Here is a 57,671-nt window from a genome sequence, read left to right as displayed (position 1 = left end):
ATTTTGCACTTAATCATCAAGTTTTGATTGATTAAATAACTTAAGAAAATTATCGATTATGCTAAATATTATAAGGAATTAAGAAATAAAATTGACTTAAAATTACCGAAATATCAATACAAGATAAGCGTTTATTTGGGAAACAATAATGTTATCCATAGTAATTTCATCTTTAGCAAAATATGTAAATACAATTTGTATAAAGGTTCCACGAGTTACTAATCAATACAATAAATCGATCAGCATTATTAAAAAAAGGTTTTTATTTGCTAATTTTTTATGAAAATACTAGCGTTTAGTTTGAAAACTGAGCATAAATTTTAAAAAATAATCAGATTTAAATAGATAAATAAGAAAATAATTAAAAAAATATTGATAAATGATAATAATTATTATTTAATTCACCGAGATTATTTTTATGAATGGATGTTATGAAATCATTTGATGTAAGTGCGTTTTACGCTTCAAACTCAGTTTTACCTTTTAAAGATCGTTGGGCAGTAATGCCTTTACAAGCAAGTTTACCAGTATCACCTCAAGAATTGGAACAACAATGGAGTATTGTTCAAAATTCAGATCTATCTGGACGAAAACGTCTAATTTATATACATATTCCTTTTTGTGATATTCATTGTCAATTTTGTGGATTTTATCAAAATCCTTTGCGTAAATTTGATACCAACACTTATATTGATTACTTATTACAAGAGATATCCCTAGAAATTAACAATAAAGCGATGCAGTCTGCGCCAATTCATGCTATTTATTTTGGAGGTGGAACACCTTCAGCTTTAGCTGTAGGACAATTAGCTCGTGTAATAAATTATCTAAAAAAACACGCTCCTCTAGCACCTGACTGCGAAATTACTGTAGAAGGGCGAATTTCTGATTTCGATGAGGATAAAATTGATAGTTACATTGAGGCTGGGGCAAACCGTTTTTCGATAGGTATTCAAACCTTTAATACCGAAATTAGACAGCGATTAGGACGCCAGTCTTCTGAAAAGGAAATTATTAAAAGTTTTGAACGTATTGCTGCACGAGATAGTGTTGCTTTAGTTTGTGACCTTATGTTTGGACTACCTAATCAAACTCCAGTTACTTGGCAAAGAGATTTAGAAATCGCCGATCAATTGCCTCTCGACGGGGTTGATCTTTACTCCTTAAATCTTTTACCAACAACTCCATTAGCTAAAGGTGTTGAAAATAAAAGAATAGAGATTCCAACAGTAACTGATAAGTGCGATTTTTATCATCAAGGAGCTAAATATTTAGATAGACAGGGTTGGACTCATTTAACCAATGCTCATTGGGCAAAAACGAGTCGTGAACGGAATTTATACAATTTTTTAATTAAACAAGGCTCACACTTTTTTGGATTTGGTTCTTGTGCTGGTGGAAAGCTAGATGGGCAATCATATATGATCCATCGTGATTTAAATCAATATTATTCCTTATTAGATCAAGGTAAAAAGCCCCTAATGATGTTAACCGGTAAACCATTACTCGGTGACTGGCTGCATAAATTACAAGCAGGTATAGAAAAAGGGCGTGTTGATCTAACGCAACTTACCAATCAAGCTGAATTATTTGATCCATTAATCAAGCAATGGCATGAAGTAGGATTACTACAAAATGAAGATCGTTGTTTACGATTGACTTTATCGGGACGTTTTTGGTCAAGTAATATTGTACAAGCTTTGCAACAGCTTTTACTACAACTTAATAATCCTGAGCATATCGAATTACAAAACAAGATGGCACAAGCTAGACAAGCCATGCAACAAGGTAATGGTATGCCTAAATCTCACCCACATATGCAAAACATCCAAGTAAAAACAGAAAATTAAAGGAAATTACTATGGCAGATAAACAAACCCTTTTAAATAGTCTTGCAACTTATATGCAATCTAACCCTGAAGAATTACTAGAGAAAATTGCCCAAGATCATAAAGTCACTATGACGCAAGTGATCCAAGCAATACCTGATGCAAAAATCGTAGATGGAAGTAACTTTGATACAATTTGGGAAGAAGTAACAACTTGGGGTGACGTATTGTTTTTAGTTCATACTGGTGACATTATTGCTGAAATTTCAGGTGAATTGCCTCCTGGAACTCATAGCCAAAAATACTTTAACTTACGCCATCAAAAAGGGTTAAGTGGTCACATAAAAGCAGAACATTGCCAATATATTGCATTTATTGAAAGAAAATTTATGAAAATGTCGACTGCTTCTATTATATTCCTTAATCATTTAGGTCAATCAATGTTTAAAATTTTTGTTGGGCGTGATGAAAAACATCAATTAAAAGCAGAACAACTTGAAAAATTTAGAGCTTTAGCAAAAAAAATCAATTAATTTTAAGAAACAATAAAATGAAAACAGTAATTATTTTTGGTGTAAGTTCAAAGCTAGGAACTGGTTATCAAGTATCTCAATTAATCAAACAATGCCACCCTGAGTGGCGTTGTATTGTATTAGTTCGTGATGCCGATTTTGCAAAACAATTATCTGAACAAGGTATTGAAACTCATGTTGGCGATGCAACTGACGTTGAATTAGTGAAACAGATATGTCAACAAAACGGTAGTGACGCGACAGTAATTTCAACTTTAGGTGGAGAAACGGGTAATTACATTGCTCAGCGCATTATCATTGATTGCGCAGAACAGGTTGGAATTAAACAAATGATATTAGTGACCTCGCTTGGTTGTGGTGATTCATGGTCAACATTATCCTTACGAGCTAAGCAAGCATTTGGTAATGCGGTTCGAGAAAAATCACTAGCTGAAATTTGGTTACAAACCAGCTCATTAAATTATGTGATCTTAAGACCAGGTGGTTTACGAGATGGAGAAACAACCAATCGCGGTGAATGTTATTTCGCTAAGGAAGTTCATGGTTTTGTATATCGCAAAGAATTAGCCAGAATAATCATTGATAAAATTGCTAATCAACAATTTGATAACCGAGCATATAGTGTTGTTGACCCAAGCTTAGCGGTGAGTTATTAGTATTAAAAATATGAGGTTAATCGGTGCGAAAATCTAGTCAACAAATATTGTTAGTGGGATTATTTGCTTTACTTTTAATTTTAATTGTCTATTCGGCAAACTCTGGAGCATTAAAATTATCTTTTACGCAATTAATTAATATGTCATTTGATGATCCATTATGGAATATTTGGTGTAACATTCGATTACCCAGAATTATACTTGCTGTAGTGGTCGGTATGGCATTAGCCACTTCTGGTGCTGTTATGCAAGGATTATTCAGAAACCCTTTAGCTGATCCTGGTTTATTAGGTATTAGTAGTGGTGCAAGCCTAATGGTAGGTATAACGATATTATTTCCTGCCGTTTTTCCTCCGATTATGATGCTTTATGGAAAAATGATTGCTGCATTTGCTGGTAGTTTATCTATCTGTATTCTTATATACCTCTATAGTCTTAATGAACAATGTAATTTAGCTAAAATGATTTTGTTAGGGGTCGCAATTAATGCCATCATTGGCTCAATATTGGGAGGACTCAGTTACATTAGTGATGAATCACAATTACGTCAACTTTCGTTATGGTCAATGGGACATTTAGGAAAAGGCTCTTGGGACTTGGTCATTGTATCCATTTCTTTAATTTTACCTACGTTATTATGTGTTATTAAACTTGCTCATCATCTCAACATATTACAGCTGGGGGATGAAGATGCTCATTATTTAGGTATCAATGTTGAACGCACTAAACGCTATCTATTATTACTTAGTGCTGTATTGATTGGTACTTCTGTTGCAGTGAGTGGCATTATTGCTTTTGTTGGATTAGTTGTACCTCACATGATTCGTTTACAAGTCGGTGCAAACCATAAATGGCTAATACCTGGCTCTGCATTAGGTGGTGCTTGTTTACTTTTATTAGCTGATACTTTAGCTAGAACATTAGTTGCTCCAACTGAAATTCCTGTCGGTCTTTTAACCAGCCTAATTGGTGGTCCGTATTTTCTTTGGCTTATTCTGAGACATAAATAACTGATGGAGATTTATTGTGTTAACCGCTAAAAATTTAACATTTGGTTATGGTCGTCGAATGATAATTAATGATGTATCTTTATCAATAAATTCAGGCGAAATTGTAATTATCATTGGTCCTAATGGCGCAGGTAAGTCCACTTTATTGCGTTTACTAACAGGTTATCAAAAACCATTATCTGGTGAATGTTATCTATTAGATAAACCATTATCACAGTGGCCACAAAAACAATTAGCAAAAATAAGAACAGTTATGCTTCAACAAAGCCAACTTACTTTTCCTTTTAAAGTAAAAGAAGTAATAGCAATGGGACGAGCTCCTTATGGCAAAATACATTTTGATGAATCAATTCACGAAGTGATGGTACAAACTGATTGTTTACAATTTGCTGACCGAGATTATAGAGGTTTATCCGGAGGAGAACAGCAAAGAGTTCAATTAGCTAGAGTCTTAGCTCAATTGTGGCAACCGCAATCTAATGAAAAATTATTATTTTTAGATGAACCTACCTCTGCACTTGATCTTTATCATCAACAACATACTTTAAGATTATTAAAGCAGTTAGCTATTAAACAGAAATTGGCTGTATGTTGCATCTTACATGATCTCAATTTAGCTGCTTTGTATGCTGATAAAATTATTCTTGTTAACCAAGGAAAAATTGTAGAACAAGGCGTACCATCTGAAGTATTAACTGTTGAAAATATCAATCGATGGTATGGTGTTGAATTAGGTGTTTATAATCACCCTAAACATTCATCAATACCTCAAATCTATTTAAATCCCTAAAGGATAAATCTAATATCATCCGCTCCATTTTCGTTCAAAATGAGTATATAATTAAGCAAACTTAACAATTGGGGCTGATGATGATTAACGAAAATAGTAATAATTCTATTCTGGTTTCAGATCTACTTGCAGCACACCCTGTCTTTAGTTGTCAATTGGATGGGAAGGGTAAAGCCAACCCTTTAAATGATAAAAGTGAAGCTTCAATTTCACAACCTTATTGGATACATCTTGATTTTGCTAAAAGCGAAACAATCAATTGGATTAACCAAACAAATTTAATTCCAGATCTTGTCAAAAATGAATTGATTAAACCCAATCAGTTTCCTAAAGAAATTCGCTTTGATACAGGCATTTTAGTCGTACTTAAAGGTGTCAATTTTACACCTAATGAGCTACCTGATCCTATTGTCACTTTCCGATTTTATATAACTGATAATTTTATAATATCGACTAGGCACCAAAAAATTGATGCCATCATCAAATTAAAAGAAAATTTAGAAAAAGGTATTGGCCCAGTTGATGTTGCTGATTGGCTAATTCAACTTTCTGAATTAATTTGTGATCAAGTTAATTTATCTTTTGATGGGGTTCACAATAAAATCATCAAATTGGAAGATCTATTATTAAATCAACGGATTTTCTCTCACAAGGAGATTGGAAGAGTTCGTAAACAACTTTTTATATTACGTCGTTTACTTTCCCCACAGCGCGATATATTTGTCAAAATTTCGACTGAAAGAATATCTTGGATTGATGACAATGATCGCCAGCGATTACATGACATTTCTAGCCAACAAAATCACTATGTCTCTGAAATTGATAGTTGTTTGATTAGAATTGGTTCCGTTATGGAACAAATTAATAGCATTTTGGCCGAATCGACGAATAAACGTATTTATTTAATGTCCTTGTTTACCATCATTTTTACACCAATTACTTTTATCACTAGTTTGCTTGGTGTTAATTTGGCCGGCATTCCGTTCAATGAAAAAGAGTGGTCATTTATTGGGTTAATATTACTATTAATTCTGATCAGTATACTTTCAGTGGTATGGCTTAAGCTAAAAAAATGGTGGTAAAAAATTAAGCTTAAATATGAAAAAGGAAATATATTGATGTATTTTGATAAAATTATTAATAAAAAAGATATTGAATCATTATTTCAAAATACAACTCAAACAATTATTCAAGCTTATTGGGAAGGAAATATCGGTTTTGCATATGCTGATGATTTATTGCGGCCTACATCAGTAGCAATTAATCTTGGTTGCTTCTTTTTTTTAGCAGGTCAACCAAACCAGCAAATGCTTCACTATATTCCAAAAGTATATAGTGATGATTATGCAATTCTTATCCCTATTGATAAAACTTGGCAAAATTTAATTGAAAATGTATATCGCAACAATTATGAAAAAATTACACGTTATAGTTTTTATACTCCTACAGAATTTGATATTCAGAAACTACAATTAATTATCTCAAAATTACCTGAAAACTATCAATTAAAAGCTATTGATGAAAAGTATTATCAGCAAATTCTCAATCTTGAATGGGCTAAAGACTTGTGTAAAAACTTTAATTCATACTTGGATTTTGAAAAATCAGGATTGGGATTTATTATTTTAAAAGATAATGTTATTGTTTCTGGTGCATCATCTTATTTAGCATATAATAATAGTATCGACATTGAAGTCGATACAATAGTTGAGGAAAGGCGAAAAGGACTTGCATTGATTAGTTCGGCAAAGTTAATTTTAGCTTGCCTAGATCGTCAAATAACACCTAACTGGGATGCTCACAACAAGCCCTCTTTAAAGCTTGCTACTGAGTTGGGTTATATTTTAAATCAACCCTATAATGCTTATGTCGTTTGGAATTTATGATTAACACTAATTATTATGCAATCTAAAGAACCTTATCGTCTATTTATTGCCGAAAAACCGAGCTTAGCTAGAGCTATTGCTGATGTTTTGCCTAAACCCCACCAAAAGGGAAATGGATTTATCAAAGCCAGTAATGGTGATATTGTTAGCTGGTGTATTGGGCACTTATTAGAACAAGCAACACCTGAAATATATGATGAACGCTATAAAAAATGGGTTTTAGACGATCTACCCATTGTTCCTGCAAAATGGATATTGATACCCAAAAATAGTACCGAAAAACAATTTAACACCTTAGTTGAATTGATTAAATCAGCTGAACAAATTGTACATGCGGGTGACCCAGATAGAGAAGGGCAATTATTAGTTGATGAAGTACTTAACTATTGCCAGTTACCACCAGAAAAGCGGAAAAGTATTCAACGTTGTTTAATCAGCGATTTGAATGCTAGCGCTGTTGAAAAATCACTTGAGCAATTACGTAGTAATCAAGATTTTATCCCATTATCTACTTCTGCTTTAGCAAGAGCAAGAGCTGATTGGTTATATGGGATGAATATGAGTCGTGTTTGTACTCTTGTGGGGCAACGAAGCGGTTATCGTGGTGTACTATCTATTGGGCGCGTACAAACGCCGATTTTAGGATTAGTAGTTAGACGAGATTTAGAGATAGCGCAATTTGTTCCTAAACCATTTTATGAAGTTTATGCCATATTACAAACCAAGGATAACGAAACTTTCAAGGCCAAATGGCAACCAAGCGAGGCATGTGAACCTTATCAAGATGAAGAGGGCAGAGTTTTAGTTAAAGGTTTAGCAGAAAACGTTTGTCAACGAATTAAAGATCAGACAGGTACTATTGATAAAGTAAGTAATAAAAAGAAAGAACTTGCACCACCTATGCCATTTAATTTATCTGCTTTACAAATTGAAATGGCAAAACGAAATGGTCTAAGTGCACAAGATGTGCTTGATATTTGCCAATCATTATATGAAAAACATAAATTAATTACCTATCCTCGTTCAGATTGCCGTTTTTTGCCGGAAGAGCACTTAACACAAATTAATGGTGTAAAATCTGCGATTGAAAACAATTGTTCTGCGTTACAATTTGCAATTAATAATGCTGATTTCACTTTACGTTCCAAAGCTTGGAATGATAAAAAAGTTGAGGCTCACCACGCTATTATTCCAACATTGCGTAAAGTGAGAACCGAAAGTTTATCTAGTAATGAGTTAGCCGTCTATCAAGTGATTGCTACACAATACTTAGCACAATTTTATCCAGCTTATAAATATGCTGAGTTACAGATTGATGTTGATATCAATGGTGGTAAATTTATCTCTAAAGCCAATCAAATGTTGGACGAAGGCTGGAAAGTACTGTTTAGAAGTAAAAATTATCAAGCAGAGAACGATACCGATAATAGTGAGAATAATGGTTTATTAACTAAATTAGTTAAAAAAGGCGAATCAGTCCTATGTATTGATACCGAATTACTCAGTAAAGAAACTCAACCTCCAAGACCATTTACGGATGCGACTTTACTTTCTGCAATGACAGGTATAGCTAGATTTGTTAAAGATCCTGAGATAAAAAAAATATTACGCGAAACTGATGGATTAGGTACTGAGGCAACAAGAGCTGGTATTATTGAGCTTTTATTTAAACGTCAATTTTTAACGCGTCAAGGTAAATCAATTCGTTCAACGAAGGTAGGCCAAAATTTGATTTTATCATTACCGGAAAGTGTTTCAATGCCAGATATGACTGCACATTGGGAGTTACAGCTTGAGGAAATTAGTAAAAAAGAATTCAGTTATCAACAATTTATGTATCAATTAAATTCGTCTTTGCTTACATTAGTTGAACAGTTAAAAAATTCAAGATTGAAAATTCAATCATAAATTTCTATTACTAAAAGGACAATAAATAGTTTTTTTATTATTTATTGTCCTGTCTAATAATAAAATCTAAATAATAATTATTCTTCTAAATCCGTAGACTCTTTTTTGTCAATTTCTTTAGAGAGTGTATCAATTGGTCTATTTTCATCGAGGATTTTAGCAAATACTTTATTTGCTCTAATTAAAAATTGTCTATCCTTTAAAAGGATGCGGTAACTATTTAATCTTTTTAATGGTCCTTTAGCAAATTGCGCAATAATGATTATTAGAACAAAAATCGTCAATACAGAAATAATGACATTAATAATCCATTCTGATTTGAAAATAGTATGGAGATTATATATAACCATAAAAAAAGTAAATAGACTAACAGCAGCAGTTAAAATCACGTCTTTAATTAAAAAAGGTCTAAGAAATGTAATACGATTTTTTTCAATACCGAAATATTGAGTTAATTGATTTAATTGACTCAATTCAATAACATTATGAATATCTGCATTAACAACAGAAATAGCAATTCTTTCTTTGTTAATATTGCCTGGTTTATAAAAACAAACTTTTTCCCAAATCAGTTTTTTCTTGATATTGTTTAAATAATCTTTTTGATAACTAGGTTGAGGTACTTTTTCTAATATATCTGTATATCTAATAATATTGTCAAAGTAATTATTAGGTGTGTTTCTTTTATAAATAAAGCCAATAATTGATAAAGCGAAGATAATAAATAAATTAAACCAATTATCTTGCAACAATTGAGTAATATCCATCCAATTTAACCAGTGTTGTTAACAATTGGTTAATTGTAACTGATATTATGTAAAACGGGTATTAATTCTACATTTCATCATCCTAGTAGTGGTGTTTTTAATCAATTGCAACTTTATTACAAGTAATCGGTTGACTTCTTGAATGCAAAAGCGTATAAAGTGCTCGCCTTTGAGCTTTTCTTACTTTTTTAACGATAAGAGATGGTTAAAAATGAGGTTTAAGAAAAGTTGAAATACAAAGTGATGAGTTCAATTTACAGGAGAAATATGGACAGTCAATCGGGTCACCCCAAACTATGGGGAGATAAATTCAAACACATCATTATCGGTTAATGAACCTGTCTAAATAGTTATTTTTTCAGTTCACAAGCCGAAATTGATAAAAACGGTAACGGTGAACGATATGCAGTTTTCTACACGCTATCACACAAATTCAAAATACCTTTGTGCTCATAAAGCACTTTTGCGAGTGTTATATCTGACAGATAAGCATTTAGAGCCACCTAGTTGTATCTAACTTTTAATTAATATTATTTTTAATATTTTTATTTCATGTTAAGCCTTAACTGCAATGGTTAGTTATTGCTTTACGTTTAAATTTTAGTCGATAAGAACTTAATAACTCCTAGTTTAACGTTAACTAAGAGCGGGTTCCTTTTGCCTGAAAAATAGATAGGTACAAACTATGATTAAAAAAACATCTCAAGTAAAGACAGATAATACTTTAAACATAAAAGCACTTGAAGAAGCTCAGAATAGCTTAGATAGCATTTTGTCTAAATTTCAATCAAGTCTTTCGGGGTTAACTCAAGAAAATGTAAAATCTCGATTGGAACAGTATGGTAAAAATGAAGTGGCTCGAGAAAAAGTGCCATCAGCTTTTGTTCAGTTACTTTTAGCTTTTAAGAACCCATTTATATTTGTACTGTTAATATTAGCACTGGTAAGTTTTTTTACTGATTACTGGTTGCCATTACAAAACGGTGAAGAGACAGATCTAACTGGAATTATTATCATTTTAACCATGGTAACACTTAGTGGATTATTGCGTTTTTGGCAGGAGTTTCGTTCAAATAAAGCTGCTGAAGCATTAAAGTCAATGATCCGAACTACAGCCACAGTTCTACGCCGTCGTAATAAAAATATGCCAACTGAGCATATTGAAGTTCCTTTAAGCGATATCGTTCCTGGAGATATTGTGTTTTTATCAGCTGGGGACATGATTCCTGCCGATATTCGTTTAATCGAATCGCGAGATTTATTTGTGAGTCAAGCGGTGTTAACCGGTGAATCAATTCCAGTTGAAAAATATGACACCTTAGGCGCGGTATCGCAAAAAACGACAGAAGAGATAGATTCTTCAAAAATTGATAAGGACAATGTACTTGATGTAAACAATATTTGTTTTATGGGCACCAATGTAGTGAGTGGAACAGCTAAAGCTATTGTTGTTGCAACAGGTGCTGATACACATTTTGGTTCATTAGCAAAATCAATAGTGGGTTCAAGAGCCGAAACCTCATTTGATCGCGGTGTAAATAGCGTAAGTTGGTTATTAATTCGCTTTATGTTAGTGATGGTTCCGATTGTATTACTAATAAATGGATTTACCAAAGGCGATTGGGGGGAAGCAACATTATTTGCGTTAGCTGTTGCTGTTGGTTTGACGCCTGAAATGTTACCAATGATTGTTAGTGCAAATCTAGCTAAAGGTGCTGTTGGCATGGCAAAACGAAAAGTTGTGGTAAAACGTTTGAATGCTATTCAAAACTTTGGCGCGATGGACATTTTATGTACTGATAAAACAGGTACTTTAACACAAGATAAAATCATTTTAGAACATCACTTAGACATTAATGGGCAGATTGATCCATCTGTTTTACAACTGGCCTGGCTCAATAGTTACTATCAAAGTGGAATGAAAAACTTGATGGATAAAGCGATCATCCGTTTTGCTGAAGAAAAAACCAGTGTTAAAAAAGTGGGTGTAGGTCTTTATAAAAAAATTGATGAATTACCATTTGATTTTGTTCGCCGTCGTTTATCGGTTGTTGTACAAGGCAATGATGAAAATCATTTAATGATCTGTAAAGGCGCAGTTGAAGAAATGCTATCTATTTCAGATTTTGTTTATGAAAACGGCGAGTACTTACCGTTAGACGAAAATCGTAAACAAGCATTGATTGAACTTGCACACAATTATAATAAAGATGGATTTAGAGTGTTAGCAGTAGGTGTAAAAGATATTTCAGCATCACAAACTAAAGCTCAATATAGTGTCCAAGATGAAAAATCATTAGCCATTCGTGGGTTTTTGACTTTCTTAGATCCACCTAAAGAGAGTGCTTATGAAGCTATTTCTGCATTGAATGAACATGGTGTTGGCGTTAAAGTTCTAACTGGTGACAATGAAATCATCACGATTAAAGTATGCCGAGAAGTTGGCTTAGAACCGGGTATACCTTTACTTGGTAACGACATTGAAAAAATGAGTGACGCTGAGTTAAAAGAGCAAATTGAGCAACGCACTATTTTTGCTAAGTTGACTCCATTACAAAAATCTCGAATCATTAGATTGTTACAAAGTAATGGTCATACTGTTGGATTTTTAGGTGATGGTATTAATGATGCGCCAGCGTTGAGAGATGCAGATGTTGGTATTTCAGTGGACACCGCTACTGATATCGCTAAAGAATCAGCTGATATCATTTTGCTTGAAAAAAGCTTACTTGTATTAGAAGAAGGTGTAATTTGCGGACGCGAAACTTTCGGTAATATTATGAAATACCTAAATATGACCGCAAGTTCTAACTTTGGTAACATCTTCTCTGTATTAGTGGCTAGTGCATTTCTACCATTTTTACCAATGCTTGCGATTCATTTGCTTATCCAAAACTTATTATATGATATCTCACAATTATCATTACCTTGGGATAAGATGGATGAAGAGTTTTTACAAAAACCTCGTAAATGGGATGCACAAAATATTGGACGTTTTATGATCTGGATTGGACCAACATCCTCTATTTTTGACATAACAACATATGCATTGATGTGGTTTGTTTTTGGTGCTAATAGTGTTGCAGCTGAATCATTGTTTCACTCAGGTTGGTTTATCGAAGGATTGTTATCACAAACTTTAGTTGTACATATGCTAAGGACTCAGAAAATACCATTTATACAAAGTACCGCGGCATTCCCAGTAATAGTAATGACTATGCTAATTATGGCGGTGGGTATTTATATTCCTTTTTCACCAATAGGTAGCCTAATTGGTCTTCAACCATTACCATGGTCCTATTTTCCATGGTTAGTTGCAACATTATTAAGTTACTGTGTGGTTGCTCAAATAATGAAAAGGATTTACATAAAACGCTTTGGACAATGGTTCTAAAATAACAAAATTGATGTAAGTGACGATGTTGCTTACATCATTAACTAAAGAAGTATAAATATTGAACTAGTGTGTTATAGTAGTGATGAGTACACATTTGATAAATATAATTGATAATAATATTTGTATAAATAATTGAGCTTTTTAGAAATGTTTTTAAGGAGCCTATAAATAACAATAAGAGGAGTAAAAAATGAAAACCCCACACAAGAATTTAATTACACTAATCAAACATCGCAAACTGAAAAAAGAACAAGAGAAAGTTAATAAATAACTTTCTATAAATGATTTGCAAAAAATTGCTATAAAATTAAACCCCACAGCTTGGGGTTTTATAACACAATAAAGCTTTATAAGCTTATATTTGATGAGTTATTTAGAAGCTTTTTTCAAAATTTCGTAAAGTTCATCTTTTAATTTTAGCTTCAGTTTTTTTAGACTTTCAATCGTTTCCGAAGTATCAATTGCAATACCAGACTCGATATTTTTAATTTTTTGATCGAGCTCATTGTGCTCATCAAATAATTTTTGGAAATGTAAATCTGAGTTTTTTAGTTTAGAGATTAAATCACGGTATTCTGGAAACATACAGCCTCCTTATAAGATTAATTAAAATAATAGCAGTTAACAATAATTCAGCTTACAATATTCTCAATTGTTTTAATAGCAATTTTTGAATGGGAGATGTCTATGAATGAAAAGATCGTTATTGCAAAAAGTGAAGGTAATGATTTATACATCCTTGCATCGTTGGCTAATCGCCATGGTTTAATTACTGGTGCAACAGGTACAGGTAAAACCGTAACCCTACAAAAGATGGCGGAAAAATTCTCGCAGATTGGTGTACCCGTGTTTCTTGCTGATGTAAAAGGTGATTTGACCGGTTTAGGGGAAAATGGCCTATTATCTGAAAAATTAAAAGCACGGCTAGAAAGTATTGGTGTAAAAGATTGGCTTCCTAATTCTTCTCCTTTAGAAATATGGGATGTATTTGGTGAAAATGGTATTCCCGTTCGCAGTACAGTTTCCGATATAGGTCCTATATTATTAGGTCGATTATTAAATCTCAATGACATTCAATCTGGCGTTCTACAATTAGTTTTTAAAATTGCCGATGATAATGGATTATTATTACTAGACTTTAAGGATTTAAGAACATTCATCCAATTTATTGGTGATAACGCTAAAAAATTTACTACCCAATATGGCAATATAAGTTTATCAACTATTGGTGCTATTCAACGTGGATTGCTTACTTTAGAACAGCAAGGTGCTGAATTCTTTCTAGGTGAGCCGATGTTTGATATACATGATTTAATGCAAATTAATGCTGATGGTCGTGGTGTTATTAATATTTTATCTGCCAGTAAATTATATAATTCACCAAAATTATATTCAGTATTTTTACTTTGGTTATTATCAGAGCTGTTCGAGCATTTACCAGAAGTAGGTGACCTTGATAAACCAAAACTTGTATTTTTCTTTGACGAAGCACATTTACTTTTTAATGATATTTCTCCCGCATTATTAGAAAAAATCGAACAAGTTGTTCGCCTTATTCGCTCTAAAGGAGTGGGGATTTATTTTGCTACACAAAGCCCAACCGATATTCCAGAAACTATCCTTGGTCAATTGGGGAATCGAGTGCAGCACGCTTTACGAGCATTTACACCTAAAGATCAAAAAGCAGTCAAAGTGGCAGCTCAAACCATGCGAGCTAACCCAAATTTTAACACTGAAAAAGCTATTATGGAGCTTGGTGTAGGAGAGGCTTTAATTTCATTTCTAGATGAAAAGGGGCGCCCTAATATTGTTCAACGAGGAATGATAATAGCGCCAGAATCAAAAATGGGACCTATGGATATAGAAAAACAGTTGACGATTATTCAAAAATCTCGCTTTTATGATAAATATTCAAAAACCATCGATCGCGAATCAGCCTACGAAAAACTTAAACAGGGTTTTAGTATAAATACTGAAAATAGTCAAAATTCAATAGAAACTGATTCCAATCAGAATCCATCTGATAAAGAGGAACATGGTGGTATAATGGACTTTTTAAGTTCACTTATTTTTGGTAGAACCGGCCCAAAAGGTGGACAGCATGACGGTATCGTTCAAAGTGTTGCTAAAAGTGCGACCAGACAGATGGTAAATCAAATTGGAAGACAAATTACTCGAGGAATCTTGGGTGGTTTCAAAAAATAGGTTAGATTAATAAACTACAAAAAGGAGTTATAGATGTTAAAATTGTTTATTGAATGGTACAAAAAACGCTTTAGCGATCCTCATGTGGTTTCGTTAATGATTGTTATCATTGTTTTATTTTTTATCATCTATTTTTTCAATAAAATTTTACTGCCTATTTTGATTGCTATTGTTTTATCTTATCTACTAGATAGACCGGTTAAGTATTTACAACAAAAGAGAGTTCCTCACACATTAGCTGTTGTTATTGTACTATTTGTATTTATGTTTGTCGGCTTAACCGGAATTATGATTTTGTTACCATTGATTTGGCAACAAGGTGTTAGTTTAATAACAAATATTCCAAATATGTTGAATTTTGTAAATAAATTCATCACATCATTGCCTGAACATTATCCGGAGCTTATCGATGTTGGTCTATTTGACTCAATACTCCAAGGTATAACTAATAAAGTTATGCAAACAGGTAACTCATTGCTCCAGTTTTCAATTAGCTCACTGTTTAGCTTAGTTTCTGTTGCTATAAATGCGGTATTAGTTCCGATTATTATGTTTTTCTTATTGAAAGATAAATCTAAGATATGGGGATATTGTTCGAAAATATTACCAAAAAATCGAACAATATTAAACAAAGTAGCTACAGAGATGGATCAACAAATATCTAATTACATAGTCGGTAATGTTTTACACATCATTATTTTAACTGCCTGTGTCTATATTCCATTTTGGTATTTTGGTTTAGATTATGGATTATTGTTAGCAGTGTTAGTTGGTGTTTCAGTACTTATTCCTTACATTGGTATTATTATTTCAAGTATCCCTATTGTCCTAATTGCACTTTTCCAATGGGGGGTAACTGCACAATTTGGATATTTAATGTTCTTTTATATCCTTATTCAGGCTCTTGATGGCAATTTATTGGTTCCTTATCTTTTCTCTGAAAAACTTAACTTGCATCCTTTAGTGATTATTGTAGCTGTTATCATTTTTGGCGGGTTATGGGGATTTTGGGGCGTATTTTTTGCTATACCGTTAGCAACTTTAGTTAAAGCGATTATAAATGCTTGGCCAAATCTTGAAGAGATTAATAATATTAAAAGTGAAAAAAAAGCAGATTAATGAAAATATAATCTGCTTTAATTAGAAGTGTTAACTATGGTTCTTAAGATAATCTAAAACCACAGTGTGATGGTTGGTCGTTTTGAAGTCATCAAAGACTTTCTCGATCTTACCATCTTTACCAATCAAAAAGCTTATACGATGGATACCGTCATAAGTTTTTCCCATAAACTCTTTTTCGCCCCAAACACCAAACGCTTCAGAGGTTTTATGATCCTCATCTGAAAGTAGAGTAAAATTCAACAATTCTTTATCAACAAAACGCGACAGTTTTTCAGGTTTATCCGTACTAATACCAATAACAACTACATTATATTTCTTAAAATCGTCAGCACTGTCTCGTAAATTGCAAGCTTGTACTGTACAACCAGGAGTCATCGCTTTCGGATAGAAATAGAGCAAAATACGCTGACCTTTGAAATCTTTTGAACTAATTAGCTCACCATCCTGATCAGGCAGAGAAAATTGAGGTGCTTTTTCACCTTCTTTTAAAGGATTAACCATAAATTTATTACCTATGTTAATAGTTAAAATTTTAATCGCTATGGGTATAATTTACTATATTTTATCAAATTAACTTATGTTTTTAAAAAAACGACTTGTTGCATCAATCGTATGATCGATTTCTTTATCTGTGTGCATAAGTGACATGAAACCTGCTTCGAAAGCTGAAGGCGCAAAGTAAACCCCTTCGGCGAGCATATGATGATAGAATTTCTTGAATAATTCAACATCACAATTCATTACATCCTTATAACTGCTCACTTCTAGAGCATTTGTAAAGAAAAATCCAAACATTCCTCCAGCATGATTAACCACAAACGGAATATTATATCGTTTTGCTTCTGCATATAGGCCATTAACTAGTGAGGCAGTTTTTTCTTCTAACTCTGAATAAATACCAACATCCATTAACTTTGTCAACGTGGCATAACCTGCTGCCATAGCAACAGGATTCCCTGAAAGTGTTCCTGCTTGATAAATTGGTCCAGTTGGTGCTAATTGTTGCATAATTTCAGCACGCCCGCCAAAAGCACCTACAGGCATACCGCCACCTATAATCTTACCTAAGCAAGTCAAATCAGGAACTAAATCATAATACTCTTGAGCTCCGCCAAGTGAAACCCTAAACCCAGTCATCACCTCATCAATAATTAATAAAGCCCCGTAAGTATCACACAAGCTTCTTAATCCTTGTAAAAACGAATTTTTAGCTGGGACACAATTCATATTGCCTGCCACAGGTTCAATAATAATTGCAGCAATTTCATTAGGATATTGCTCAAATTGTTTTTTTACTGATTCTAAATCGTTATAATCACAAACTAATGTATGTTTAACAAAATCCTCAGGCACACCCGGTGAAGTAGGGTGCCCAAAAGTGAGCGCACCAGAACCGGCTTTAACAAGCAAATAGTCAGCATGTCCATGGTAACAACCTTCAAATTTGATTATTTTGTCACGTCCTGTATAGCCTCGTGCAAGGCGAATTGCACTCATAGTTGCCTCAGTGCCTGAATTCACCATACGTAACATTTCTATTGATGGAATTAATTGTGTAACTAGGTTAGCCATTTTTGTTTCGATTTCGGTTGGCGCACCATAACTCAAACCATTACGAACAGCGTTAATAACTGCATTGGCAACATCAGGGTCATTATGACCTAAAATCATAGGTCCCCAAGATCCGACATAATCAATATAAGCTTTTTCATCAACATCATAAATATAAGCACCATTAGCTTTCTCTATAAATAATGGCGTACCACCAACTCCATTAAAAGCACGTACAGGTGAATTAACACCACCTGGCATAAAAGCCATTGCTTCGCGGTAAAGTATTTCAGATTTAAATGTTTTAAGCATAATTATGGTCTTCTTTATAGTAATTGTTGTCGTATTTATTCATAAAATTAACTTAAATTCAAGCAAGCTATTACAAATTTAACTAATTGATGTTTTCATTTTGTATTTTATTTTTTCAAGAGTATATAATATATCAGTACTTAAAGTAGGAGAATAAAATGAGCGATGCGTTACCCATTAATTTTACTGATGCTGCTGCAAACAAGGTAAAAACTTTAGTAACGGAAGAAGAAAATCCAAATCTTAAATTAAGAGTCTATATCACTGGTGGTGGTTGTAGTGGATTCCAGTATGGTTTCACATTTGATGAAAAAGTAAATGAAGATGATCTGGCGATCGAAAAAAATGGTGTCTCACTTATTATTGACCCTATGAGTTTACAATATCTTGTTGGAGGCACTATAGACTATATTGAAGGATTGCAGGGTTCTCGTTTTGTTGTTGATAACCCAAACGCAACTACAACCTGTGGTTGTGGATCATCTTTCAGCGTCTAATTAGTAACAAAACATTAGCCAAAATTTTTATTTATATTAAATCCAAATTTTAAGGGAATTGATTAAAATTTCCTTAAATGTGACAAACATTGAGCAGTTAGACAATTATTTTAATTTTTTTATTGACGTAAATTTTAAGATAGGTAAAATGCACAGCATCCAAAACGCAGTTACCTTTCGGTAATAAGTTTTGAGCCCGGGTGGTGAAATCGGTAGACACAAGGGATTTAAAATCCCTCGGCCTTTTTGGCCGTGCGAGTTCAAGTCTCGCCCCGGGCACCATTAAAAACACTTTTTTTTGTAAGCGGGAATAGCTCAGTTGGTAGAGCGCAACCTTGCCAAGGTTGAGGTCGCGAGTTCGAACCTCGTTTCCCGCTCCAATTTTTTTTCAATCATTATCCTCAATCAAATTTATCATTGAAATTCATTACTCAATTCGTATTACAAATAAACTATCTAGATTTTTTTCATAGCTAGAAATATTCAATTTTTTATAATCTTTTAAAAAATGCTCCTCCATTTTTCAATTCTGAGATGATTATTTAAAAAATTTATCTAAATTAACAATAATTAATTAATAAAACTATTTCAAAGATTATTTTTCCTTTTATTCAGATACTTTTACCGCTAATATTGAGCCAGTTAATTTTATAAGATTTTTAAATTTGTATTGGAGTATTAACTAATGAGTAATCACAGCTCATATTCGATAGCTGGCTCTATCTATGCTAATTACATTATTCAAAGTATCGCTTTAATAGTAATTATGCAATTTTCTGTCGAAATTTCTGCACAATTAAAAACTGATGATGTTATAGGTATTGGTTACGTTGCATCAGGAATAGGATATGGAAAAATATTATTAATGTTTATTGGAGGAATACTATCTGATAAATTTGGACGCAAACCATTTATCCTTATGGGCATGTCTTGTTATATTATCTTTTTCGTTGGGACTCTCTTTTGTCACAATATACATGTTGCATTTTGTTTGGCTATGTTTATTGGTGCTGGAAACTCATTTTTAGATACCGGCTCCATGCCTGCTTTAACCGAATGCTTTCCTCGTTCGGCAGGTACTGCAAGTGTTTTAATTAAAGCATTTATTTCAATAGGAACGTTAGTCTTACCATTCATTGTTACATTCTTTCATGCTTATGATTTATGGTATGGCTATGCTTTCATCGGTTTTGTTACTTTTATCATTATTAATTTTTTACTTTTAGCGCCAAGAACATTTCCTTCCAAAAATACAGTTATTTGTGGCAATGAAGGCCATAGTGACTATTTCATTGGTAAACCGAATATTTTCTTTGAAGGTATTTTATTAATAATTATGGGCTTCACCACCACTGCAACCTTTGTCATCATTTTACAATGGCTACCTGCGATTGCAGAGAAAGGTATAGGAATGGAACCAATCGCTTCTAAACAATTGATCAGTTATTATAGTACTGCATCAATAATTTCTGTGTTTACAACAGCCTATATTGTTAAAAAATTCATAAAACCAATTTATTGCATTATTATATTGCCGTTACTTTCTGCATTAACTTTATTAATGTTTTTATTTAATCTTAATCCTACAATGAGTTTAATTGTGGCAATAGGAATGGGATTAACAGCAGCAGGAGGTATATTACAACTCACCTTAGTTGTTATGCAGCAGCTATTTCCTGATCGTAAAGGGTTTGCAGTTGGAACAATGTATACTTTCAGTGGTTTATCATTTATTGTCATTCCCCTAATAGTCCCTAAGTTAGCATTAATCAATGTTAGCTATGCTATCTTAGTCGATCTAGTTGTTGCATTATCAAGTGTCATATTAGGATTAATTGTTTATTCACGTTTCAAAAAAGTTATTGATATGAATAAAATTTAATTACTTTCAGCAATACTAAAAAAGCACCTTATCACGATAAGGTGCTTTACGATGATAAGTAATTTAAAGTAAAAAAATGGTAAATTAGTAAGCCTAGAATTTTTAGAAAGTTATCTTAAATATCAAAATAATACTGGAAAGTATTTATCGTTGATTTTCGTGTTTTTTATGGCTTAATGTTGGTGTTTTTAGTATTAATCCTAGGTTTGAAAAAACATCTAAGAATTATCAAATGCGATTATATAATTTGAGAAAAGCTTAATAACAGTTAGGAGTTACTTTATTAAGCAAGAATTATCAATTATCACCGAGCGAGGTGGTATTGAGGTAATAACATTACTAAAATCTTTACATGAAATGCCAATTTCAATTTAGCGTAGTGATGATGAATTTTTATTGAGTCATTCTCCAATTGAATGAGCAAAAATGTATCTATAAGATACGAAAAGATTACTTAAAAAACTCGCTGAATTTTAATCATTAATAATTGGAGAGAAGCATGAGAGCTAATATTGATGGACACTTTTTATTAATTGGATTAATGGCATATCCAATTCGGCACAGCTTATCACCAAAAATGCAAAATATAATTTACTCTAAATTAGATATTCCCTATGTCTATTTAGCTTTTGAAGTGACGCAAGAAAAATTACCTGATGCTATAAAAGGCTTACGTGCATTAGGTTTACGCGGTAGTGCTGTTTCAATGCCGAATAAACAACTCGTGTGCCAATATTTAGATAAATTAACACCAGCAGTAGAGCTTATTGGAGCCTGTAATACCATTTCAAATGATGATGGAGTATTAACCGGATATAATACTGATGGAATAGGATATATGCGCTCATTAAAAGAGGCGGGTGTTGATGTTATAGGTAAAAAGTTGACTTTACTTGGTGGAGGCGGTGCTGCAAGTGCTATTGCCGTACAAGCCGCATTAGATGGCGTTAAAAAGATTTCAATTTTTAATCAAAAAGATGAATGCTTTGACAAAATTGTAGAAATAGTTAACCGAATAAATGCAAAAACTGACTGTGAAGCAGTAGTTTATGATTTAGCTGATCACTCAAAATTACGTCAGGAAATTGCTGAAAGTGCAGTATTATGCAATGCTACTGGTATTGGTATGAAGCCGTCAGAAGGAAAAAGCTTAATTACCGATCCAACTATGCTAAGAAAAGATCTCGTCGTAACCGATTGTATTTACAGTCCACGTAAAACAAAATTATTAGAAATAGCCGAATCGCAAGGTTGTAAAACGTTAAACGGTATCGGTATGATGTTATGGCAAGGTCATGCACAAATTAAAATTTGGACAGGAAAAGAAGCTCCAATTGATTATGTTAAAGAAAAAATGGGCTTTAATGATTAAAAATTTTAGTTAACTTATTAAAATTATTTATAACTACAGACTATTCTCTCAGTAAATTAAGAGAGTAGAAAAGATAAATTGGTGGATAGATGTCAAAAATTACAGTTAAAGGTTTAGATATTGGTGTTGGAGCGCCTAAAATTATTGTTCCAATTGTAGGAAAAACAGAAGAAGAATTAGTTAATGAAACTGAATTTTTGACAAAAATTGACTTTGATATGGTTGAATGGAGAGTAGACCATTTTCAAAAAGTTGATGATGTTGAAAAAGTAAAACAAACAGCAAATAAATTACAAACAATCATTGGCTACAAACCCATTTTATTTACATTCCGTACCGCTAATGAAGGCGGAGTTTATCCTGCTACGATTGAATTTTATATCAACCTTAATAAACAGATGATAAAAAGTAGTTTAATTGATCTTGTCGATATCGAAGTTTTCACTGGTGACAAATATGTTGAAGAAATTGTCCAGTTAGCTCATCAGCATAACGTTTTAGTGATAGCCTCCAATCATGACTTTGATAAGACTCCGCCAAAAGATGAAATTGTAGCAAGATTACGCAAAATGCAGGATCTTGGTGTAGATATTCCTAAAATTGCCGTAATGCCACGTTCGCGTGAAGATGTAATTAACTTACTTGCTGCAACAGCTGAAATGAAAGACAAATATGCACGTAAACCACTAATTACTATGGCAATGGCTGGAACAGGTGCGATTAGCCGAATTGCAGGTGAAACTTTTGGGTCAGACCTCACTTTTGGTGCAGCAAAAAATGCATCTGCACCAGGGCAGCTAGATGTAAAAGATCTAAGAAACATCTTAAATATATTACATAAAAGTTTGGCTTCAAAATTCTAGCGTTCTAATAAACAACTTAAGTAAAAAAAGAGATAAACGAAAGATAGTCAATATATAAACTCTTTGGTTCAAATTATTAATATTAAATGACTAATATGAAGACTATATTAAAATCTATATCAATAGTATTTAGGTGAATTAATAACATAAACCTGTTTAACCATTTTTATTGTATTATTCGAATTTAAACAACTTAGTTTGTTGATCCAAATAGGTCAGTAAATCTGGTATGCGATATTTGCCAGCCATTGATTGAATATGATTTGCTGCCTCTTTAAGTAACATTCCTAATGATGTTATATAGATTGGATTATTACTTTTACCACGCATTACTTCAATGGCATATTGTTTATTATCTGTAAAAGATTTTTTTGTAACGCCGATAATAGGTATCTTTTTATCCAGTGCTTCATAAAGATGACCACCTAAACCAAGATTACCACCATTCAAATGAACATAACCATCGACTATAATCACATCAATCGAATTGAGATCAACCTGAGACAATAATGCTAATATACAAGGTAATTCACGTTTATAAAATTGGCCTGATTGATAAGGCAGAACATTCGATTGATAATCATTGATAACAGATTTTATCTCATTGATACCATCAGTAAATTGCTCAAATAAAATGCCAACAGTTTTTGCCTTATCATTTAAATAGTAAACATCTATTGCAAGTATCATTTTTTTAAAATCCTTTTTGGAGTAGAATAACAATGCTCTCGTATTAAACTTTCTAATCTCTATTAAAAAACAAGTAGTCATTGATTTCAAATAAATAAAAATTTAGTTAATTCGTAATACATCTTTTATTTATCCGATTAGACCAGATAGCTAAGCAATGGTCGTTTAGATTGGATCTACACTTGGAGGCAGGAATGTATTTACTTGAAATGGCACCAAAATTTTTAATTGCACTTATCATTTTACTTATTTATGTCAAATTATCAGGAAAAAGCCAAATCGCACCGATGTCACAGTTGGATCAGGTTGGTAGCATGGTTATTGGTGCATTGGTAGGTGGAACATTACTTAATGCTAATGTTTCTGCGTGGGAAGCCGCTGGAGCTGTGGCGATTTGGGCAGGTCTTCTTATCTTAGTGCGATTTATCAAATCTAAAAATTCAAAACTCCGAGATGCTATTGATGGTGAACCTATACAATTAATCAAAAATGGCAATCTAATCTCTGAAAATTTCAAAAAAGCGAATTTACCTGTTAGAGATTTTGAAACGCTAATCAATATTCAAGGAATTTGCGCATTTAGTGAATTAAAACAAGTGTGGTACGAATTAAATGGATCTTTAACCATTATCAAGAAAGGAGATAAAGATATCGCAGTACTGGTGATTGAAAATGGCGCTATTAGTCAAGACAACCTTGAACAACTCCACAAAAGTGAAACATGGCTTAAGAATGAAATCAAAAAACAAGGTTATAAAGATATTGATGAAGTTTTTTGTGCAGAATGGTTTGATGGTAAATTATTAGTTTACCCTTATGATGAAGTCCGTAATTCAAAAAATAAAGAATAATTGAGGAAAGAAAAATATAAAAGGGGAAGGAGTTTTACTCAATCCCCTTATTAAGAGCTTGTTATCTTAGTTGGCTATCTTTACTACCACGTCGATTATATAATATTGCAGATTTTGCCAATTGCTTATCTATTTCTTGTTGGCAAGCTAAACAGTATTGCACACCTGGTAAAGCAATTTGTCTGGCTTTTGCAATAGCGTCGCCACATTCAACACAAAACTCGGCACTGGGTTTATCGTGTTTTAGTTGGCGTCTGGCGATTTCGATAGCATCTGTGATTGTACTTTCGATCTGTTGGTTAACGGCATCGTCAGATGCCCAGCCACTAGCCATAATTACACCTCCTAAAAATTTATATTAGATGAATAATATGGTGCTTATTTGACCAGTTTCAAGTAATATGAACACATCATTTAAAAAGCAAAGTAAGTGTTGTATTTTTTATAAAGATCGTTTCTGTTAATGTAAGTTAATTGGAGGTTTTTATGCAACAATATGAACAAGCAACATTTGCAGGTGGATGTTTCTGGTGTATGGTAAAACCTTTCGACAAATATGAAGGCGTTATTAATGTGATCTCAGGTTACACTGGTGGTCATACGGAAAATCCAACTTATCAACAAGTTTGCCAAGGCAACACAGGCCATACAGAAGCGGTGCAAATTACCTTTGATCCAACGATGATCAGCTATAAAAAATTACTGGATATTTTTTGGCAACAAATTGACCCGACAGATTCGCAAGGACAATTTGCCGATCGTGGCGATTCTTATCGTCCAGTAATATTTTATCATAACAAATTACAACAACAGCAAGCGATCACATCTAAACAAGCGCTTGAAGAAAGCAAACGATTTAATCATCCGATTGATGTTGCTATAGAACCGGCAGCAATATTTTATCCCGCCGAAGCGTATCACCAAGATTACTATAAAAAACAGCCAGAAAATTATAACCGTTATTATCAATTATCTGGACGAGCTAATTTTATTGCAGATAACTGGCAAGATAAGTCAACAACCAAAAGTGAGTAAATATGCAAAAGTACCCGCAATATAGCAGTAAACAAAAATGGATTCATTGGACATCGGCTTTACTTGTCATAATAGTAACCATGCTCCTTTTAATTAAAGTGACAATGTCACATATATTAGATGGAATGGCAATAGTCTATTTATTACATAAATCCTTTGGAGTGCTTGTTTTGCTATTAACAATATGGCGAATTATGGTGATCCGCAGTCAAGGTGTGCCTGATGTCTTACCGAAAGACAAAAAACTGCAACGAATTTTGTCAAAATCCACTCAAGGAGTGATCTACCTTTTACTGCTAATTACGCCATTATCGGGGTATTTAATGAGTGGAAGGGACCTTAATATATTTGGTTTAATATCGATCCCTGCTATTGATATGCCATATCACCAAATGTTTCATTCATTACATTTGATTAGTTCTTATGTACTAGCTATTTTAGTTATATTTCATGTATTAGGTGCGTTGTACCACTATTTTTGGGTTAAAGATAAAGTATTGCAATCAATGTTAAGTAGCAATGATTAACACAAATTTAAACGTTTATTTATATCACATTTATAACGTGAGGCAGATACAACATGAACAAATCAATGAAAGATAAAGCTATATCAGCACTAACACCAATGCAATATCATGTTACGCAGCAAAATGGTACAGAACCTCCATTTGATAATCAATATAACGCTAACCACCGCGATGGGATCTACGTTGATATCGTCTCTGGTGAACCACTGTTTACCTCACTAGATAAGTTTGATTCAGGCTGTGGTTGGCCAAGTTTCTCTAAACCGATTAAACAGCAACAAATTGTTGAAAAGGAAGATAACAGCCATGGAATGCGTAGGATAGAAGTCCGCTCATTAGAAGCTGATTCACATCTTGGTCATGTATTTAATGATGAGCCCGCAGCTTTAGGAGGATTGCGCTACTGTATCAATTCAGCAGCGCTAAAGTTCATACCAAAAGAAGAATTAGAAGCTCAAGGCTATGGCGACTACTTAAAATTGTTTAAATAAATTAATCTTACGCATCCTTTATTTAAATAAAGGGTGCGAACTAAACCAATCAACCTTAGCCTGAAGCCTACAAAATCATTGTTTAACTTAATTGGTATACGTAAAGGAAATTTTGAAGAATATTGCGGATGAAATTGGCATATAACTTATCAAGTTTATATGCCAATATCGTAGGAGATCAAAGCTATAATTTAATTTTTTCTTTTAAATAAAATATAACTGATTAACAAAAACACAAAGCTAGTTATCATGGAGCCAACGATAGGGTAAATACCCATCACAATACTGGCTTGAGCAAAAAGATTATCGGCGATATAAAAGATAAAGCCAAAAGTAATACCTATAATCACCCTAATACCCATAGATACACTTCGTAATGGTCCAAAAATGAAAGATAAGGCCAACAACAACATCACTGCAACTGAAACGGGTTTAATCAGCTTTTTCCAAAATAACAAATCATAATATTTTGTATCTTGGCCCGAATTTTTCAAATATTGCGAATATTGATAGAGTCCTGATGCTGACAATGAATCAGGGTCAAAAGCTACAATACTCAACTTATCAGGTGTGATATTAGTTTTCCATTGCATAGTAAGTGAGTTTGTGCCAGTTATTTGTTGTGGATTGGTTAAATCATTCATCTCGATTTGTGATAACGTCCAACTTCCATTTTCAAACACTCCGCTATCAGCATGAGTAATCGATAGTAATTTATTTTTATCAACTTTATAAATATCAATATTTGAGATAGAACTATCATTATTAACATGGTCGATATAGATATAATCATTACCATCTTTCGCCCATAAACTACCTTGTTGAGCTAATAAAGAATTACCATAAAGCTTTTCTGAGCGCATATTACGAGCGGTTTGTTCACTGATAGGAGCAACCCATTCACCAATTGCCATTGTTATAAGCACTAAAGGGAGAGCAGTTTTCATCACAGCTAATGCAATTTTAAAACGGCTAAAGCCTGAAGTTTCCATCACAATAAGCTCGCTTCTTGAAGCTAAAATCCCTAAACCGATTAACCCGCCTAAAAGTGCTGCCATAGGGAAAAATATTTCTATATCTTTAGGTACCATTAGCAAAGAATAAAAACCAACTGACAAGGCATCATAATCAACTTTGATTTTTCTAAGTTGGTCAATAAAACGAATAATTCCTGACAAACTAATTAATAAAAATAAGCAAATGCCAATGGTATTTAAAATAGTTTTACCAATATAGCGATCTAAAATCGAAAACATCGTTATCCCCTTAAGACGCAATAAATTTTAAACGAAGTTTACGCATAAATAAGTTATCCCAACAATTTAAAATCAAAGCCAGAACAAAATACCCTAGATTAATCAGATAAAACCACAAAGCGGGATCTAAGCGACCTTTACCAGCATTAGCTTTAACCGAACTAGAAAGTAAAAAATAGACTAAATAAAGCAGTAACGCTGGTAAAATTTGTGCAAGCCTTCCTTGTCTTGGATTTGACACACTCAATGGAATCACTAAAAAAGCCATCAAAGGAACCGAAATTATCAACGTCAATCGCCAATAAAATTCAGCATTAGCCTTCGGTGTTGGATTTTCACGAAGCTCAAGCAATCCTAATTGCTGAACATCCACTTTATCATCATCAACATTGCTTTCTAGCTCCTTAGGTTTAATAATACCTAAATAGTTATGAAAATTTGAAATTCTAAAATCTTTTAATTGTGCCGTGCCTTCATAACGATTTGCATTTTCAAGTGTGATGATTTGATTACCATCTTTATCTTCTTCAGTTTTCCCTTTATTAGCAATAATAATAGAAGGGCGTTGAGCATTTTTCGGATTGATTTGGGCTATAAATACGTTATCTAGCTTATTATGATCAACATTACCAATATAAATTACCGAGTTGCCATCAGGTGTTTGTTGAAATTGGCCAGCTAATAAACCGGCTAAACTTGGATTGATCTTGGCATTTTCGACTAGCTGATCTTGTCTCACGCTAGACCAAGGCCCAAACCAAAGGCTATTGAGTGCTGTGAATATACAGGTGATCACACACAGAAATAGCACAACCTGATAGTTAAGTCTTCTCTTAATCCCACATGCATGCATTGCGACCATCTCGCTGTCCGAATAAAGCCGACCAAAGGTAACAAGCACACCTAAAAACAGACTTAGTGGCAAAATAAGATCAGCCATATTCGACACACCTAACACTAAAAGTGGCATAATCAAATCACGTGGAATACTGCCATCAATAGCGCTGGATAAAATTCTGATTAATTTTTGAGAAAAGAAAATTAGCAATAAAATAAACAGTATTGCACCTTGTGTTTTCATCGTCTCTTTAATTAAATATCGGCGAATTATCACTTTTTTACCTATCTATCCGTTTTATCAAATCGCACTATTATAATCTGATTTGCGTTGTTTCGTTATCTTTTTGTTGCTATCGTTTAATGAACCGATAAAATGTTACTATTCACCATAAAAATCTTACAAGAGAACGCTATGAAATACTCAATCAAAAACAGCTCATTAATCACATTACAAAAAGAAGAATGTTTAGTGGTAACTGTCCAATTAGGCAAGAAACAAACTAGTTTAATCAAGGATATAGATGAATCAACCAAGGGTATGATTAGTCAGCTGCTCAAGTCAGGTGACATTAACTGCGAATTAGGTAAAACCACCTTTTTATACGCTAGCCCGAATTCTCCGAAAATATTAGTTGTAGGGTGTGGCCAAGCAAAAAATTTTGATATTAACGCTGCAAAAAAAATGATACAAGCAGCTACAAAAGAGTTAATAACTAAACAAGTTAAAAATATAAGTTGGGACATTCTGACTCTAAATCCTGCAATAAGTGGTGAAATTGCTAAACAACTACCACAAATTACTAGCGAATTAACCTATAGTTTTGACCAATTCAAATCAACAAAATCAGAAAAACCAAGCTTACAAAAAGTAACGCTACTTTATAGCGATAAAAAAACAATCAAGCATGTAGAAAGTCAATTATCGCAAGGACAAATTATTGCAAATGCTATTGTCAGTACCAAAAACATTGCCAACATGCCATCTAACATCGGCAATGCTAAATACTTAGCAGAGCAGGGCAAAAGTTTAGGTAAACAGCATTCAAGCTTGAAAGTGACATGCTTAGGTGAAAAAGAGCTTGCTAAACTCAATATGAACGCTTATTTAGCGGTTGGACGAGGCTCAGCCAACGAATCAATTATGACGGTCATAGAATATCATGGTGCCAAAGACAAAAAAGCCAAACCATATGTATTAGTTGGTAAAGGATTAACCTTCGATTCAGGTGGCATATCCATCAAACCCTCAGCCGGTATGGATGAAATGAAATATGATATGTGTGGTGCTGCCACTGTGTTTGGTGTAATGCAAGCTGTGGCTGAATTAAAACTACCTATCAACGTAGTTGGCGTGATGGCTGGTTGTGAAAACATGCCAGATGGTAATTCATACCGTCCTGGTGATATCTTAACCACCATGTCGGGCACCACCGTTGAAATCATTAATACCGATGCAGAAGGTCGTTTAGTATTATGCGATGCTTTAACTTATGTTGAACGTTTCCAACCCAAGACTGTGATTGACATTGCTACACTTACTGGTGCTTGTATCATTGCACTCGGTCATCATTATACTGGCGTGATGGGTAATAACGCAGAGCTTACTGAACAACTGGTAAAATCCTCTAATCAAGCGGGAGACAAAGCGTGGTCATTACCGATTGATAGTGATTTCCAAGAACAAATCAAATCAACCTGCGCTGACATTGTCAATGCTGCTGGTCGAGATGGAGGAACGATTACAGCCGCTTGTTTCCTATCTCGCTTTACTGAAAAATACCAATGGGCACATCTTGATATTGCAGGAACAGCTTGGAAATCGGGTGCAAACAAAGGTGCTACGGGCAGACCAGTCGCGATGTTAATTCAATACTTACTTAACCAAAAATGAGTAAACACATGAAAAAAGTGATATTTTATCTACTTGAAAACCCAACCCCAGCCAATGAAGCCGGGGTTTTATTCAAAGAAAAGCTAGCGTGTGAAAAAATTGTTGAAGCATGGCAAAATCGGCAACGTGTGTTAGTGGCCTGTCAAGATCAAGCTCAAGCTGAACGTATTGATGAATATTTATGGCAACTCGATACTGAAAATTTTGTTCCCCATAATCTAGCTGGCGAAGGCCTGAAAAGCGGATCACCCGTCGAAATCTGTTGGCCACAAAAGCGCAGTAGCAATGGTTCACGTCACTTACTTATCAATCTACAAGAGCAATACCCTGAATTTGCTGGTGTATACCGCGATATTATTGACTTTGTCCCCATTGAAGAACAACAAAAATCGCTAGCCCGTGAAAGGTATAAAACCTATAAACAAGCAGGCTTTAATCTTAAAACCATTCCGATCTTAATTAGCTAGCATTGCTAGATTTATCAGTAAAAGAGATGGGGAATTCCAGTAGTTGAGTCGATTATACCTGTAATATTTATGTAGTTTCTCTTCATCACTGTAGCGTTAAATCCAAATCCTCTAGATTGTGTTCAAAAAATATCCAAGATTAATTTTCTCTGACTAATACGATAGGTATAACAAATTGATTAACAAATATCTTTAATTTATACTCTCGAAAAGATCAGGAAAGATCAAAATACAATAAAAAAAACAATAAAAAACAAGTTGTAACAAAAAAGGACTAAAATATGTTCAAATACAATTTTCTTCTTAAAAAGAAAAAGATATTACTATCAACTTTAGGCTTGCTTACTATATCTAATTCAGCTACGTCAATCTCGGTATCCACCTTAAAAAGTATCGAAGGTTACCCACCTTATGTATCATTTGATAATGGACAAACCAAATCGGAGTATCTATCCCCTTTGTTGTCAATCACATTACCCAATGGTGAAGAAATCACTGCGCATACTGATACCTCATCGACTGAACATCCGATTAAATTTGATAACGAAGATGTCAAGTTCTCCGATATAAAAACTATCGTCACATTGCCTTCGCAAAACGCGAATTACCCTCGACTACCGATTCAAGATGTCATCCTCAATTCTAATTTTTGGGGTGATGATGACGGCGATAATAACCCGGTAATAACTGGCGATTTACTGGTAAATTGGACTGACGGTGACGGTAATGATCTAACCAATTTTGTTAAAAATAATCAAAATGCTGTATTAGATCCTTGTGATGCCCCTTTTAAGTTATTGATATCTGCTGACAATGGCACGATCACTACGCAATATGGTATTCCTAACCAAAGTTCTTTTATCGGCGAACAACACGCTTATTATATGTACCCGAAAGTCGCTTCTGGGGTTAAATTTTGTTATGCACAACCGAATCTTAACAATGAAGGTGATGTAGATAACACTTGGGTTAGAGGTAAGGGCTTTACGATAAATGATACCGATAATCCGGGAAACAATTTTCCAACGATTGGATCTAACAACTTATTTTTCGACCTTAAACTTGCTGGCTTAAGTGTTGCTGAAGTTATCGATATCAATGGTACTAACGTTTCATCTCTTGGTGGAACTGGGGTACATTTAGCCTTAAGTGAGCATAACGGAAAATTGCGAGTGACCTTAAAAGGGCCTTCAGCTGCAACCAATGGTGGTACTTTTGTACCTTCAATTTTTAAATTGTACGCCGATCGCAACAAAACTCATGCATTTTATTCATTTTTTATTCAACGCTGGATGATCGCCTTCCCGGATGGTCCTTCCGAAAGTTGGGTTGCTAGTTCTGATCGTTGTAACACCTTAAATGGTAGATACAATCTACCGGCAGTATGGGATTTTACAAACTCTAATCGTACTGTCGACGCATCAGGCAACCAAATTAACTGGGAAAATGGAGTACCGGGGGTTGGCGAAATTTACCGAAGGAAGATTAGCTACCGAAACAGTGCGACTACCGAATGGATTGGCGGTTTATTCTCTGAATGGGGTAAGGTAACCAGGGAATATTATCCGGATAGTGATTGGATAGTTTATGATAGTGATTATGGTGACGCATATTATTGGGCTGCGACCGTCCATAGCCCCGATAATCATTACGTAGTTGAATCAGGTACCGGCGTTGTTGGTTTCAGAGTCGATACTTTCAATAATTTCTTAAGCAGTTGTGTGGCTTGGTAATCATCGTTGTTGAGTAAAAAAACCTTATAGGAATTTTTGTTATAAGGTTTTTTTATAGCTAATCTCACAATCTGTTTTCTTTGTATAACCATTAATCCACTCACAAACTCGGCCTTATTGAATTTGTAATTCTTCTGCTTTGCTTTTTGTAAAAAGTCTATATACCAACGCGTATCTCACCATCGCTTTCAGGATGCTTGACTACCTAATTATGCAAACTTTATTAAGGCGCAAAGTTGTATTTTTAATTTTGTAAAATAACAGTGGAATATTAAACACAAGAGCAAAACCCTGAATTTGCTGGCGTATATCGCGATATTATTGACGTTGTCCCCATTGAAGAACAATAAAAATCGCAAGCACGATAAAGATATAAAACCTACAAAGAAGCTAGATTTAACCTAAAAACCATCCTAATTTTATGTTCTTAAATTTATAAAAATAAGGTTGTTATCAATAAATTTATTATTACAAGGAATGGCTATATCTGATGTGGCAAGATAGTTCTAGCATCAGTAATACTATCTAAAGACGGCATCAGGAGCTGGAAAATCTGCTCAATAAAATTTCAAAATCCTATCAGCATCACAAATTATAAAAAGACCTTAGTCGAAGGTTGGCAAAGCTTTATTGTATGTAAATTACAACTATGAATAATATTGTCGCTATGTTTAACTTATTAAATTAATGAAGAATTTATTAAATTGTTTGTTATAATAGACAATAGCCAATTCTATACAGGAAGTAAAATGTTTAAAAATTTATTGGTGCTATCAATATCATTATTGACTCTAGTTGGTTGTCAAGAGCGACAAAAAGTTACTGCTGAAATGCTAGAAGGAACTTGGGATTGTAAAGTCGACGATAGTCGCGGTACAAGCTATCATTATTACGACTCAAAATTGAAAGGAATACAATCTTATACACTCAATAATACAGGTTATGTAGCGTTTATTAAGAAACAGGAAGAAGGGTTCGAAGTAGAAACAAAATATTATGCGTTTATTGCGCCTATTTCTCCTGATGATAACTACGCAAAACTCAATGGTGCAATTGAATGTGAATCGATAGATCAAATCAATAATATTATAACTGAAATTGAGTATAAGTTTATTTCAAAAGATGAATTAAAAGAAAGTTCATTTACAAAATACGAACATTGTGATCCAAGAAGAACCTTTATGGAATTTAATATTGAAGCTACTTGTAAACGTGTACCTTGAATTTAACTTCCTTTTGCGTTTTTTTGTTGTAGAAAGATGCATTGTATTTAGAATTAAAAGGATTTTTAGTATCAAATAATCAAAAGATTAAGATTGATTGGATTAAGGATAATTTGGTCTTTACAAGGATGTACAAATAATGAAAACGAAAATAATAGTAGCTTTAGTTTTTTTTATTACTCTGATACAAAATGCGTATGGGATTAGGGCTTACAGAAGTTATTATACCCCACGAATTCATACGCATTATTCCTCTAGACACCCTTCAAGGGGTGGCGATGGAGATGATCCTTCTATATTTATCTTTTTTCTATTCGTCATGGCTGTTGGTGTCATTTTTTATCATATTTTCAAAAACCTACAAGAATCAAAACAAAAGAAAAAATTGGAAGAAGATAAACGTAAAAAACAACTTAATTCAGAAAACAGGAAAGATAAAAAAGATTAAGAAAAAAGAAGATGCAAATTCATCAAAAAGATGTGCAAATAATTTGGGAAAGAATAATAAATTATATGTTATCTATTATTTATAGGATTGCATTATGATAATTCAGGGATGACGATATTTAACTTTTCCAGATTATTATTAATCTTTATCAATCGCGTGTATGGCTTTTTAAAATTAATAAAAAAAAGTTGAGGAGCGGGGTTTTTGAGGTTTAATTAGCAAGTAATTCTTACTCAATCGCGTGCATGGCTTTTTAAAATTGATAAAAAAAGTTGAGGAGCGGGGTTTTTGAGGTTTAATTAGCAAGTAATTCTTACTCAATCGCGTGCATGGCTTTTTAAAATTGATAAAAAAAGTTGAGGAACGGGGTTTTTGAAGTTTAATTAGCGAGTAGTTCTTGCAGAATCGCATATATTGCTTTTTAAAATTGATGAAAAAAAGTTGAGGAACGGGGTTTTTGAGGTTTAATTAGCGAGTAGTTCTTGCAGAATCGCATATATTGCTTTTTAAAATTAATGAAAAAAAGTTGAGGAGCGGGGTTTTTGAGGTTTAATTAGTGAGTAGTTCTTGAATCTTATCTTGTTTTTGGGTTAAAAATTGAATCTCAATCAAATTAGGCTATAATGCCGCTTTGTTTAAATTTTGTTATTTATGATGAATATTGGTTTTATCGGTGCGGGTAAAGTAGGTTGTACGCTGGCTAAATATTTTAAACACAATGGCTTACAAGTTGCTGGTTTTTATAGTCGTAATGTGGACCAAGCGCAAATCGCAAGTGATTTTACAGAGAGCAAAACCTATTTAACGTTACCAAGTTTAGTTGATGATTGTGATTGTCTTTTTTTAACGGTACCAGATAGTCAAATTAGTCTGGTTTGGCAGTCACTTAGTCAGTTACCTATCAATGATAAATGGATTGGTCATTGCAGTGGTTTACTAACTTCACAAATATTCACCATTCAACAAACTGTTCATCCACTCTCGTTTTCTTTCCATCCTTTATCGGCTATCTACGATCGTTTCACCAGCTATAAAAGCATGGAAAAAATATCTTTTACTTTAGAAGCTGATCCAACGCTATTACCGGCATTACAAAAATTATTGTCGCCTTTGAGTAATTCGATAGCGATATTATCAGCAGAGCATAAAGCGCTTTATCATGCAGCTTGTGTGATGTTGAGTAATCATGTAGTCGCATTAGCTCAAGTGGGCAGTGATATGCTAGAAAAATGTGGATTAGATAGCAGTTTTTGCCAACAAGCATGGCATACACTGTTTTTAGATAATGCTAAAAATATTTGTAATGTAGGACCAATCGAAGCATTAACTGGTCCTGTTGAACGAAATGATATCAAAACGATAAAACAACATCTTGCCAACTTACCGAATGATATTAAACCGTTATATCAACAACTATCGACAATATTAGTTAATATCAGTCGTCAAAAACATCCGGATAGGGATTATCATCAATTAGAAATGGAGCTGTTACCTTGAAAAATACAATTTTGACTTTACAACAACGCAAACAAAATCAAGAAAAGATCACCATGCTAACCGCGTATGACTATACGACAGCAAAATTGATGGATGATAGCGGTGTCGACTGTTTATTAGTGGGTGATTCATTAGGTATGGTTATGCTGGGTTATGAAAGCACAGTATCAGTCACTATGGACGATATGATCCATCACTCTAAAGCCGTGGCCAGGGGCGCTAAAAAAGCATTGGTTGTAACCGATTTACCGTTTATGTCTTACCATGCATCTGTTTATGATGCCGTGCATAATGCTGGACGATTGATACAAGAAGGGAATGCTCAGGCGGTGAAGCTTGAAGGTGGACAAGCATTTTGTGAGCATATTAAGATGATCGCTCAAGCCTCAATTCCTGTCATTGCCCATATTGGCTTAATGCCACAATCAGTATTAGCATTAGGTGGTTACAAAGTACAAGGTAAAAATTATCAAGCAGCAAAAGCGATTATTTTAGATGCTTTAGCTGTTGAACAGGCAGGCGCTGCGGCAATTTTACTCGAATGTGTACCTGCTGATTTAGCTAAATTTATAACTGAACTTGTTAGCGTTCCTACTATTGGGATTGGCGCTGGTCATGGTTGTGATGGGCAAGTTTTAGTCTATCAAGATATGTTATCTATGTATGATGGTGTATCGTCCAAATTTGTTAAATCTTTTGCCCCAATGGGTGATCAAATGAAACAGGCATTTGCGGATTATTGCCAAGAAGTTAAACAGCAACAATTTCCTGCACCTATTCATGAGTTTGCTATTGATGATGAGATCATGACCAAACTCAAATCTGAATTTTCAAACTAGCTTGGAAGGATAATAAACATGAAAGTTATAACCACTATCGATGAAGTTCGCGATCAGGTTAAATCATGGCGTAACAATGGCGAAAGTATTGGTTTAGTGCCGACCATGGGGTATCTGCATGAAGGTCATCAAAGCTTAATGGCTAGTGCTAAAAAAGATAATCAAAGAGTGATTGTTACAATATTTGTTAATCCAATGCAGTTTGGTCCTAAAGAGGACCTAGCTAGCTATCCGCGTGATTTAGAAAGAGATAAAAAAGCCTGTCAGCAAATGGGCGTTGATTTGATTTTTTGTCCGTCCGCCGATGAAATGTATGATGCGAATTTCAATAGCTATGTCAATGTTAATGGTTTAACTGATGCGCTTTGTGGAAAAAAGCGACCAGGACATTTTAAAGGTGTTTGTACAGTTGTCACCAAACTATTTAATATTACTCAACCTGATCGTGCCTATTTTGGACAAAAAGATGCGCAACAATTAGCCGTCATTCAACGAATGGTACAAGATCTCAATATTCCCATCGAAATTATTGGTTGCCCGATTGTGCGTGAAAGTGATGGACTGGCTAAAAGTTCGCGCAATAGCTATTTGTCTGAACAAGAACGCCTAGCCGCTATTTGCTTATATCGTTCAATTGAACAGGCTAAGCAAATGATCAAAGCGGGTGAAAAATCAGTTGCGACCATCTTAAAAGCCATGCAAAACGTGATAAATAATGAACCATTAGCTAAAATTGACTATATTGAATTTGTTGATTTTGCAACGTTAACCAATGTTGATGTATTAAAGCAAGATAGTCTATGCGCTTTAGCGGTTTATATTGGTAAAACTAGATTGATCGATAATTTTATTTATCATCATTAACAATCCATTTATTGAGATAAAAGATCGCTTATCGACAAGCGATCTTTTGTTTACCATATTCCTACCGTCTAGGAAAATCGATTTAATCAACGACTTTATTCGTCTAGCAATTTATTGTTATGTCTTTTTACTGTAGAATAATAGCCATTTTTATGCCTTGAATTAGGATTGATGCCTTTATTATGAAAAATACGACTTATAATCCACAAGAAATCGAACAACCTATCTATCAACATTGGGAAGAAAGTGGTTACTTTAAGCCTAATGGTGACAAATCTCAGCCTAGTTATTGCATTGCTATTCCACCGCCAAACGTAACGGGTAGTTTGCATATGGGACATGCATTTCAACAAACTATTATGGATGCATTAATTCGCTATCACCGTATGCAAGGTAATAACACGCTTTGGCAATCAGGTACTGACCATGCAGGTATTGCTACCCAAATGGTGGTAGAACGTAAAATTGCCGCTGAAGAAAATAAAACTCGCCATGATTATGGTCGAGATGCCTTTATTGAAAAAATTTGGCAATGGAAAGCTGAATCAGGTGGAAGTATTACTAAGCAGATGAGACGTTTAGGTGATTCTGTTGATTGGGATCGTGAACGTTTTACGATGGATGAAGGCCTTTCTAATGCTGTTAAAGAGGTTTTTGTAAGACTTTATCAAGAAGATTTGATTTATCGCGGTAAACGCTTAGTGAATTGGGACCCAAAATTACGCACAGCAATTTCAGATCTTGAAGTTGAAAATCGTGAAGTTAAAGGATCAATGTGGCATTTGCGCTACCCATTAGCGGATGGTGCAAAAACGGCAGATGGTAAAGATTATCTTGTTGTCGCAACGACTCGTCCTGAGACACTATTTGGTGATACTGGTGTGGCGGTTAATCCTGAAGATCCTCGTTATAAAGATCTCATTGGTAAATTTGTTATATTACCTTTTGTCAATCGTCGTATTCCTATTGTTGGCGATGAACATGCGGATATGACAAAAGGTACGGGGTGTGTAAAAATCACACCTGCTCATGACTTTAATGACTATGAAGTAGGGCGTCGTCATCAACTACCGATGATTAATATCTTTACCTTTGATGGTGAGATTCGTACGCAAGCAGAAGTATTTGATACTAATGGTGAGTCAAGCACCGCTTACTCAACTGAGATTCCGACACAATTCCAAAATTTAGAACGCTTTGCTGCACGTAAATTAGTTGTTGCAGAGTGTGAAGCTCAAGGTATTTTAGAAAAAATTGAACCACATGATCTCACCATTCCTTATGGTGATCGTGGTGGCGTGGTCATTGAACCAATGTTAACCGATCAGTGGTATGTTCGCGCTAAAGTCTTAGCTGAACCAGCAATAGCTGCCGTAAAAAATGGCGATATTCAATTTGTACCTAAACAGTACGAAAACATGTATTTTTCATGGATGAATGACATCCAAGATTGGTGTATTTCGCGCCAATTATGGTGGGGACACCGAATTCCGGCTTGGTATGATAATCAAGGTAATGTCTATGTTGGTCGTGACGAAGCTGAAGTTCGCCGTGAAAACGGTCTATCTGCTGATATCGAGTTATCACAAGATGATGATGTACTTGATACTTGGTTCTCATCAGCGCTGTGGACATTCTCAACCTTAGGTTGGCCAGAAAAGACCGATGATTTAGCGACTTTCCATCCAACGAATGTTCTTGTAACTGGTTTTGATATCATCTTCTTCTGGGTCGCAAGAATGATTATGATGACGATGCATTTCATCAAAGATGAACATGGCAAACCTCAAGTACCTTTTAAAACAGTTTATGTAACTGGCTTGATTCGTGATGAAGAAGGGCAAAAAATGTCAAAATCTAAAGGGAATGTTATTGATCCTTTAGATATGATTGATGGGATATCACTTGCCGATTTATTAGAAAAACGTACTGGTAACATGATGCAACCACAGCTTGCTGAAAAAATTGCCAAACGTACTGAAAAACAGTTCCCTAATGGCATTGAAGCCCACGGTACCGATGCATTACGTTTTACTTTAGCGGCACTGGCGTCCACTGGTCGTGATATTAATTGGGATCTAAAACGTTTAGAAGGTTATCGTAATTTCTGTAATAAACTATGGAATGCTAGCCGTTATGTATTAATGAACACTCAAGATCACGATTGTGGATTTAAAGGTGGTGATTTAGAGTATTCATTAGCGGATAAATGGATCTTAGCGGAGTTTAATCAAACGGTGAAAACATACCGCGAAGCATTTGATACTTATCGTTTCGATTTAGCGGCTAATATCTTATATGAATTTACTTGGAATCAGTTCTGTGACTGGTATTTGGAATTAACCAAATCAGTATTAGCTAATGGCGAGCAAAATCAACAACGAGCAGCTCGTCATACGTTAGTAACAGTCCTTGAAGCACTCTTGCGTTTGGCTCATCCAATCATTCCATTTATAACTGAAGCTATTTGGCAAAGTGTAAAACCATTAATGGCCATTAAAGCAGATACTATTATGTTACAACCAATGCCAGCCTTTGATAGCAAATTAGTTGATAATGAAGCAGTTGCTGATATCAATTGGATTAAAGATGCCGTTATCGCTGTTCGTAATATTCGTGCTGAAATGAATATTGCGCCAAGCAAACCGTTACAATTATTGATCAGAAAAGCATCACCGACGGTGCATCGTATTATTAGTGACAATGTCACCTTTATAGAGTCTTTAGCAAGATTATCAGAAATTGTCTTGTTAGATGAAGGTGAAGCAGGGCCATTATCGGTAACCAAATTGGTTGATGGTGCAGAGCTACTTATTCCAATGGCTGGTTTGATCAATAAAGATGATGAGCTAGCTCGACTTCAAAAAGAAATAGCTCGCATTGAAGGCGAAATTGCACGTATTGATAACAAGCTTTCCAATGCCAGCTTTGTTGATAAAGCACCAGCAGCTGTAGTGGCTAAAGAGAAAGAAAAACAACAAGGCTATGTTGCTGACAAAGCTAAATTACAAGAGCAGTATGAAGCAATAAAAAGTCTTTAAGAACATCAATAAAAAACCTCTCATATGAGAGGTTTTTTTATAATTAAAACTTGTAACCGACACCGAGCATCACAACCCAAGGATCGAGTTCGTATTTTGCCGTGACTTTAGTATTACCTAAATGAGTTTTAGCTTTAGTTTCAATATCGATATAACGGACTTGCGCGTTAATCAGCCAATTCTCATCTAAAGAATAATCAGCACCCACTTGTGCAGCCCAGCCCCAGGAATTATCCAAGTCTAAACCATGAAAGCCTGCTTTCTTAGCTTCACCACTAAGTTTTTCATCAAAAAAGAAAGTATAGTTAACACCAAGGCCAACATAAGGTTGGAACTCATAGCTACTATCAAGCGGATACCACAGTGCGCTCAATGTTGGTGGTAAATGTTTAATTTTTCCTAAATGAGCACCGGATAAACCAGTAGAATTACCACCGCCAAGTTTCACTTGATGACTAAAAGGTGTGGCACCTAATAATTCAATAGCAAAATTATCAGTAATCATATATTGAAAATTCAGGCCTAGTTGCGTGTCATTATCGGCTTTAGCCTTAAGATCACTCTTTGCACCACCTACTTTAACATGATCACTTTTATCTTGAGGATGAACATAGACAGGACCACCACGGATGATAATTTGGTCGGCACTATGCGCCAGAGCGGCTGAGCTTGCTAATCCGAAAGTAACTAGCATAGCAATTGACGATACTCTCATTTTTATCTCCTTATTATATTTATATAAACTGCTAACTGAGCGTGATATATGCTTCATTAACAGACCGTTCTTTAATATAAAGCTTAAAAGGATTAACAATTACCTAAAGGTATTGATGAATATCTTAGCACCATAACATGAGTAATGATATGGTAGATTTTTTAGATGAATTAATTAATAGTGCTTTTTGTTCAATTGATTCAGATTCAATAGGTCAATTTGATTTAAATTCGCTTTTGATGACGCCAAAGCCACTTGCCACTGATAAGTCGATGATAAAAGAAGATGCTTCGTATAATCCAATCTAAGAACATACCAAACCAAACACCAATCACACCAAAGCCGAAATAAACACCAAAAATATAGCCCACTACAATACGGCACATCCACATACTGCCGATAGCGACCCACATGGTATAGCTAGCATCTTTGGCCCCTTTAAAACCATATGGTAAAACAAAGGATGACGCCCAGAATGGGGTAAATAAGGCATTAAACCAAAGTAAATGTTTGGAAATTTCGATAACTTCCTGATCATCGGTATAGAGCGAACTTAATAATCCAGCGAACGGAATGGATAAAAACGCTAAAAAGCAGAGTAATAAACTGGTTAAATGAAAGATGTACTTAAGTTGCCGTGTTGGTTGATAGATTTGCCCCATACCAATGCGCTTACCAACAATTATGGTTGAGGTTGCGCCAAGTGTTCCACCTGGCAAATTAAGCAATCCAGCAATTGAAAATGCGATAAAGTTTGCCGCAATAGTCGATGTGCCCATGCCAGCAACAAAGGTCTGCGTGAGTAATTTTCCAATATTAAACATCACCGACTCAACACTAGCCGGAATACCAATCCCTAAAATATCAATCAGTATCTTGCCATTAAATGAATGAAAATAACTGCGAAGTGGGATAAATAATGCCCGGCTTGGTTTGATGGTCAACACCAACAAAATAAAAAACATCCCACAATAACGAGATGTAGTTAAACCAATACCTGCACCGATAAACCCAAGTCCTTGCCAACCGAAAGCACCATAAATTAGTACATAACTAATCGATAGATTCAGAATGTTCATAAGGATATTTAGATACATTGGAATTTTAGTATTGCCAGCACCACGCAAAGCGCCACAACCAACTAAAATAAAGGCAAGGGCAGGGTAACCTAAAACGGTTAATCTTAGAAAGGTTAGTGTTAATTCCTTAACTTCAGGATCAGCCTTACCGGCAATAATCTCAACAATCCAATAGCCTGAAAACTCAACGAACAGAAATAGTAAAATTGAGATTATTACTAATAGCGTAATAGATTGTCTTGCTGCTACTACCGCTTTTTTACGATTATGTCGTCCTAAACTAAACGCGACTACGACGGAAGTTCCGAGTGCAACCGCCATAAAAAAGGACATCACAATCATATTAAAGCTTTCGGCCAAACCGACGGCAGCCATCTCGGCCTTACCAATCCAACTTACTAAAAAAGTACTGAATATACCCATTAAAATGACAGACAAATTCTCAATCAGAATTGGCATTGCTAAAGGATATATTTCGCGCCAAAATAGCACATTGTTTGAACGTCGTTTTTTATAAAGTTGAAGATTCTTCAATCGACTTAGAACATCCAATTTAAGGCCTAAAGTTTTATTCGATAATTTGTGGCTATTATAACGCCTTTATGTGATAAAAATGAAATTATGTTTTAAAAAAATGGCTATCAATTTTAATTGATATAATACTCAACATTGTCAGTGCTTTGTCTCTTTAATCTATGATATTTAAGATTAAAAATTAAATGATTAGGTAATTTTAGAGCTGCTTATTGCCGTTTCTCTAGAGAACTTGTTATAAGTGGTGCTTGAAGAAGATGCTTTTTTCTAAGTAACTAAATCTTAATCACCAAATTATAAAAGGATGAAATTTTCACTACATATTTATAGTGATTATGTAAAAAGATAGCTTATCTTTATATGATTTCAGTGCGTGAAGATAAAACTTGATCCATTAAAATATGATTTGGCTATAGTAAAATTTCAATACATAATTAAGTAAAGGTCATAAATCTTTTTTAAGTGTTTAAAAAGTAATGTTGAAATAAAAAGAGATAATCACAAAAAAAGTTGAGGAGCGGGGTTTTTGAAGCTTTAATTTTCTTCAAAAAGCGATCTTTTCGCCTTAAACTTGAACGCTTTTTCAGTTCGCTATATTATAGCTGCCTTATTTTCCATTATTTACTTAAGCAAACGTTAAAGAGTACGAATGTTAATCAACGCCAAAGATATTCTCGAAAAATTAAATCCTCATAATAAAGTGAATTATGATTCAATTTTAAAAGAAGTGATTGCTGATTGGCAGTTGGCATCGGCTCGACCTAAGTTGTTAATCCATAGTTGCTGTGCACCATGTAGTACTTATGTGCTGGAATATTTAGCACAGTATGCTGATATCACGATCTATTTTGCCAATTCAAATATTCATCCCCGCGTGGAATATGAGTATCGCAGTGTCGTTCAACAGAAGTTTATTGCTGACTTTAATCAAAAGACTGGCAACCAGGTGCAGTTTTTAGAAGCACCTTATCAACCGGCTGAGTTTATTAAACAGGTAGAGCATTTGCGTGATGCGCCAGAAGGTGGTGAGCGGTGCCATCTTTGTTATAAGATGCGGTTAGATTTGGCGGCGATTAAGGCGCAAGAGTTGGGCTTTGATTATTTTGCTAGTGCGTTAACGCTGAGTCCTAAAAAGAATAGTCAAAAAATCAACCAACTTGGTTTCGAAATTCAGGAAATTTTTTCAGTTAATTATTTACCTTCCGATTTCAAAAAGAATAATGGTTATAAGCGTTCTATCGAACTTTGTAAGGAGTACGATGTTTATCGTCAATGTTATTGCGGTTGTATTTTTGCTGCAAAAGCACAAGGTGTCGATCTGAAGAATGTAATTGCTATCGCTAAGCAAGGGCTGGAGAAAGTATAACTCGATATTGATCCTCTTCAAAACATCCAAAATGTCATTTCCCTAACAAATTGATTAAAAATCTGAAAGATTTCGCTATAATAATTTTATAAAAGAATAATAATTATTATTTGTAATCCTATTATTGGTTAAGTCTAATTTTGCAAAATGTGAGTTTGTTTATGCCAAAAATATATAGGCTTGGATTGGATGTTGGTTCTACAACAGCTAAGTGTGTTGTACTCGATGAACAGGATAATTTTATTTATACCAATTATGTTCGTCATAACACCCATATTGTTAATACCGCTTTATCCCTGTTAGATGAAATTAAACAGCAGATTGGTGATGATGCTATTGTGTCGGTTAAGGTGACAGGCTCTGCTGGGATGGGGATTTCTGAGAAGGCCGATATCGCTTTTATTCAGGAAGTTGTAGCCGCATCGGAAGTGGTACAACGCAAATATCCTGAGGTGCGAACTCTAATTGATATCGGTGGGGAAGATAGTAAGCTGATCTTCTTTTTTCCTGATCGTCCGCCCGATATTCGTATGAATGGGAGTTGTGCTGGAGGAACCGGTGCCTTTATCGATCAGATGGCAACTTTACTTAATACCCCTGTGCAGGAATTTGACCTGCTTGCAACCAAACACGATAAAGTCTACCCCATCGCTTCTCGTTGCGGTGTGTTTGCGAAAACCGATGTGCAAAATTTAATTAGCCGTAATGTTTCCAAAGAAAATATTGCATACTCTGTTCTACATGCAGTTTGTATTCAGTTAGTGAATACGCTAGCGCGTGGTTATGATATTGTGCCAAAAGTGATGCTGATTGGCGGGCCGTTTTCATTTATTCCAACTTTAGGCAAAGCCGCATTAGAAACGTTAAAGTTAAATGAGGAACAAATTGTTACTACAGAGCATCCTACGTTATTGTCGGCTTGGGGAGCGGCAATCCATGCTATTGAACGTAGTGAACTTACTATCAATGATTTCATTGATAGGCTAAGTGCGTCAAATAAGATTCAAGTCAATCAATCTTTTCGCTTAAAACCGTTATTTAACCAGTCGCTATCATTTAATGATTGGCAACAAAAACGCAAATATATCGAAATTCCTCGCCTAGCTTTAACCTCTTATCAAAAGCAAAACGCTTATTTAGGTATCGATAGTGGTTCAACAACGACTAAGATTACGCTAATTAGTGAGAATGATGAGCTACTTTTTACCTATTATGCACCCAATAATGGTCATTCAATTAAGGCATTAATTAAAGGGTTAACGGTACTTAAGGATGAGATTGAGGCATCTGGTAAAGAGATTGTAATTGTTCGTACTGGTGTTACTGGTTATGGAGAGGAGTTGTTGAAAGCAGCTTTTGCCATCGATGATGGTTTGGTTGAGACAATGGCTCATTTTGCCGCGGCTAAACATATCGACCCTAAGGTGAGTTTCATCATGGATATTGGCGGTCAAGATATGAAAGCTATTTTTATAGCTAATGGCGTGGTGAATCATATTGAGCTTAACGAAGCTTGTTCGTCAGGTTGTGGTTCATTTATTGAGACTTTTGCTAAATCCCTTAATTCAAATACTATTGATTTTGCTGATGCAGCGTGTAAATCCAAGAATCCTTGTGATTTAGGAACGCGTTGTACGGTCTTTATGAACTCTAAAGTGAAACAAGCACTACGTGAAAATGCGACTGTTGGCGATATTTCAGCTGGACTTGCTTTTTCGGTGATTAAAAATGCGATTCATAAAGTGCTTAAGCTTCATGATATGCGTAAGCTTGGCGATCATATTGTGGTTCAAGGTGGTACTTTTAAGAATCCTGCTGTGTTTCGTGCTTTAGAGCAGTTAACTGGTGCTCAAATCGCTACGTCCAATATTCCTGAATTGATGGGGGCTTATGGTGCAGCGCTAGTTGCGAAAAATCATTATATAAATAATCAAACCCCTTCGCAGTTTATTGGCTTAGATAATCTACAGAAAGCTGAAGATAATAAAGCTAAACCTTCACGCTGTAAGGGGTGTGAGAATAATTGCGATATTATGATTTATCGCTTTGCTAATGGTCAACGTTATTATTCCGGTAATAAGTGTGAGCGATTTTTAAGCAATAATCAGCATCAAAATAAAAATGCATTTAATATGTTTGATTATAAGAATGCGTTGTTATTCGATAGAGCTAATACGCATAATGTTGACGCTAAACTCCATATCGGAATCCCTCGTGTTTTAGGGCAATATGAAAATTTTCCATTCTGGCATACGTTGTTAACTAGAAGTGGAATAAATGTGACGCTTTCACCCTATTCGACATATGATCTTTATGAGAAAGGGGCAGGTACCGTGATGTCAGATAGCATCTGTTTTCCTGCCAAACTTGTTCATGGCCATATTTTGGAGTTGATCGAGCAGAAGGTTGATCGCATTTTTATGCCGATGGTGGTATTTGAGTCTGACCATTTTGATAATGCAATTAATAGTTATAACTGTCCGATTGTGAGTAGTTATGCTGAGGTGATAAATAGCGCGATCAATCCAAAGACGAAATATAATGTGCCGTTGGATTATCCAGTAATTAATTTTAGTGATCAGAAGTTACTGAAAAAAGGATGTATCAATTATTTAATGTCGCTCGGTATTCCTAAAAACGTGGCGAGTCAGGCTTTTGCAGATGCACTAGTTGCTCAAGCTGAATATAAGCAAGCATTGAATAAAAAAGCTGTTGAGGTGTTGAATAATGCTAAAGAGACTGGTCGTTATGTGTTTATTTTAGCGGGTAGACCTTACCATAGCGATAGTTTAATTAATCATAAAACACCTGAGATTTTAAATGCGTTAGGTTGTGATGTCATAACCGAGGATTCCGTGTTGGGTGAGATCAGTCGATTATCGCCAGAGTTACAAATCTGTTCACAATGGAGTTACCCAAATCGATTGTATGCAGCAGCAAGTTTTGTTGCTGAGCAACCAAAAAATATTCAGTTTGTGCAACTTAATTCTTTTGGGTGCGGTCCTGATGCAATTGTTACCGATGAGTGTAAGGCGATTTTAGAATCCAAAGGTAAAACATGTACGATTATTCGTGTCGATGAGATCACCGCAACTGGCTCAGTACGTTTGCGTTTGCGTTCGATTATTGAATCAATCCGTATGAATCATCAACAACCATTAAAAATAGTTAAGCGTAAAAATACGACTATTTTTGCTAAGCAAGACAAACAGCGCCGTACTATATTGGCGCCATTTATTTCAGATTTTTATTCTCCATTGTTACCTCCAATTTTTGCTTTGTCTGGCTATAAGCTTGAAATCCTTCCAAAACCAGACAAAAGTTCGGTCGAGTGGGGACTTAAATATTGTAATAATGAGATTTGTTATCCAGCAACGATTATTGTTGGAGATATTATTAAAGCGCTAAATTCAGGTAAATATCAGCGTGATGAAGTGGCTATCGGTATTACCCAAACAGGAGGCCAGTGCAGGGCGAGTAGTTATCTTTCTTTAATTAAGAAAGCAATGATTAGTAATGGTTATGAAGATATTCCGATTGTGTCGCTAAGTACAGGTAATATTAATGAAATCGAACAACCAGGCTTTAAACTTAACTGGCTCAAAACATTACCAACAACTTTTTTTGCTATGCTGTTTGCCGATTCGATTTCAAAGATGTTTTATTCGATTGCGCCTAGAGCAAAATATAAACAGCAAGCTAATCAGTTGAAAGAACTTTATATTAGAAAGTTACAACAAATTATCAATCAACATAAAGGCAAAAAGGCGATCTTTTTGCTGTTAAAAGAAGCTGTCGATCATTTCAATCAAATCGAAACCTTAAATAAAGATTGCCCTCAAATTGGAATTGTTGGGGAGATTTACGTTAAATATAACGGTTTCGGAAATCAAAATAGCATAGATTGGCTAGTCGAACAGGGAATTGAACCGGTTATTCCGCCAATGATCGAGTTTTTTGCTCAGTCTTTTGTTAACTATGATAGTAATGTTGATAATTATATTATCAACAAGAGTTTTGTTGCTTATTTTGTTCACTTTTTTGAAAAGGTAGCGCAGAACTACATTGATCAAACTAATCAGATTTTATCGGGCTTTAAATATTATCAACCATTCCACAATATTCGTGATATGGCGACAAAAGCGAAAGAAATTCTTAGTTTAGCTAATCAATATGGTGAAGGTTGGTTAATTCCAGCTGGTATTATGACTTTTGCTCAACATGGCATTAATAATGTGATTAGTCTACAACCTTTTGGCTGTATTGCTAATCATGTTGTTTCAAAAGGGGTAGAGAAACGTATGCGTGACCTTAATCCAAAACTTAATTTGCTTTATTTGGATTTTGATGATGGCGCAGGTGAAGTTAATGTACTTAACCGTTTGCATTTTATGGTGAGTTCATTAAAGTATACTCAATTACAACGTATTGTTTAATTATGGATAAAGGGACGAAAATGTTTTCTGTTTATCAATTAAAATCGCGCTTTCAAGCATTGCTTCGTCCTTATGTGAAGTTGCTATATGATTCACAAATAACTGCCAATCAGGTGACAATAGGTGCTTGTGTTGGGTCGATATTAGTTGCTATGTTTGTAGGTTATTTTGCAGATCATCTATGGTTATTTTTGTTAATACCATTATGGATGTTTATTAGGATGGCACTCAATGCGATTGATGGTATGCTAGCAAGAGAATATAACCAAAAATCTAATCTTGGTTCTTATTTAAACGAGATTTGTGATGTGGTTTCTGATTCTGTATTACTATTAATCTTTACTCAATTGAATCAGGTCAATAACAGTTTAGTTATTTTAGTCGTTTTGTTATCTTTTTTAACTGAGTTTGCTGGAGTACTCGGTGTGATGATTGGTAGCACACGACGTTATGATGGCCCCATGGGTAAAAGTGATCGGGCTTTTGTTTTTAGCCTAATAAGTTTAGGCATTTCTACCTATTTGTTACCACTTGATTGGCTTAATACTGTATTGTGGCTAATTATCTTTTTGTTATTAATTACGGTAGTTAATAGAGTTAGGAAGGGATTGCAAGAATCAACAAGTATCAAGGATTAGCTTATGCGTGAACAGCAGCAAAAAACATTTATTAGTCATGATGGTTGTCAATTATTCTATCGTTATTGGCCAGCTGTCGAGACTAATGATCAAATGACTTCAAAAGCAATTGTACTTTTTCATCGAGGTCATGAACACTCTGGACGAGTAGCCCATTTGGCTGATGAACTTGATTTACCTGACTACCATATTTTTGCTTGGGATGCCAGAGGAAACGGTCAATCAGAAGGTGAGCGTGGTGATGCTCCCAATTTTGCCACGCTAATTAAAGATGCTGGTTGTTTTATTAAGCATATCATTGAGGAATACTCTTTGAGTATGCAAGATATTGCCGTTATCGCTCAAAGTGTAGGGGCGGTAATTGCAAGCGCTTGGGTGCATGATTATGTGCCAAATATTCGCGCCTTGGTTTTAGGATCACCCGCATTTAGCGTTAAGTTATATGTACCATTAGCTGTGCCAGGACTTAAGTTACTGTATAATCTAAAAGGAAATTTTTTCGTAAATAGTTATGTCAAACCGAATTTATTAACGCATGATGTTAGTCGGGCTGAATCTTTTAATAAAGATTCATTAATTACTCGACCTATTTCAGTTAGATTATTGCTTGATCTTTATGCGGTATCAGATCGAATTGTTAAAGATGCCAACGCCATTACTGTTCCCACTCAATTACTCGTTTCTGGCTCTGATTTTGTGGTGCGTCGTAAACCGCAGAAAATTTTTTATGATAATTTGGGAACAAACCAAAAAGAGTTCCATATCTTACCAAAATTTTACCACGATACGTTTGGCGAGAAAGATCGTTATATGGCTATCGATAGGGCGAGGCGGTTTATACAAGGCTGTTTTGCAAATCAACCCAATGTTCCGGTATTAACAAATGCTGATCGAGTTGGTTATACTCGCATGGAAACCGATAAATTAGCATTACCGCCTTCTGGATGGATTAAGTCATGGTATTGGAAGTGTGTTCGAGCGACCTTAAAACATGCTGGTAAAATGTCGGATGGTATCAAGCTAGGCTTAGAAACAGGATTTGATTCAGGTAGTACACTAGATTATGTTTATCGAAATGAACCTTCTGGTTCCTCTAAACTCGGTCAATTTTTTGATTATCTCTATTTGCAATCTATTGGCTGGCGAGGTATTCGACAACGTAAAAACCATTTAGAGCAATTGTTAAAGCAAACTATTGAAAAGCTACAATCTGATGAAGTTAACATTGTTGATATAGCTGCAGGACATGGTCGCTATATTCTAGAAACGATTAATCAAATTGCCCATAAACCAAATTCGGTTCTATTACGTGATTATAGTGATATCAATATTCGTGATGGGCGTATACTCATAGAACAACAAGGTTTAAGTGATATTGTCCGTTTTGAAAAAGGTGATGCATTTAGTCGTAATGAACTTTCACAATTATCTCCAAAACCTAATTTAGCGGTGGTTTCAGGTTTATATGAATTGTTTGATGATAATCAGTTATTACGTGAATCTTTGTTAGGGTTGTCCGATGTGATTCCAGCAGGGGGATATTTAATTTATACCAATCAACCTTGGCATCCTCAACTTGAATTTATTGCTAGAGCTTTAACCTCTCATCGAGAAGGGAAAGCATGGATTATGCGACGACGGACTCAGCTTGAGATGGATCAGTTAGTTGAGGAAGCTGGATTTACTAAAGTTACCATGTTGGTAGATCAGTGGGGTATTTTTACCGTTTCGCTTGCACAACGAAATTCGAATTAATTATGTTAAAAGTATATAACCGACTTAACTTTTATAAGTGTATATGGTTAGTCGGTTTATCGGTGTTCTTTTTTACTAGTTACAATTTTGCTAACTGGTTTACGTCTCAACGTGAGGGGGTACCGAGTCTGTTTTTTAGTTGGGAGCGTAATATTCCACTTTGGCCATGGACGATTGTTCCTTATTGGTCTATCGATCTCATGTATGGTTTTGCCATTTTACTAACATCTTCATGGCAATCTCTTAAGACTCTTGGTTTACGGCTGTTAACGGCGCAAGTCATTTGTATTATTTGTTTTTTGCTTTTTCCACTGAAATTCTATTTTGATCGTCCGGCTTTGGACGGATTTTTTGGATTGATGTTTGATATTTTGATGGGATTTGATAAGCCATTTAATCAAGCTCCTTCATTACATATTACGTTATTAGTAATTTTATGGCAGTTTTACGCTAACTATTTTCGTGGATTGAGTCGTTATTTTTTACATATTTGGTGCTTGTTAATTGGACTTTCAGTTTTAACCACTTGGCAGCATCATTTTTTTGATATTCCAACTGGATTATGGGTTGGGTGTTTTTGTATTTGGTTATGGCCGGATAAGAGAGAAAAACAGATAAAACATCGATCGTCAAGCTATTGCTGGGCTTTGATTTATTTTGGCTTGAGCTTGTTATCACTGGCCGTTGTTGTCTATTATTCTGTATGGGCTCTATTATGGTTGGCAGGTGCTTTGTTATTGGTTGCTGCTAACTATTTGTTCTCATCAGACTTTCAAAAACAACAAAATGGCCATTTTAAGCTTCCCGTTATTTTGCTTTTTTTCCCATATTTTATCATTATGTGGCTAAATTCAAGGATATGGACAATCAGACATCAAACTGATGATTTGATCGTTGATGAAGTTTATTTAGGCCGCATTCCATCAAGTCAAAGCTTAAAGCAAAATCATTATAATTCCGTGGTAGATTTGTGCGCCGAGTTACCAATTGGGCATTTTAAAGGTGCATATACTCTTATTCCCGTTTTAGATATGACCCCACTTTCGCAGGAAGAGTGTCAACAAGCCGCGAAAACTATTGAACTTTATCATCAACAAGGTAAATTATTAGTTTGTTGTGCTTTAGGTTATTCTAGAAGTGCAACCGCTGTGATTGCGTGGTTATTATGGACGAAAAGAGCCAATAATCTACAAGAAGCAATAAATAAAGTAAAAGCCTGTCGGAATTCGATTGTTATATCTAACCAACAACAATTGATTTTATCCAATTGGTTTTCAACGATTAAAGAAGGGATAGGGAGATGTTAAGTTCGGACCCATTGCAAAATAGTATTAGCAAAACCGATTTGGAGATATTTTGTCATTATTTATCAATTAGCAGACAGATTGATATTTATTCTATGCTTTTATCAGTATTGGGTGCTTTTGTTGCTTTGATAAGTTTTGGGGAAGGGGCTTTAACCATTTTTTGTTTGATTATTTTTCTCCTTGGTTTAATAAGTAAATATTACGCTATAAGAGTCGCTTTTGATAAAAAGTTATTTGAATATTTAGCCAATCATTCAGACCATTTGCAAAATGAATTGTTGGCGATGGATAAGGCGTTAATCAATTTAAAACTCATTAATGCTCCAACATTAAGGACAGTGGATGATCGCCAAAAGGGAGTTTTATCGCTGTTAAGATTCCAAATAATTTTATTTTTATTACAAAATTGTTTAATCGTTTTTGCTGTCATTAATGGTATTATCAATAATTAACGGATTTTTTTGTAACATTACACACAAGGAGAATTAAGATGTCCCATTATCAATATGATACATTTTTATTGTTTTTGGGCATCGGTTTGTTTTTGTTAGTAGCATCGATAATTGGTCAGCTTCTAAAATACCGCTTCAAATCCCCCAGTATTGATAATTTAAATGCTCGAATTAATGCATGGTGGGTGATGGTAGCCATTATTGGTGGAGCTTTTTGGTTAGGTCAATTGGCAGTGATATTTTTGTTTTTTATTGTTTCGGGCTTAGCTTTACGTGAATTTCTTATTTTAACGCCGATTAATCGCTACGACTATTTTGCATTAATTTTTGCATTTGGTATCGCTTTACCTGTGCAATATATTTTGGTCGCTTATGCTTGGTATGGTCTATTCAGTATCTTTATTCCAGTTTATGCGTTTTTGTTCCTGGCAATATTTGCTACGATTACAGGATCGACCCGAAATTTTTTAGAAAGAATAGCGGATGTACAATGGGGATTGATGATTACGGTTTATTGTATTTCATGTGTTCCAGCATTATTAGTGTTAGACATCGAAAATTATCAAGGTCGTAACCTGTTGTTAATCGCTTATCTAGTACTCGTCGTTCAGCTATCAGATGTATTGCAATACGTTTTTGGAAAATTATTTGGAAAACATAAAATTAGCCCAAATGTCTCACCAGCGAAAACGATAGAAGGGTTTGTTGGCGGTATTTTATCAGCCAGTTTTATTGGGGCATGTATGTTTTGGATCACGCCTTTTACTTTTCTGCAATCGGGCTTAATTTCGCTAATGATTACACTTTTGGGCTTTTTTGGGGGATTAGTGATGTCTGCCATCAAACGTGATCGGGGTGTAAAAGACTGGGGAAGGCTTATAGGTGGTCATGGAGGAATACTTGATCGCTTCGATTCAATCTGTTTTGCTGCTCCAATTTTTTTCCATGTGGTGAGATATTTCTGGGTAGAGTAATTTTAGTATTATTAATAAACAGCTATTAATAATCAGAATGTTATGAATAAATTTCAAAAATTAACGCTAAAAAAGAGCAAAAAAAATGAATTTATGATATAAATACATGTATCGTATTAACGTTAGATATAAGTAAGGACATATAATATGCTAAAAGAGCAAATGGTAGTAAAAAATTCAACTGGTTTACATGCCCGCCCAGTAACGACACTTGTTAAATTAGCTGGTCGTTATAAATCATCAATTGAACTTGTTTATAACGATAAAGCTATTAAATTAAAAAGTATGATGGGTTTACTTGGTGCTGGCGTTAAAGGCGGTTCAACTGTTGAAATCATCTGTGATGGTGAAGATGAAAAAGCAGCTATGGATGAAATCCGTGAATTATTTGCTACAGGTTTTGGTGAATAATTTTAAGCGATTTTAATCAAGTTTTATTACTTAAAAATGAAAATCCCGTCGACCTTGGTCGACGGGATTATTTTTAAAGGGCATGAACTAAAAACTTTTAAGTAGACCTGATAGAATTATCTAATCTTTGATAATTGAATCCAATTCCGAATGATCAATTGATGGTAATGTTGTTGTAAAAAATCTAGTTAAATAAAGTAGATAACAGAATCCAAAAGCCAACCATATCAATCCAACCATCATTGCTGTCGATTCAAGGCTAGTCCATAGCCACAACGAAAGTAGTAAACCAATTGCAGGCATTAGTCCATATTTTAATAGCATCAACACTGTTTTCTTGGTTTCACCGCCTAAGTAGCTTTTGATAACGCATAGGTTGACAAAGGTAAAAGCGACTAATGCACCAAAACTTATCATCGATATCACTAAGGTCAAATCAAGAACCAAAGAGAATAATGAAAAAATAGAAACAAAAATTATTGATAAGTAAGGTGTTCTAAAACGTGGATGAATTCTATAGAAGATTCGTTTAGGTAATACACCTTCACGTCCCATAGCATAAAAAATTCGAGACACACTAGTTTGTGCTGTCATTGTTGAGGCAAATACACCAGTTAAATATGCTGTTTGGAAGAAATTATATATAAAATCATTACCAAAATTGCCAAGAATATTGGTTAAATGACTTATACTGTCAACTCTGTGCATTACATCCAAACTCGCTGTATCTCTATTATCAACAAAATCAGTCCATTGCGGATACGCTAAATGCGCACAATAGGAAACAACTAGGAATATACAACCAGCAATAAGTACGGTGCCAATAATAGCTCTTGGTAAGGTTTTTTTCGCTTCATTTGATTCTTCAGCCAGTGTCGCTATTGCATCAAAACCTAAAAATGCAAGGCATAATATGGCGGCTCCGGAAAATAAACCACTAAAGTCATCTGGTGTAACTGATATTGGTTTTAGCATCGCTTCGGGTGTTAAATCAACATTTATTAACGTTATAATAATAAACAATACGATAAATAACGCTTGAAATAAATTTAAAGTAATATTGGCCCAATTGATTAACTTGATTCCAAGATAATTTAATATACTGACACCCATAATCGATACTAATACAAATACATAGGCTGGAATATTCTCAAAGTGCTCATGTAGATATATTCCTAAAACCAAATAATTTAATATTGGTAAAAATAGGTAATCAAGAATTTGTGCCCAACCAACTAAGAAACCAACTTTTCCACCAAAAGTTCGTTGTACATAGGTATACGCCGAACCAGCAATAGGGAGTTTATTTGCCATTCGGCAGTAACTCAATGCTGTGAAAAAGATCATGGCAAGGGTGATGATGTAGGCTATAGGTAAGTGTCCATTACTGACAACGGTAACTTCCCCATAAGTGGTAAAGATCCCTAAAGGAACCATATAAGCTAAACCAAATGCAATTAATGCAGGTGTGGTTAAAACTCGTTTCATTTTTATTGCGGACATGATTTATTTTTGCTCCTCTGTCCCAAAAAACAATAAAAAACTACTAAGTATAGTTTTGCCTTTTACCCGCTTGAAGCGGCAGGGAATTCTGCCACATTATCATAATTATGCAAGCTAATTTTTATTATATTGACATTTAATTTAGTAAATTCTGGATTTAACCATTTAATATGAATTATTTCTGAACAATTCTTAATAAAAATAGATTTTTTAGACTCAAAGAAAGTGATTTATATTTAGGTTAAGCTCTCTATTATGAATAAGAATAAAAATAGATTAAACCAAGGTTATTTGCCTATAAAAATAAATCGCATTTTTAATTTCTGAAGAAAGGGAAATATTAAGGATTTGATATAAAGTAATGAGAAAATATATTTATAGGAATATTATGGTTAAATACTTTTCTAATAATAGTGACATTTTTATGTGATCCAATAATTGGCGTGTTAACAATTTTTTCAACTCCACATACGCATAAGCCAGTTAAAAGTACATTGTTAACGAGTAATAGAGAGTAAGCCTATTCTTTTCTTGTCAGTAGGCAAAATAAAAAAATTATTATATTTAAGGAAATTAAGGAAAACTAATGAAAAAAGTACAATTTGTTGTATTAACAGCATTATTATCGACGACGGCTTACGCTAATAATTGCGCGACCTATTATGAACAAAACAATTTTGATCAAGCTTTTATTGCTTGTAACACTGAGGCTGATCAAGGAGATAGGGAAGCTCAGTATAATTTAGCACTTATATATGACGAACGTATAGGTGCCGACAATAAAGAAAAAGCACTCTATTGGTACGCAGAAGCAGGGGAACAAGGCCATGTTAAGGCGCAATATGATTTAGCACAGACGTATAACAATGGGTATGGTGTCGGCATTGATAAAGATAAAGCGCTCTATTGGTTCACAAAAGCAGCGGAACAAGGATTTCTTGAGGCGCAATATCAGTTAGCACTTATGTATGTTGACGATAACGGTATTGAAGTCAATAAAGAAAAATCGCTATATTGGCTCACTCAAGCAGCAGAACATGGGTTTGATAAGGCGGAAAATGATTTAGCGCTTCTTTATTATAGAGGTGACGGTGTCGAAAAAAATAAAGAAAAAGCCCTCTATTGGTTTACTAAAGCAATGGAACATGGGCTTAGTGAGGCGCAATATCATTTAGCACGTATGTATGAAATAGGAGATGGTGTCGAAGTCGATAAAGAAAAAGCCCTCTATTTGTACACTCAAGCAGCGGAACTGGGGTATGAATTTGCGCAATTTGAGTTAGCATATATGTATGACCAAGGTAAGGGTGTCGAAATCAATAAAGAAAAAGCAGCATATTGGTACTCTAAAGTTGAAGAAGTGGAAGAAGGACTTGCTGATGGAGAATATGAGTTAGCTCTTATGTATGACCAAGGTATAGATGGCGAAATCAATAAAGAAAAAGCACTATATTGGTATACCAAATTAGCGGAAGGAAAGTATATTTCTGCGCAATTAGAGTTAGCATATAGGTATGACCAAGGTGAGGGTATCGAAGTCAATAAAGAAAAAGCACGATATTGGTACTCTCGAGCTAAAGCTCAAGGAGAAAGACAAGAATATGGGGTTGTTGAAGCGCAATCTGATTTGGCACATATGTATGCCGAAGGCAATAGGGTCAAACCTAATAAAAGTAAAGCATTATATTGGTACACAAAAGCAGCTGAAGAAGGGGATATTTCTGCGCAATTAGAGTTAGCATATATGTATGACCAAGGAGATGGTGTCGAAGTCAATCAGGAAAAAGCGTTATATTGGTTTTCTCAAGCTCAAGGAGAGGAAGAAGGGTTTGTTGGGGCGCAATATTCTTTGGCAAGTATATATGCTGAAGGTGATGGGGTCAAAGTTGATAAAAGGAAAGCATTATATTGGTACACAAAAGTCGCTGAACTATGGGATGGTGATGCGCAAGAAGAGCATACTGCTGCGCAATATGAGTTAGCACGTATGTATGACCAAGGTGACGGTATCGAATCCGATAAAGAAAAAGCACTATATTGGTATAAAAAAGCAGCAGATAATGGTAACACTCAAGCAATACATCAGTTAGGCGTTATGTATTATAAAGGTGATGGTATTGAAAAAAATAGCGAGTTAGCTAAAAAGTATTTTGAACAAGCTTGTGAGCTAAAATTTAAAGAAAGTTGCGATATCCTTCACAAAGGAATCAAATAAACATTATTCATAA

48 protein-coding genes and 2 tRNA genes are annotated in these 57,671 nt (G+C 34.6%); 39 read left to right on the top strand and 11 right to left on the bottom strand.

Going from position 1 to position 57,671, the window contains the following annotated elements; translation table 11 throughout:
• The first annotated feature begins 431 nt into the window (after window positions 1–431).
• The 8 genes from hutW to J3U16_RS08960 all read left to right on the top strand — a co-directional run bounded on the left by hutW (window position 432) and on the right by J3U16_RS08960 (window position 8,612).
• A complete protein-coding gene (hutW, locus tag J3U16_RS08995; RefSeq protein WP_267330275.1) occupies window positions 432–1,850 on the top strand; it encodes a heme anaerobic degradation radical SAM methyltransferase ChuW/HutW in 1,419 nt (472 codons plus the stop codon).
• A gap of 11 nt (window positions 1,851–1,861) precedes the next feature.
• The gene (hutX, locus tag J3U16_RS08990; protein WP_065562481.1) at window positions 1,862–2,362 is read left to right on the top strand and encodes a heme utilization cystosolic carrier protein HutX; all 501 of its coding nucleotides are present in this window, start codon (window positions 1,862–1,864) and stop codon (window positions 2,360–2,362) included.
• A 17-nt stretch (window positions 2,363–2,379) separates the two neighbouring features.
• Complete coding sequence (locus J3U16_RS08985) at window positions 2,380–3,018, top strand: NAD(P)H-binding protein (RefSeq protein WP_065734206.1); 639 nt, start codon at window positions 2,380–2,382, stop codon at window positions 3,016–3,018.
• Between the two features lie 23 nt (window positions 3,019–3,041).
• Window positions 3,042–4,028 (top strand): FecCD family ABC transporter permease, encoded by a 987-nt coding sequence (locus J3U16_RS08980; RefSeq protein ID WP_141677474.1) that lies wholly within the window; start codon window positions 3,042–3,044, stop codon window positions 4,026–4,028.
• 16 nt (window positions 4,029–4,044) lie between these two features.
• On the top strand, window positions 4,045–4,818 hold the full coding sequence (locus tag J3U16_RS08975; RefSeq protein WP_218058400.1) for a heme ABC transporter ATP-binding protein: 774 nt from the start codon (window positions 4,045–4,047) through the stop codon (window positions 4,816–4,818).
• 80 nt (window positions 4,819–4,898) lie between these two features.
• The gene (gene zntB, locus J3U16_RS08970; RefSeq protein ID WP_065562483.1) at window positions 4,899–5,900 is read left to right on the top strand and encodes a zinc transporter ZntB; all 1,002 of its coding nucleotides are present in this window, start codon (window positions 4,899–4,901) and stop codon (window positions 5,898–5,900) included.
• 36 nt (window positions 5,901–5,936) lie between these two features.
• Entirely contained in the window at window positions 5,937–6,704 is a 768-nt protein-coding gene (locus J3U16_RS08965) for a GNAT family N-acetyltransferase (RefSeq protein WP_267330276.1), read from the top strand.
• A 15-nt stretch (window positions 6,705–6,719) separates the two neighbouring features.
• Window positions 6,720–8,612, top strand: coding sequence for a DNA topoisomerase III (locus tag J3U16_RS08960; RefSeq protein ID WP_267330277.1), 1,893 nt, complete (start codon window positions 6,720–6,722; stop codon window positions 8,610–8,612).
• Window positions 8,613–8,689: 77 nt separating this feature from the next.
• Here the strand turns inward: J3U16_RS08960 and J3U16_RS08955 are convergent, their stop codons facing one another.
• Entirely contained in the window at window positions 8,690–9,379 is a 690-nt protein-coding gene (locus J3U16_RS08955) for a hypothetical protein (protein WP_065734203.1), read from the bottom strand.
• A gap of 685 nt (window positions 9,380–10,064) precedes the next feature.
• On the opposite strand from J3U16_RS08955, the gene mgtA reads away from it, so the two are divergent.
• Window positions 10,065–12,773, top strand: a complete 2,709-nt coding sequence (mgtA, locus tag J3U16_RS08950; RefSeq protein ID WP_065734202.1) for a magnesium-translocating P-type ATPase — start codon at window positions 10,065–10,067, stop codon at window positions 12,771–12,773.
• A 372-nt stretch (window positions 12,774–13,145) separates the two neighbouring features.
• On the opposite strand, the gene J3U16_RS08945 is transcribed toward mgtA, so the two are convergent.
• A complete protein-coding gene (locus tag J3U16_RS08945; protein WP_065562488.1) occupies window positions 13,146–13,361 on the bottom strand; it encodes a YdcH family protein in 216 nt (71 codons plus the stop codon).
• Window positions 13,362–13,463: 102 nt separating this feature from the next.
• On the opposite strand from J3U16_RS08945, the gene J3U16_RS08940 reads away from it, so the two are divergent.
• Together J3U16_RS08940 and J3U16_RS08935 are read left to right on the top strand one after the other, a co-directional pair.
• The gene (locus tag J3U16_RS08940; RefSeq protein WP_267330278.1) at window positions 13,464–14,981 is read left to right on the top strand and encodes a helicase HerA-like C-terminal domain-containing protein; all 1,518 of its coding nucleotides are present in this window, start codon (window positions 13,464–13,466) and stop codon (window positions 14,979–14,981) included.
• A gap of 33 nt (window positions 14,982–15,014) precedes the next feature.
• Entirely contained in the window at window positions 15,015–16,100 is a 1,086-nt protein-coding gene (locus J3U16_RS08935) for an AI-2E family transporter (protein ID WP_065562490.1), read from the top strand.
• 30 nt (window positions 16,101–16,130) lie between these two features.
• On the opposite strand, the gene bcp is transcribed toward J3U16_RS08935, so the two are convergent.
• Window positions 16,131–16,604, bottom strand: a complete 474-nt coding sequence (gene bcp, locus J3U16_RS08930) for a thioredoxin-dependent thiol peroxidase (protein ID WP_065562491.1) — start codon at window positions 16,602–16,604, stop codon at window positions 16,131–16,133.
• 69 nt (window positions 16,605–16,673) lie between these two features.
• Window positions 16,674–17,966 (bottom strand): glutamate-1-semialdehyde 2,1-aminomutase, encoded by a 1,293-nt coding sequence (gene hemL, locus J3U16_RS08925; protein ID WP_267342911.1) that lies wholly within the window; start codon window positions 17,964–17,966, stop codon window positions 16,674–16,676.
• 158 nt (window positions 17,967–18,124) lie between these two features.
• On the opposite strand from hemL, the gene erpA reads away from it, so the two are divergent.
• The 6 genes from erpA to aroD all read left to right on the top strand — a co-directional run bounded on the left by erpA (window position 18,125) and on the right by aroD (window position 22,580).
• Window positions 18,125–18,463, top strand: a complete 339-nt coding sequence (gene erpA / locus J3U16_RS08920; RefSeq protein ID WP_065734199.1) for an iron-sulfur cluster insertion protein ErpA — start codon at window positions 18,125–18,127, stop codon at window positions 18,461–18,463.
• A gap of 194 nt (window positions 18,464–18,657) precedes the next feature.
• Window positions 18,658–18,745 (top strand) — tRNA-Leu (locus J3U16_RS08915).
• A gap of 22 nt (window positions 18,746–18,767) precedes the next feature.
• Window positions 18,768–18,843: transfer RNA gene (locus J3U16_RS08910), tRNA-Gly, on the top strand.
• A gap of 305 nt (window positions 18,844–19,148) precedes the next feature.
• Window positions 19,149–20,345, top strand: a complete 1,197-nt coding sequence (locus J3U16_RS08905) for an MFS transporter (RefSeq protein WP_065734198.1) — start codon at window positions 19,149–19,151, stop codon at window positions 20,343–20,345.
• A gap of 499 nt (window positions 20,346–20,844) precedes the next feature.
• Window positions 20,845–21,717, top strand: coding sequence for a shikimate dehydrogenase (locus tag J3U16_RS08900; protein ID WP_220226146.1), 873 nt, complete (start codon window positions 20,845–20,847; stop codon window positions 21,715–21,717).
• Window positions 21,718–21,806: 89 nt separating this feature from the next.
• A complete protein-coding gene (gene aroD, locus J3U16_RS08895; protein ID WP_267342910.1) occupies window positions 21,807–22,580 on the top strand; it encodes a type I 3-dehydroquinate dehydratase in 774 nt (257 codons plus the stop codon).
• A 174-nt stretch (window positions 22,581–22,754) separates the two neighbouring features.
• Here the strand turns inward: aroD and J3U16_RS08890 are convergent, their stop codons facing one another.
• Entirely contained in the window at window positions 22,755–23,270 is a 516-nt protein-coding gene (locus tag J3U16_RS08890; RefSeq protein WP_267342909.1) for an endonuclease V, read from the bottom strand.
• Window positions 23,271–23,464: 194 nt separating this feature from the next.
• On the opposite strand from J3U16_RS08890, the gene J3U16_RS08885 reads away from it, so the two are divergent.
• On the top strand, window positions 23,465–24,121 hold the full coding sequence (locus J3U16_RS08885) for a DUF421 domain-containing protein (RefSeq protein WP_065562497.1): 657 nt from the start codon (window positions 23,465–23,467) through the stop codon (window positions 24,119–24,121).
• Window positions 24,122–24,182: 61 nt separating this feature from the next.
• Here the strand turns inward: J3U16_RS08885 and J3U16_RS08880 are convergent, their stop codons facing one another.
• Window positions 24,183–24,455 (bottom strand): DksA/TraR family C4-type zinc finger protein, encoded by a 273-nt coding sequence (locus tag J3U16_RS08880; protein WP_220226142.1) that lies wholly within the window; start codon window positions 24,453–24,455, stop codon window positions 24,183–24,185.
• Between the two features lie 152 nt (window positions 24,456–24,607).
• Here J3U16_RS08880 and msrA point away from each other — a divergent pair, with 152 nt between their 5' ends.
• Genes msrA through msrB form a run of 3 tightly spaced genes read left to right on the top strand, consistent with a single transcriptional unit; the run spans window position 24,608 to window position 26,174 of the window.
• Complete coding sequence (gene msrA, locus J3U16_RS08875) at window positions 24,608–25,156, top strand: peptide-methionine (S)-S-oxide reductase MsrA (RefSeq protein ID WP_267342908.1); 549 nt, start codon at window positions 24,608–24,610, stop codon at window positions 25,154–25,156.
• A gap of 2 nt (window positions 25,157–25,158) precedes the next feature.
• Complete coding sequence (locus tag J3U16_RS08870; RefSeq protein ID WP_267342907.1) at window positions 25,159–25,683, top strand: cytochrome b; 525 nt, start codon at window positions 25,159–25,161, stop codon at window positions 25,681–25,683.
• A 53-nt stretch (window positions 25,684–25,736) separates the two neighbouring features.
• Window positions 25,737–26,174 carry a peptide-methionine (R)-S-oxide reductase MsrB gene (msrB, locus tag J3U16_RS08865; protein WP_267342906.1) on the top strand — a complete coding sequence of 146 codons (438 nt, stop codon included), beginning with the start codon at window positions 25,737–25,739 and terminating at the stop codon, window positions 26,172–26,174.
• Between the two features lie 191 nt (window positions 26,175–26,365).
• Here msrB and lptG read toward each other — a convergent pair whose 3' ends face one another.
• Window positions 26,366–27,430, bottom strand: a complete 1,065-nt coding sequence (lptG, locus tag J3U16_RS08860; RefSeq protein ID WP_220226138.1) for an LPS export ABC transporter permease LptG — start codon at window positions 27,428–27,430, stop codon at window positions 26,366–26,368.
• 10 nt (window positions 27,431–27,440) lie between these two features.
• Window positions 27,441–28,544: an LPS export ABC transporter permease LptF gene (lptF, locus tag J3U16_RS08855; RefSeq protein ID WP_267342904.1), complete on the bottom strand. Its 1,104-nt coding sequence runs from the start codon at window positions 28,542–28,544 to the stop codon at window positions 27,441–27,443.
• 138 nt (window positions 28,545–28,682) lie between these two features.
• Here lptF and J3U16_RS08850 point away from each other — a divergent pair, with 138 nt between their 5' ends.
• The 9 genes from J3U16_RS08850 to J3U16_RS08810 all read left to right on the top strand — a co-directional run bounded on the left by J3U16_RS08850 (window position 28,683) and on the right by J3U16_RS08810 (window position 40,273).
• Window positions 28,683–30,161, top strand: a complete 1,479-nt coding sequence (locus J3U16_RS08850) for a leucyl aminopeptidase (RefSeq protein WP_267342903.1) — start codon at window positions 28,683–28,685, stop codon at window positions 30,159–30,161.
• Between the two features lie 8 nt (window positions 30,162–30,169).
• Window positions 30,170–30,628 (top strand): DNA polymerase III subunit chi, encoded by a 459-nt coding sequence (locus tag J3U16_RS08845; RefSeq protein WP_065734189.1) that lies wholly within the window; start codon window positions 30,170–30,172, stop codon window positions 30,626–30,628.
• A gap of 281 nt (window positions 30,629–30,909) precedes the next feature.
• Complete coding sequence (locus J3U16_RS08840; RefSeq protein WP_267342901.1) at window positions 30,910–32,361, top strand: hypothetical protein; 1,452 nt, start codon at window positions 30,910–30,912, stop codon at window positions 32,359–32,361.
• A 704-nt stretch (window positions 32,362–33,065) separates the two neighbouring features.
• The gene (locus J3U16_RS08835) at window positions 33,066–33,584 is read left to right on the top strand and encodes a hypothetical protein (protein ID WP_267342900.1); all 519 of its coding nucleotides are present in this window, start codon (window positions 33,066–33,068) and stop codon (window positions 33,582–33,584) included.
• Between the two features lie 139 nt (window positions 33,585–33,723).
• Window positions 33,724–34,032, top strand: coding sequence for a hypothetical protein (locus J3U16_RS08830; protein WP_267336902.1), 309 nt, complete (start codon window positions 33,724–33,726; stop codon window positions 34,030–34,032).
• Window positions 34,033–34,683: 651 nt separating this feature from the next.
• The gene (locus J3U16_RS08825) at window positions 34,684–35,529 is read left to right on the top strand and encodes a Rossmann-like and DUF2520 domain-containing protein (RefSeq protein ID WP_267342899.1); all 846 of its coding nucleotides are present in this window, start codon (window positions 34,684–34,686) and stop codon (window positions 35,527–35,529) included.
• Complete coding sequence (panB, locus tag J3U16_RS08820) at window positions 35,526–36,368, top strand: 3-methyl-2-oxobutanoate hydroxymethyltransferase (protein WP_065563502.1); 843 nt, start codon at window positions 35,526–35,528, stop codon at window positions 36,366–36,368. The genes J3U16_RS08825 and panB overlap by 4 nt, the downstream gene beginning before the upstream one ends.
• 18 nt (window positions 36,369–36,386) lie before the next feature.
• Window positions 36,387–37,232 (top strand): pantoate--beta-alanine ligase, encoded by an 846-nt coding sequence (gene panC / locus J3U16_RS08815; RefSeq protein WP_065734184.1) that lies wholly within the window; start codon window positions 36,387–36,389, stop codon window positions 37,230–37,232.
• 182 nt (window positions 37,233–37,414) lie between these two features.
• A complete protein-coding gene (locus J3U16_RS08810; protein WP_267330289.1) occupies window positions 37,415–40,273 on the top strand; it encodes a valine--tRNA ligase in 2,859 nt (952 codons plus the stop codon).
• 43 nt (window positions 40,274–40,316) lie between these two features.
• On the opposite strand, the gene J3U16_RS08805 is transcribed toward J3U16_RS08810, so the two are convergent.
• Together J3U16_RS08805 and J3U16_RS08800 are read right to left on the bottom strand one after the other, a co-directional pair.
• Window positions 40,317–40,988 (bottom strand): OmpW/AlkL family protein, encoded by a 672-nt coding sequence (locus J3U16_RS08805; protein WP_267330290.1) that lies wholly within the window; start codon window positions 40,986–40,988, stop codon window positions 40,317–40,319.
• Window positions 40,989–41,212: 224 nt separating this feature from the next.
• A complete protein-coding gene (locus J3U16_RS08800; protein ID WP_305082835.1) occupies window positions 41,213–42,601 on the bottom strand; it encodes an EmmdR/YeeO family multidrug/toxin efflux MATE transporter in 1,389 nt (462 codons plus the stop codon).
• A gap of 649 nt (window positions 42,602–43,250) precedes the next feature.
• Here J3U16_RS08800 and J3U16_RS08795 point away from each other — a divergent pair.
• The 8 genes from J3U16_RS08795 (at window position 43,251) to J3U16_RS08760 (ending at window position 53,940) form a co-directional block, all read left to right on the top strand.
• Window positions 43,251–43,967 carry an epoxyqueuosine reductase QueH gene (locus tag J3U16_RS08795; protein WP_065734181.1) on the top strand — a complete coding sequence of 239 codons (717 nt, stop codon included), beginning with the start codon at window positions 43,251–43,253 and terminating at the stop codon, window positions 43,965–43,967.
• A 161-nt stretch (window positions 43,968–44,128) separates the two neighbouring features.
• Window positions 44,129–48,403: an acyl-CoA dehydratase activase-related protein gene (locus J3U16_RS08790; RefSeq protein ID WP_267342897.1), complete on the top strand. Its 4,275-nt coding sequence runs from the start codon at window positions 44,129–44,131 to the stop codon at window positions 48,401–48,403.
• 20 nt (window positions 48,404–48,423) lie between these two features.
• Window positions 48,424–49,041 carry a CDP-alcohol phosphatidyltransferase family protein gene (locus J3U16_RS08785; RefSeq protein WP_267342895.1) on the top strand — a complete coding sequence of 206 codons (618 nt, stop codon included), beginning with the start codon at window positions 48,424–48,426 and terminating at the stop codon, window positions 49,039–49,041.
• A 3-nt stretch (window positions 49,042–49,044) separates the two neighbouring features.
• Window positions 49,045–50,796 carry a bifunctional alpha/beta hydrolase/class I SAM-dependent methyltransferase gene (locus J3U16_RS08780; protein ID WP_267330293.1) on the top strand — a complete coding sequence of 584 codons (1,752 nt, stop codon included), beginning with the start codon at window positions 49,045–49,047 and terminating at the stop codon, window positions 50,794–50,796.
• Window positions 50,797–50,798: 2 nt separating this feature from the next.
• Window positions 50,799–52,103: a phosphatase PAP2/dual specificity phosphatase family protein gene (locus tag J3U16_RS08775; RefSeq protein WP_267330294.1), complete on the top strand. Its 1,305-nt coding sequence runs from the start codon at window positions 50,799–50,801 to the stop codon at window positions 52,101–52,103.
• Window positions 52,097–52,555: a hypothetical protein gene (locus J3U16_RS08770; protein WP_065563492.1), complete on the top strand. Its 459-nt coding sequence runs from the start codon at window positions 52,097–52,099 to the stop codon at window positions 52,553–52,555. Before J3U16_RS08775 ends, J3U16_RS08770 begins: the two co-directional genes overlap by 7 nt.
• Before the next feature lie 38 nt (window positions 52,556–52,593).
• Window positions 52,594–53,529 carry a phosphatidate cytidylyltransferase gene (locus J3U16_RS08765; protein ID WP_220226125.1) on the top strand — a complete coding sequence of 312 codons (936 nt, stop codon included), beginning with the start codon at window positions 52,594–52,596 and terminating at the stop codon, window positions 53,527–53,529.
• Window positions 53,530–53,676: 147 nt separating this feature from the next.
• Window positions 53,677–53,940, top strand: coding sequence for an HPr family phosphocarrier protein (locus J3U16_RS08760; protein ID WP_065734887.1), 264 nt, complete (start codon window positions 53,677–53,679; stop codon window positions 53,938–53,940).
• Window positions 53,941–54,060: 120 nt separating this feature from the next.
• Here the strand turns inward: J3U16_RS08760 and J3U16_RS08755 are convergent, their stop codons facing one another.
• Complete coding sequence (locus J3U16_RS08755) at window positions 54,061–55,443, bottom strand: APC family permease (protein WP_065563489.1); 1,383 nt, start codon at window positions 55,441–55,443, stop codon at window positions 54,061–54,063.
• Window positions 55,444–56,029: 586 nt separating this feature from the next.
• Between J3U16_RS08755 and J3U16_RS08750 the strand changes: the two genes are divergently transcribed.
• Window positions 56,030–57,658: an SEL1-like repeat protein gene (locus J3U16_RS08750; protein WP_267330296.1), complete on the top strand. Its 1,629-nt coding sequence runs from the start codon at window positions 56,030–56,032 to the stop codon at window positions 57,656–57,658.
• The last annotated feature ends 13 nt before the right edge of the window (window positions 57,659–57,671 follow it).

It is taken from the genome of Gilliamella sp. B3023 (genome assembly GCF_026536845.1).
GTDB classification, from domain to species: domain Bacteria; phylum Pseudomonadota; class Gammaproteobacteria; order Enterobacterales; family Orbaceae; genus Gilliamella; species Gilliamella apicola_E.
Note: the sequence above shows the minus strand (reverse complement) of the source record. Positions and strands in the feature narration are given on the sequence as shown.

What these genes read in the sequence shown, in the direction of transcription:
- J3U16_RS08870 (WP_267342907.1), top strand. Translation starts at nt 25,159, where the DNA reads ATGCAAAAGTACCCGCAATATAGCAGTAAACAAAAATGGATTCATTGG.
- J3U16_RS08985 (WP_065734206.1), top strand. Translation starts at nt 2,380, where the DNA reads ATGAAAACAGTAATTATTTTTGGTGTAAGTTCAAAGCTAGGAACTGGT.
- J3U16_RS08945 (WP_065562488.1), bottom strand. Translation starts at nt 13,361, where the DNA reads ATGTTTCCAGAATACCGTGATTTAATCTCTAAACTAAAAAACTCAGAT.
- J3U16_RS08760 (WP_065734887.1), top strand. Translation starts at nt 53,677, where the DNA reads ATGCTAAAAGAGCAAATGGTAGTAAAAAATTCAACTGGTTTACATGCC.
- J3U16_RS08850 (WP_267342903.1), top strand. Translation starts at nt 28,683, where the DNA reads ATGAAATACTCAATCAAAAACAGCTCATTAATCACATTACAAAAAGAA.
- J3U16_RS08905 (WP_065734198.1), top strand. Translation starts at nt 19,149, where the DNA reads ATGAGTAATCACAGCTCATATTCGATAGCTGGCTCTATCTATGCTAAT.
- zntB (WP_065562483.1), top strand. Translation starts at nt 4,899, where the DNA reads ATGATTAACGAAAATAGTAATAATTCTATTCTGGTTTCAGATCTACTT.
- hemL (WP_267342911.1), bottom strand. Translation starts at nt 17,966, where the DNA reads ATGCTTAAAACATTTAAATCTGAAATACTTTACCGCGAAGCAATGGCT.
- J3U16_RS08890 (WP_267342909.1), bottom strand. Translation starts at nt 23,270, where the DNA reads ATGATACTTGCAATAGATGTTTACTATTTAAATGATAAGGCAAAAACT.
- J3U16_RS08845 (WP_065734189.1), top strand. Translation starts at nt 30,170, where the DNA reads ATGAAAAAAGTGATATTTTATCTACTTGAAAACCCAACCCCAGCCAAT.
- J3U16_RS08900 (WP_220226146.1), top strand. Translation starts at nt 20,845, where the DNA reads ATGAGAGCTAATATTGATGGACACTTTTTATTAATTGGATTAATGGCA.
- J3U16_RS08790 (WP_267342897.1), top strand. Translation starts at nt 44,129, where the DNA reads ATGCCAAAAATATATAGGCTTGGATTGGATGTTGGTTCTACAACAGCT.
- J3U16_RS08750 (WP_267330296.1), top strand. Translation starts at nt 56,030, where the DNA reads ATGAAAAAAGTACAATTTGTTGTATTAACAGCATTATTATCGACGACG.
- msrB (WP_267342906.1), top strand. Translation starts at nt 25,737, where the DNA reads ATGAACAAATCAATGAAAGATAAAGCTATATCAGCACTAACACCAATG.
- J3U16_RS08775 (WP_267330294.1), top strand. Translation starts at nt 50,799, where the DNA reads ATGTTAAAAGTATATAACCGACTTAACTTTTATAAGTGTATATGGTTA.
- J3U16_RS08765 (WP_220226125.1), top strand. Translation starts at nt 52,594, where the DNA reads ATGTCCCATTATCAATATGATACATTTTTATTGTTTTTGGGCATCGGT.
- J3U16_RS08755 (WP_065563489.1), bottom strand. Translation starts at nt 55,443, where the DNA reads ATGTCCGCAATAAAAATGAAACGAGTTTTAACCACACCTGCATTAATT.
- msrA (WP_267342908.1), top strand. Translation starts at nt 24,608, where the DNA reads ATGCAACAATATGAACAAGCAACATTTGCAGGTGGATGTTTCTGGTGT.
- panC (WP_065734184.1), top strand. Translation starts at nt 36,387, where the DNA reads ATGAAAGTTATAACCACTATCGATGAAGTTCGCGATCAGGTTAAATCA.
- J3U16_RS08780 (WP_267330293.1), top strand. Translation starts at nt 49,045, where the DNA reads ATGCGTGAACAGCAGCAAAAAACATTTATTAGTCATGATGGTTGTCAA.
- J3U16_RS08885 (WP_065562497.1), top strand. Translation starts at nt 23,465, where the DNA reads ATGTATTTACTTGAAATGGCACCAAAATTTTTAATTGCACTTATCATT.
- hutW (WP_267330275.1), top strand. Translation starts at nt 432, where the DNA reads ATGAAATCATTTGATGTAAGTGCGTTTTACGCTTCAAACTCAGTTTTA.
- J3U16_RS08805 (WP_267330290.1), bottom strand. Translation starts at nt 40,988, where the DNA reads ATGAGAGTATCGTCAATTGCTATGCTAGTTACTTTCGGATTAGCAAGC.
- J3U16_RS08840 (WP_267342901.1), top strand. Translation starts at nt 30,910, where the DNA reads ATGTTCAAATACAATTTTCTTCTTAAAAAGAAAAAGATATTACTATCA.
- J3U16_RS08965 (WP_267330276.1), top strand. Translation starts at nt 5,937, where the DNA reads ATGTATTTTGATAAAATTATTAATAAAAAAGATATTGAATCATTATTT.
- J3U16_RS08960 (WP_267330277.1), top strand. Translation starts at nt 6,720, where the DNA reads ATGCAATCTAAAGAACCTTATCGTCTATTTATTGCCGAAAAACCGAGC.
- J3U16_RS08830 (WP_267336902.1), top strand. Translation starts at nt 33,724, where the DNA reads ATGAAAACGAAAATAATAGTAGCTTTAGTTTTTTTTATTACTCTGATA.
- J3U16_RS08795 (WP_065734181.1), top strand. Translation starts at nt 43,251, where the DNA reads ATGTTAATCAACGCCAAAGATATTCTCGAAAAATTAAATCCTCATAAT.
- J3U16_RS08955 (WP_065734203.1), bottom strand. Translation starts at nt 9,379, where the DNA reads ATGGATATTACTCAATTGTTGCAAGATAATTGGTTTAATTTATTTATT.
- J3U16_RS08810 (WP_267330289.1), top strand. Translation starts at nt 37,415, where the DNA reads ATGAAAAATACGACTTATAATCCACAAGAAATCGAACAACCTATCTAT.
- hutX (WP_065562481.1), top strand. Translation starts at nt 1,862, where the DNA reads ATGGCAGATAAACAAACCCTTTTAAATAGTCTTGCAACTTATATGCAA.
- J3U16_RS08940 (WP_267330278.1), top strand. Translation starts at nt 13,464, where the DNA reads ATGAATGAAAAGATCGTTATTGCAAAAAGTGAAGGTAATGATTTATAC.
- lptG (WP_220226138.1), bottom strand. Translation starts at nt 27,430, where the DNA reads ATGTTTTCGATTTTAGATCGCTATATTGGTAAAACTATTTTAAATACC.
- J3U16_RS08880 (WP_220226142.1), bottom strand. Translation starts at nt 24,455, where the DNA reads ATGGCTAGTGGCTGGGCATCTGACGATGCCGTTAACCAACAGATCGAA.
- mgtA (WP_065734202.1), top strand. Translation starts at nt 10,065, where the DNA reads ATGATTAAAAAAACATCTCAAGTAAAGACAGATAATACTTTAAACATA.
- J3U16_RS08825 (WP_267342899.1), top strand. Translation starts at nt 34,684, where the DNA reads ATGATGAATATTGGTTTTATCGGTGCGGGTAAAGTAGGTTGTACGCTG.
- erpA (WP_065734199.1), top strand. Translation starts at nt 18,125, where the DNA reads ATGAGCGATGCGTTACCCATTAATTTTACTGATGCTGCTGCAAACAAG.
- bcp (WP_065562491.1), bottom strand. Translation starts at nt 16,604, where the DNA reads ATGGTTAATCCTTTAAAAGAAGGTGAAAAAGCACCTCAATTTTCTCTG.
- J3U16_RS08770 (WP_065563492.1), top strand. Translation starts at nt 52,097, where the DNA reads ATGTTAAGTTCGGACCCATTGCAAAATAGTATTAGCAAAACCGATTTG.
- J3U16_RS08935 (WP_065562490.1), top strand. Translation starts at nt 15,015, where the DNA reads ATGTTAAAATTGTTTATTGAATGGTACAAAAAACGCTTTAGCGATCCT.
- J3U16_RS08785 (WP_267342895.1), top strand. Translation starts at nt 48,424, where the DNA reads ATGTTTTCTGTTTATCAATTAAAATCGCGCTTTCAAGCATTGCTTCGT.
- aroD (WP_267342910.1), top strand. Translation starts at nt 21,807, where the DNA reads ATGTCAAAAATTACAGTTAAAGGTTTAGATATTGGTGTTGGAGCGCCT.